Source organism: Sinomonas atrocyanea, assembly GCF_030812675.1.
GTDB lineage: Bacteria > Actinomycetota > Actinomycetes > Actinomycetales > Micrococcaceae > Sinomonas > Sinomonas atrocyanea_B.
This window is the reverse complement of record NZ_JAUSTE010000001.1, coordinates 400132-455254: the sequence shown is the minus strand read 5'-3', so window position 1 is coordinate 455254 and position 55123 is coordinate 400132. Positions and strand designations below refer to the sequence as shown.

At 71.0% G+C, this 55123-nt stretch carries 56 protein-coding genes (2 of these 56 running past the window's edge); 34 read left to right on the top strand and 22 right to left on the bottom strand.

All coding sequences use genetic code 11. From position 1 onward, the window contains the following. The 6 genes from J2W20_RS02055 to J2W20_RS02030 all read left to right on the top strand — a co-directional run. Nucleotides 1–411, top strand: partial view of an ABC transporter ATP-binding protein gene (locus tag J2W20_RS02055; RefSeq protein ID WP_307004129.1) — the 3' portion only. The gene continues 699 nt to the left of window position 1, outside the view; 411 of the gene's 1110 nt are visible here — the last part of the coding sequence; its start codon lies beyond the left edge, outside the window; the stop codon is at nt 409–411. Then, the gene (locus J2W20_RS02050) at nt 411–1079 is read left to right on the top strand and encodes an ABC transporter permease (RefSeq protein ID WP_307004127.1); all 669 of its coding nucleotides are present in this window, start codon (nt 411–413) and stop codon (nt 1077–1079) included. Before J2W20_RS02055 ends, J2W20_RS02050 begins: the two co-directional genes overlap by 1 nt. Then, on the top strand, nt 1076–1783 hold the full coding sequence (locus J2W20_RS02045) for an ABC transporter permease (RefSeq protein ID WP_307004126.1): 708 nt from the start codon (nt 1076–1078) through the stop codon (nt 1781–1783). Before J2W20_RS02050 ends, J2W20_RS02045 begins: the two co-directional genes overlap by 4 nt. Continuing rightward, entirely contained in the window at nt 1780–2733 is a 954-nt protein-coding gene (locus tag J2W20_RS02040; protein ID WP_307004125.1) for an ABC transporter substrate-binding protein, read from the top strand. The genes J2W20_RS02045 and J2W20_RS02040 overlap by 4 nt, the downstream gene beginning before the upstream one ends. 75 nt (nt 2734–2808) lie before the next feature. Beyond that, nucleotides 2809–4029: a pyridoxal phosphate-dependent aminotransferase gene (locus tag J2W20_RS02035; protein ID WP_307004124.1), complete on the top strand. Its 1221-nt coding sequence runs from the start codon at nt 2809–2811 to the stop codon at nt 4027–4029. A 35-nt stretch (nt 4030–4064) separates the two neighbouring features. Further along, complete coding sequence (locus J2W20_RS02030) at nt 4065–4928, top strand: polyphosphate kinase 2 family protein (protein WP_307004122.1); 864 nt, start codon at nt 4065–4067, stop codon at nt 4926–4928. Nucleotides 4929–4935: 7 nt separating this feature from the next. On the opposite strand, the gene J2W20_RS02025 is transcribed toward J2W20_RS02030, so the two are convergent. Then, nucleotides 4936–5175 carry an exodeoxyribonuclease VII small subunit gene (locus J2W20_RS02025; protein WP_307004120.1) on the bottom strand — a complete coding sequence of 80 codons (240 nt, stop codon included), beginning with the start codon at nt 5173–5175 and terminating at the stop codon, nt 4936–4938. Next, entirely contained in the window at nt 5172–6566 is a 1395-nt protein-coding gene (xseA, locus tag J2W20_RS02020; RefSeq protein WP_307004704.1) for an exodeoxyribonuclease VII large subunit, read from the bottom strand. Before xseA ends, J2W20_RS02025 begins: the two co-directional genes overlap by 4 nt. A gap of 202 nt (nt 6567–6768) precedes the next feature. Between xseA and J2W20_RS02015 the strand changes: the two genes are divergently transcribed. Next, on the top strand, nt 6769–7602 hold the full coding sequence (locus J2W20_RS02015) for a hypothetical protein (RefSeq protein WP_307004118.1): 834 nt from the start codon (nt 6769–6771) through the stop codon (nt 7600–7602). 10 nt (nt 7603–7612) lie between these two features. Next, entirely contained in the window at nt 7613–8698 is a 1086-nt protein-coding gene (locus J2W20_RS02010) for a 4-hydroxy-3-methylbut-2-enyl diphosphate reductase (RefSeq protein ID WP_307004116.1), read from the top strand. A gap of 310 nt (nt 8699–9008) precedes the next feature. On the opposite strand, the gene J2W20_RS02005 is transcribed toward J2W20_RS02010, so the two are convergent. Then, entirely contained in the window at nt 9009–10337 is a 1329-nt protein-coding gene (locus tag J2W20_RS02005) for a DNA recombination protein RmuC (RefSeq protein ID WP_307004113.1), read from the bottom strand. An 87-nt stretch (nt 10338–10424) separates the two neighbouring features. On the opposite strand from J2W20_RS02005, the gene ychF reads away from it, so the two are divergent. After that, entirely contained in the window at nt 10425–11510 is a 1086-nt protein-coding gene (ychF, locus tag J2W20_RS02000) for a redox-regulated ATPase YchF (RefSeq protein WP_307004112.1), read from the top strand. A gap of 168 nt (nt 11511–11678) precedes the next feature. On the opposite strand, the gene J2W20_RS01995 is transcribed toward ychF, so the two are convergent. Beyond that, entirely contained in the window at nt 11679–12443 is a 765-nt protein-coding gene (locus tag J2W20_RS01995) for a hypothetical protein (protein WP_307004110.1), read from the bottom strand. A 143-nt stretch (nt 12444–12586) separates the two neighbouring features. Between J2W20_RS01995 and J2W20_RS01990 the strand changes: the two genes are divergently transcribed. The 4 genes from J2W20_RS01990 (at nt 12587) to J2W20_RS01975 (ending at nt 19982) form a co-directional block, all read left to right on the top strand. After that, nucleotides 12587–14995 (top strand): phosphoketolase family protein, encoded by a 2409-nt coding sequence (locus tag J2W20_RS01990; protein ID WP_307004108.1) that lies wholly within the window; start codon nt 12587–12589, stop codon nt 14993–14995. A gap of 286 nt (nt 14996–15281) precedes the next feature. After that, nucleotides 15282–17054 carry an ABC transporter family substrate-binding protein gene (locus tag J2W20_RS01985; protein WP_307004106.1) on the top strand — a complete coding sequence of 591 codons (1773 nt, stop codon included), beginning with the start codon at nt 15282–15284 and terminating at the stop codon, nt 17052–17054. Nucleotides 17055–17242: 188 nt separating this feature from the next. Continuing rightward, nucleotides 17243–18772: an ABC transporter permease gene (locus J2W20_RS01980; protein WP_307004104.1), complete on the top strand. Its 1530-nt coding sequence runs from the start codon at nt 17243–17245 to the stop codon at nt 18770–18772. A 1-nt stretch (nt 18773) separates the two neighbouring features. After that, complete coding sequence (locus J2W20_RS01975; protein WP_307004102.1) at nt 18774–19982, top strand: ABC transporter permease; 1209 nt, start codon at nt 18774–18776, stop codon at nt 19980–19982. A gap of 37 nt (nt 19983–20019) precedes the next feature. On the opposite strand, the gene J2W20_RS01970 is transcribed toward J2W20_RS01975, so the two are convergent. Continuing rightward, entirely contained in the window at nt 20020–20646 is a 627-nt protein-coding gene (locus J2W20_RS01970) for a PH domain-containing protein (RefSeq protein ID WP_307004100.1), read from the bottom strand. A gap of 94 nt (nt 20647–20740) precedes the next feature. On the opposite strand from J2W20_RS01970, the gene J2W20_RS01965 reads away from it, so the two are divergent. Further along, nucleotides 20741–22606 carry an ABC transporter ATP-binding protein gene (locus J2W20_RS01965; RefSeq protein ID WP_307004098.1) on the top strand — a complete coding sequence of 622 codons (1866 nt, stop codon included), beginning with the start codon at nt 20741–20743 and terminating at the stop codon, nt 22604–22606. Between the two features lie 123 nt (nt 22607–22729). Here J2W20_RS01965 and J2W20_RS01960 read toward each other — a convergent pair whose 3' ends face one another. Beyond that, on the bottom strand, nt 22730–23617 hold the full coding sequence (locus J2W20_RS01960) for an SGNH/GDSL hydrolase family protein (RefSeq protein ID WP_307004096.1): 888 nt from the start codon (nt 23615–23617) through the stop codon (nt 22730–22732). A gap of 222 nt (nt 23618–23839) precedes the next feature. On the opposite strand from J2W20_RS01960, the gene typA reads away from it, so the two are divergent. Further along, nucleotides 23840–25765, top strand: coding sequence for a translational GTPase TypA (gene typA / locus J2W20_RS01955; protein WP_307004094.1), 1926 nt, complete (start codon nt 23840–23842; stop codon nt 25763–25765). 179 nt (nt 25766–25944) lie between these two features. Here typA and J2W20_RS01950 read toward each other — a convergent pair whose 3' ends face one another. Continuing rightward, nucleotides 25945–26436 carry an ArsR/SmtB family transcription factor gene (locus J2W20_RS01950; protein ID WP_307004092.1) on the bottom strand — a complete coding sequence of 164 codons (492 nt, stop codon included), beginning with the start codon at nt 26434–26436 and terminating at the stop codon, nt 25945–25947. Nucleotides 26437–26495: 59 nt separating this feature from the next. Here J2W20_RS01950 and J2W20_RS01945 point away from each other — a divergent pair, with 59 nt between their 5' ends. Next, the gene (locus J2W20_RS01945) at nt 26496–27770 is read left to right on the top strand and encodes an MFS transporter (RefSeq protein WP_307004090.1); all 1275 of its coding nucleotides are present in this window, start codon (nt 26496–26498) and stop codon (nt 27768–27770) included. A gap of 24 nt (nt 27771–27794) precedes the next feature. Here J2W20_RS01945 and J2W20_RS01940 read toward each other — a convergent pair whose 3' ends face one another. Beyond that, a complete protein-coding gene (locus J2W20_RS01940; RefSeq protein WP_307004088.1) occupies nt 27795–28394 on the bottom strand; it encodes a TetR/AcrR family transcriptional regulator in 600 nt (199 codons plus the stop codon). A gap of 121 nt (nt 28395–28515) precedes the next feature. Here J2W20_RS01940 and J2W20_RS01935 point away from each other — a divergent pair, with 121 nt between their 5' ends. The 3 genes from J2W20_RS01935 to J2W20_RS01925 are packed head-to-tail and all read left to right on the top strand — an operon-like array spanning nt 28516 to nt 30343. Next, nucleotides 28516–29130 (top strand): DUF6230 family protein, encoded by a 615-nt coding sequence (locus tag J2W20_RS01935; protein ID WP_307004087.1) that lies wholly within the window; start codon nt 28516–28518, stop codon nt 29128–29130. Between the two features lie 38 nt (nt 29131–29168). After that, a complete protein-coding gene (locus tag J2W20_RS01930; RefSeq protein ID WP_307004085.1) occupies nt 29169–29570 on the top strand; it encodes a DUF6114 domain-containing protein in 402 nt (133 codons plus the stop codon). Then, a complete protein-coding gene (locus tag J2W20_RS01925) occupies nt 29567–30343 on the top strand; it encodes a hypothetical protein (RefSeq protein ID WP_307004083.1) in 777 nt (258 codons plus the stop codon). The genes J2W20_RS01930 and J2W20_RS01925 overlap by 4 nt, the downstream gene beginning before the upstream one ends. Here the strand turns inward: J2W20_RS01925 and J2W20_RS01920 are convergent. Continuing rightward, entirely contained in the window at nt 30340–30588 is a 249-nt protein-coding gene (locus J2W20_RS01920; protein WP_307004082.1) for a putative acetyltransferase, read from the bottom strand. The two genes, J2W20_RS01925 and J2W20_RS01920, sit on opposite strands and share 4 nt — an antisense overlap. 116 nt (nt 30589–30704) lie before the next feature. Between J2W20_RS01920 and fdxA the strand changes: the two genes are divergently transcribed. From fdxA to J2W20_RS01905, 3 genes are all read left to right on the top strand, one after another. Continuing rightward, the gene (fdxA, locus tag J2W20_RS01915) at nt 30705–31031 is read left to right on the top strand and encodes a ferredoxin (protein WP_066499004.1); all 327 of its coding nucleotides are present in this window, start codon (nt 30705–30707) and stop codon (nt 31029–31031) included. A gap of 2 nt (nt 31032–31033) precedes the next feature. Further along, on the top strand, nt 31034–32188 hold the full coding sequence (dapC, locus tag J2W20_RS01910) for a succinyldiaminopimelate transaminase (RefSeq protein ID WP_307004080.1): 1155 nt from the start codon (nt 31034–31036) through the stop codon (nt 32186–32188). Nucleotides 32189–32313: 125 nt separating this feature from the next. Continuing rightward, nucleotides 32314–33597, top strand: coding sequence for a citrate synthase (locus J2W20_RS01905; RefSeq protein WP_307004079.1), 1284 nt, complete (start codon nt 32314–32316; stop codon nt 33595–33597). Nucleotides 33598–33706: 109 nt separating this feature from the next. Here J2W20_RS01905 and galE read toward each other — a convergent pair whose 3' ends face one another. Beyond that, entirely contained in the window at nt 33707–34723 is a 1017-nt protein-coding gene (gene galE, locus J2W20_RS01900; RefSeq protein WP_307004077.1) for a UDP-glucose 4-epimerase GalE, read from the bottom strand. A 102-nt stretch (nt 34724–34825) separates the two neighbouring features. Here galE and J2W20_RS01895 point away from each other — a divergent pair, with 102 nt between their 5' ends. Together J2W20_RS01895 and J2W20_RS01890 are read left to right on the top strand one after the other, a co-directional pair. Continuing rightward, the gene (locus J2W20_RS01895) at nt 34826–35452 is read left to right on the top strand and encodes a TetR/AcrR family transcriptional regulator (protein WP_307004075.1); all 627 of its coding nucleotides are present in this window, start codon (nt 34826–34828) and stop codon (nt 35450–35452) included. 29 nt (nt 35453–35481) lie between these two features. Continuing rightward, a complete protein-coding gene (locus J2W20_RS01890) occupies nt 35482–36093 on the top strand; it encodes a hypothetical protein (protein WP_307004073.1) in 612 nt (203 codons plus the stop codon). A 5-nt stretch (nt 36094–36098) separates the two neighbouring features. On the opposite strand, the gene J2W20_RS01885 is transcribed toward J2W20_RS01890, so the two are convergent. Both J2W20_RS01885 and dapD read right to left on the bottom strand, forming a co-directional pair. After that, a complete protein-coding gene (locus J2W20_RS01885) occupies nt 36099–36947 on the bottom strand; it encodes a hypothetical protein (protein WP_307004071.1) in 849 nt (282 codons plus the stop codon). 78 nt (nt 36948–37025) lie between these two features. Then, entirely contained in the window at nt 37026–38045 is a 1020-nt protein-coding gene (gene dapD / locus J2W20_RS01880; RefSeq protein WP_307004070.1) for a 2,3,4,5-tetrahydropyridine-2,6-dicarboxylate N-succinyltransferase, read from the bottom strand. Nucleotides 38046–38115: 70 nt separating this feature from the next. Here dapD and dapE point away from each other — a divergent pair, with 70 nt between their 5' ends. After that, complete coding sequence (dapE, locus tag J2W20_RS01875) at nt 38116–39270, top strand: succinyl-diaminopimelate desuccinylase (protein ID WP_307004068.1); 1155 nt, start codon at nt 38116–38118, stop codon at nt 39268–39270. A 92-nt stretch (nt 39271–39362) separates the two neighbouring features. On the opposite strand, the gene J2W20_RS01870 is transcribed toward dapE, so the two are convergent. From J2W20_RS01870 to J2W20_RS01855, 4 genes are all read right to left on the bottom strand, one after another. Then, nucleotides 39363–40232, bottom strand: coding sequence for an amino acid ABC transporter permease (locus tag J2W20_RS01870; RefSeq protein ID WP_307004066.1), 870 nt, complete (start codon nt 40230–40232; stop codon nt 39363–39365). Further along, nucleotides 40229–40876 carry an amino acid ABC transporter permease gene (locus J2W20_RS01865; protein ID WP_307004064.1) on the bottom strand — a complete coding sequence of 216 codons (648 nt, stop codon included), beginning with the start codon at nt 40874–40876 and terminating at the stop codon, nt 40229–40231. The genes J2W20_RS01870 and J2W20_RS01865 overlap by 4 nt, the downstream gene beginning before the upstream one ends. A 67-nt stretch (nt 40877–40943) precedes the next feature. Next, nucleotides 40944–41849, bottom strand: coding sequence for a glutamate ABC transporter substrate-binding protein (locus tag J2W20_RS01860; protein WP_307004062.1), 906 nt, complete (start codon nt 41847–41849; stop codon nt 40944–40946). A 64-nt stretch (nt 41850–41913) separates the two neighbouring features. Continuing rightward, nucleotides 41914–42669, bottom strand: a complete 756-nt coding sequence (locus tag J2W20_RS01855) for an amino acid ABC transporter ATP-binding protein (protein WP_307004060.1) — start codon at nt 42667–42669, stop codon at nt 41914–41916. Between the two features lie 91 nt (nt 42670–42760). Here J2W20_RS01855 and J2W20_RS01850 point away from each other — a divergent pair, with 91 nt between their 5' ends. The 4 genes from J2W20_RS01850 (at nt 42761) to J2W20_RS01835 (ending at nt 45515) form a co-directional block, all read left to right on the top strand. Beyond that, nucleotides 42761–43636, top strand: a complete 876-nt coding sequence (locus tag J2W20_RS01850) for an LOG family protein (protein ID WP_307004058.1) — start codon at nt 42761–42763, stop codon at nt 43634–43636. Continuing rightward, the gene (locus J2W20_RS01845) at nt 43633–43980 is read left to right on the top strand and encodes a DivIVA domain-containing protein (protein ID WP_307004057.1); all 348 of its coding nucleotides are present in this window, start codon (nt 43633–43635) and stop codon (nt 43978–43980) included. The genes J2W20_RS01850 and J2W20_RS01845 overlap by 4 nt, the downstream gene beginning before the upstream one ends. After that, nucleotides 43973–45235 (top strand): hypothetical protein, encoded by a 1263-nt coding sequence (locus tag J2W20_RS01840; protein WP_307004055.1) that lies wholly within the window; start codon nt 43973–43975, stop codon nt 45233–45235. Before J2W20_RS01845 ends, J2W20_RS01840 begins: the two co-directional genes overlap by 8 nt. 112 nt (nt 45236–45347) lie before the next feature. Further along, a complete protein-coding gene (locus J2W20_RS01835) occupies nt 45348–45515 on the top strand; it encodes a DUF3117 domain-containing protein (protein WP_084249520.1) in 168 nt (55 codons plus the stop codon). A gap of 56 nt (nt 45516–45571) precedes the next feature. On the opposite strand, the gene J2W20_RS01830 is transcribed toward J2W20_RS01835, so the two are convergent. Continuing rightward, nucleotides 45572–46207 (bottom strand): O-methyltransferase, encoded by a 636-nt coding sequence (locus J2W20_RS01830; protein ID WP_307004053.1) that lies wholly within the window; start codon nt 46205–46207, stop codon nt 45572–45574. 174 nt (nt 46208–46381) lie between these two features. On the opposite strand from J2W20_RS01830, the gene sigE reads away from it, so the two are divergent. Genes sigE through J2W20_RS01815 form a run of 3 tightly spaced genes read left to right on the top strand, consistent with a single transcriptional unit; the run spans nt 46382 to nt 48019 of the window. Then, the gene (gene sigE / locus J2W20_RS01825) at nt 46382–47047 is read left to right on the top strand and encodes an RNA polymerase sigma factor SigE (RefSeq protein WP_373457945.1); all 666 of its coding nucleotides are present in this window, start codon (nt 46382–46384) and stop codon (nt 47045–47047) included. Between the two features lie 15 nt (nt 47048–47062). Then, complete coding sequence (locus tag J2W20_RS01820; RefSeq protein ID WP_307004049.1) at nt 47063–47572, top strand: hypothetical protein; 510 nt, start codon at nt 47063–47065, stop codon at nt 47570–47572. Between the two features lie 57 nt (nt 47573–47629). Then, on the top strand, nt 47630–48019 hold the full coding sequence (locus J2W20_RS01815; RefSeq protein ID WP_307004048.1) for a twin-arginine translocase TatA/TatE family subunit: 390 nt from the start codon (nt 47630–47632) through the stop codon (nt 48017–48019). A 62-nt stretch (nt 48020–48081) separates the two neighbouring features. Here the strand turns inward: J2W20_RS01815 and J2W20_RS01810 are convergent, their stop codons facing one another. Genes J2W20_RS01810 through J2W20_RS01800 form a run of 3 tightly spaced genes read right to left on the bottom strand, consistent with a single transcriptional unit; the run spans nt 48082 to nt 51072 of the window. Next, nucleotides 48082–49200, bottom strand: coding sequence for an Mrp/NBP35 family ATP-binding protein (locus tag J2W20_RS01810; protein ID WP_307004046.1), 1119 nt, complete (start codon nt 49198–49200; stop codon nt 48082–48084). Further along, nucleotides 49197–49802 carry a DUF1003 domain-containing protein gene (locus tag J2W20_RS01805; protein ID WP_307004045.1) on the bottom strand — a complete coding sequence of 202 codons (606 nt, stop codon included), beginning with the start codon at nt 49800–49802 and terminating at the stop codon, nt 49197–49199. Before J2W20_RS01805 ends, J2W20_RS01810 begins: the two co-directional genes overlap by 4 nt. Further along, complete coding sequence (locus J2W20_RS01800; protein WP_307004044.1) at nt 49795–51072, bottom strand: magnesium transporter MgtE N-terminal domain-containing protein; 1278 nt, start codon at nt 51070–51072, stop codon at nt 49795–49797. Before J2W20_RS01800 ends, J2W20_RS01805 begins: the two co-directional genes overlap by 8 nt. 86 nt (nt 51073–51158) lie before the next feature. Between J2W20_RS01800 and J2W20_RS01795 the strand changes: the two genes are divergently transcribed. Then, a complete protein-coding gene (locus J2W20_RS01795) occupies nt 51159–52190 on the top strand; it encodes a general stress protein (protein WP_307004043.1) in 1032 nt (343 codons plus the stop codon). 89 nt (nt 52191–52279) lie between these two features. Here the strand turns inward: J2W20_RS01795 and J2W20_RS01790 are convergent, their stop codons facing one another. Beyond that, nucleotides 52280–53854 (bottom strand): aminopeptidase P family protein, encoded by a 1575-nt coding sequence (locus tag J2W20_RS01790; protein ID WP_307004041.1) that lies wholly within the window; start codon nt 53852–53854, stop codon nt 52280–52282. Nucleotides 53855–53925: 71 nt separating this feature from the next. Between J2W20_RS01790 and J2W20_RS01785 the strand changes: the two genes are divergently transcribed. Continuing rightward, complete coding sequence (locus J2W20_RS01785; protein ID WP_307004040.1) at nt 53926–54771, top strand: PHP domain-containing protein; 846 nt, start codon at nt 53926–53928, stop codon at nt 54769–54771. Here the strand turns inward: J2W20_RS01785 and J2W20_RS01780 are convergent. After that, nucleotides 54768–55123, bottom strand: partial view of a DNA-methyltransferase gene (locus J2W20_RS01780; RefSeq protein WP_307004038.1) — the end only. Its footprint extends 538 nt past the window's final position; the window shows 356 of its 894 coding nt (coding positions 539–894); its start codon lies beyond the right edge, outside the window — the gene reads right to left on this strand; it ends in the stop codon at nt 54768–54770. The two genes, J2W20_RS01785 and J2W20_RS01780, sit on opposite strands and share 4 nt — an antisense overlap.

Genomic DNA, 55123 nt, shown 5'->3' with positions numbered 1-55123 from the left:
GAGTTCGTCTCGGGCTTCGTGGGACGGGACCGCGGATTCCGCCACCTGGGCTTCTACGACGACTCCGGGCTCGCGGTCGAGCCCGCCGAGACGGTCCGTGCCGCGGACGTCGCCTCGGGCCGGGCCGACGAGTGGGCGGTGGCGATCGACGCCGACGGCCGCCCCGTGGGGTGGGCCGGGCCGGCGTTCCCCGGCACACTGGTCAGCGGCGGCTCCCTGCACCGCGCCGGCAGCACCCTGCGCTCCGCCCTCGACGCGGCGCTGTCCTCGCCCTCCGGCCGCGGCGTCGTGGTGGACGACGCCGGGCGCCTCCTCGGCACCGTCGGCGCGGCAGAGGTCATCGCCCACGCCGACCGGCGGCGGACCGAGTCCCAGCGCGCCCGCGCCGCCGTCCCGGAGGGCGGCGCCTGATGGAGTGGGCGGCGGCCAACCTGGGCCGGATCCTCTCCCTCACCGGCCAGCACCTCGTCCTGGCCCTGGTCCCGCTCCTCCTCGGACTGCTCATCAGCCTCCCGCTCGCCCAGGCGGTCCGCCACCGCCGCGCCTGGCGCACCGGGCTGCTGACCCTCAGCTCGGTCCTCTACACCGTTCCCTCGCTCGCCCTGTTCATCATCCTCCCGGTGCTCCTCGGGACGCGGATCCTCGACCCGGTGAACGTGATCGTCGCCCTCACCGTCTACGCCGTGGCGCTCCTCGTCCGGTCCTCCCTCGACGCCCTCGATTCGGTGGACGGCGAGCTGAGCCTCGCCGCCGAGGCCCTGGGCCACACCGCGGCGACCCGCTACTTCCGGGTGGACCTGCCGCTCTCGCTGCCCGTGCTCGTCGCGGGGCTGCGTGCGGTGTCGGTGAGCAACATCTCCCTCGTGAGCGTCGCCGCCCTCGTCGGCATGCCCAACCTCGGGGTCCTCTTCACCGAGGGCCTCCAGCGGGGCTTCATCACGGAGATCGTCGTGGGACTCGTGGCGATCCTCGTCCTGGCCCTCGTCATGGACCTCGCGCTCGTGCTCGCAGGGCGGCTGCTCTCGCCCTGGGCGCGGCACGTCGACGGCGCGGGGCAGCGGAAGGCGGCCCGCTCGTGAACCTCCTCGCGCAGACCTGGGCGTGGCTCACCGACCCGATGAACTGGAGCGGGTACTCCAGCATCCCGGGGCGCCTCGGCGAGCACGTCTTCTACACCGTGCTCACCCTCGCCATCGCCGCGGCCATTGCCCTGCCCATCGGCGCCTACGTGGGCCACACCGGGCGGGGACGCGTGCTCGTCGTCGCGGCCGCGGGCGCCCTGCGCGCCATCCCCACCCTCGGGCTGCTGGTGCTGTTCGTGCTGCTCGCCGGGATCGGCCTCATGCCGCCGATCTGGGCCCTCGTCATCCTCACCATTCCGCCGCTGCTGGCGGGAACCTACTCGGGCATCGCGGCGGTGGACCCCGTGGTGGTCGACGCTGCACGGGCGCAGGGGATGCGCGAGTACCAGGTGCTGCTGCAGGTCGAGCTGCCCAACGCCGTCCCCGTCATCTTCGGCGGGGCCCGCGCCGCGATCCTGCAGGTGATCGCGACGGCGACCGTCGTCGCCTACACCAACCTCGGCGGCCTCGGCCGGTACATCTTCGACGGGCTCGCCCTCTCCGACTACCCCCAGATGCTCGGCGGCTCGGTCCTCGTGGCCGCCCTCGCCGTCGTGACCGACCTCGTCCTGGGCACGCTCCTGCGTGTCCTCGTCCCACGCACGCCCTCCGCGAGGGAGGCAGCAGCCCCCGCCGCGGCCGTTACGGAAGGAATGCCATGACCCAGCACCCCCTCACCCGCCGCAAGGCGCTGGCCGCCGCGGCAGCGGGCCTCGGGCTGACCCTGGCCCTGAGCGCCTGCGGCGGCTCCTCCAACCCGCTCAGCTCCGGCAGCGCCGCGCCCGCGAGCGGCGGCGCCGGCAAGGCCCTGGTCATCGGCTCGGCGGACTTCACCGAGAGCCAGATCATCGCCGAGCTCTACGCCGGTGCCCTCAACGCCGCGGGCGTGCAGGCCACGACCAAGCCCAACATCGGGGCCCGCGAGGTCTACTACAAGGCGGTGCAGGACGGCTCCATCGATGTGGTCCCCGACTACACCGGCAACCTCCTGCTCTACGTGGACCCGAAGGCCACCCAGGTCTCGGCCGCCGACATCGCGGGGGCGCTCCCGGGCAAGCTCCCGCAGGGTCTCGGGATCCTGGACCCGGCGAAGGCCGAGGACAAGGACGCCATGGTGGTCACCAAGGCCACGGCCGCGAAGTACCAGCTCAAGAGCCTCGAGGACATGGCCAAGGTGTGCGCCGACCTCGTGATCGGCGCGCCTGCGACCTTCGAGAAGCGCGCCTACGGGCTGCCCGGGCTCAAGGACAAGTACAGCTGCGTCCCGAAGCAGTTCCAGCCGATGAGCGACGGCGGAGGGCCCGTCACGCTCAAGGCGCTCCTGTCCAACGACATCCAGGTCGCCGACATCTTCACCACCACGCCGTCCATCGCGGACAACGGACTCGTGGTGCTCGACGACCCGAAGAACAACTTCATCGCGCAGCAGGTCGTCCCGCTCGTGCGGACGGACACCGTCAACGACAAGGCGAAATCGGTGCTCAACGCCGTCTCCAAGCAGCTGACCACCGACGACCTCGTGAACCTCAACCGGGCCGTCAGCGGGAACCAGAAGCAGTCCCCGGCCGACGCCGCGAAGGCGTGGCTGAAGGAGAAGGGCCTCGCCTCCTGACCCCTCCCGGGGCACGCCACAGGGTGTGAGCAGCATCGCACAGGTGCTGCCCACGCCCTGTGGCATATTAGGGAAATGGCCCAGTTCACGCAGTCCTCCAAGCTCCACAACGTCCTGTACGACATCAGGGGCCCGATCCTGGAGGCTGCCCAGCAGATGGAGGCCGAGGGCCACCGCATCCTCAAGCTGAACATCGGCAACCCGGCCCCGTTCGGCTTCGAGGCGCCGGACGCGATCCTCGTGGACATGATCCGTCACCTGCCGCATGCCCAGGGCTACAGCGACTCGCGCGGCATCTTCTCGGCCCGCACCGCGGTCTCGCAGTACTACCAGACCCGCGGCATCCAGAACATCCACGTCGATGACATCTACCTCGGCAACGGCGTCTCAGAGCTGATCACGATGTCGCTCATGGCGCTGCTCGAGCAGGGCGACGAGATCCTCGTCCCGATGCCCGACTACCCGCTGTGGACGGCCTCCGTGTCGCTGGCCGGCGGCCGCGCCGTCCACTACCTGTGCGACGAGGACCTCGACTGGGAGCCCGACCTCGACGACCTCGAGTCGAAGATCACCTCGCGGACCAAGGGCATTGTGGTCATCAACCCGAACAACCCCACCGGGGCCGTCTACTCGGACGCCACGCTGCGGCGGATCGTCGAGCTGGCCGAGAAGCACGGCCTGATCATCTTCGCCGACGAGATCTACGAGAAGATCCTCTACGAGGACACCACACACACCAACCTCGCCGCGTTCACGGGCGAGGACGTGCTATGCCTGACCTTCTCGGGCCTGTCGAAGGCGTACCGGGTCTGCGGGTACCGGGCGGGGTGGATGGCCATCTCCGGCCCGAAGAAGGAGGCCGCGGACTACCTCGAGGGCATCAACCTCCTGGCCAACATGCGCCTGTGCGCCAACGTCCCGGCCCAGCACGCGATCCAGACCGCGCTCGGGGGCTACCAGAGCATCAAGGACCTCATCCTGCCCGGCGGCCGGCTGCTCGAGCAGCGCAACAAGGCCTACGACATGCTCAACGCCATCCCCGGCGTCTCGACGAAGCAGGCCCGGGGCGCCCTGTACCTGTTCCCGCGGCTCGACCCCGAGGTCTACCGGATCCGCGACGACGAGAAGTTCGTCCTGGACCTCCTGCGCGAGCAGAAGATCCTGCTCTCCCACGGCCGGGCCTTCAACTGGCACGCCCCGGACCACTTCCGCATGGTCACGCTCCCGGCCGTGGCGGACATCGAAGAGGCCATCACCCGTATGGCAGACTTCCTGAGCAGGTACAGGGGCAACTGACCCGGCACCGCCGGGTCTGAGCGCGAGGGGGCCGCATGGGCAAGCGCAAGGCGGGGCACGGCTTCACCGAGGCCCCCGAGGACTTCCTCGTGGTCGGGCCGGACTTCCGGCTCGACCGCGTCGACCCGGCGTCGACCCCCGGGTTCACGGGGGGCAAGTCCGACGGCGAGACGATCCTCGCGGAGCGGGACCCCCACCTCGCCGACCTGCAGGAGCGGCTGTTCGCCGAGGGCAAGGGCGGCGGCACCCGCTCGCTCCTGCTGATCCTGCAGGCCATGGACACCGCCGGGAAGGGCGGCATGATCAGCCACGTGGTCGGCGCCGTCGACGTCCAGGGCGTCCAGCTCGCCGCCTTCAGGGCGCCGACCGACGAGGAGAAGAAGCACGACTTCCTCTGGCGGGTCGAGAAGCAGCTCCCGGGCCCGGGCATGCTGGGCTGCTTCGACAGGTCCCACTACGAGGACGTCCTCATCCACCGCGTGCACAACTGGGTTGACGCCACCGAGCTCGAGCGGCGCTACTCCGCCATCCAGGACTTCGAGGCGCACCTGCACGCCTCCGGCACCGAGATCGTCAAGGTCATGCTGCACATCAGTAGGGAGGAGCAGGGCCGCCGGCTCGCAGCCCGGCTCGACGATCCCACCAAGTACTGGAAGTACAACCCCTCGGACCTGAGCGAGCGCAAGCTCTGGGGCTCCTACATGGACGCCTACCAGATCGCGATCGAGCGCACGAGCGCGCCCTATGCGCCCTGGTACGTCGTGCCCGCGGACAACAAGTGGTACGCGCGCATGGTGGTCCAGGAGCTCCTCGTCGCGGCGCTCGAGCGCATGGACCCGCAGTGGCCGGCGCCGGCGTTCGACATCGAGGAGCAGAGGGAACTGCTGGCGCAGAGCTGACCGCGCCCTAGGCTTCCGCGGCCGGCCCCGCCGCAGTGCCGTCGCCGCGCGCGGCGTCCAGACGGCGTCGTGCACCCTCGAGCCATTCCTCGCAGCGGTTCGCGAGGGCCTCGCCCCGCTCCCACAGCGCGAGCGAATCCTCCAGGCTCACGCCACCGGCCTCGAGCCGCGAGACGACCGCCACGAGCTGCTCGCGCGCCTGCTCATAGGAGAGGTCCTCGAAGGTCTCCTTGGTGTCCTCACTCATCGGTCGGTCCTTCCTGCGGGGCTGTGGTCTGCGGTGCCGCCGTGGGGCGCGGCAGCCTGGGGTGCGGTGTGGGTGATGTCCGCGAGCTGGCCCTCGCTGCGGGCGGCGATCGTCCCGCGGGCGAGCCTGACCCTGAGCGCGGTCCCCGAGGGGGCATCCTCCGGGGCACGCACCACCGCGGCGGCCGGGCCGTCGAGGATCTGCACGACCGAGTAGCCGCGATCGAGGGTCTGCTGCGGCGAGAGGGCGCGGACCTGGGCGCGAAGGTGCGCTACAGCGTCGGACGCGCGGGCGACGGCGCCGCCCACCGCCGAGCGCGAGCGCACCCTCAGGCGCTCGAGCTCCTCGTGCCGGGTGTCCACCATGGTCTCGGGCGCGGCCAGCACGGGCCGGCTCCGGATCGATGCGAGCCGATCCGATTCCCGCTCGACGAAGAGGCGCACCTGCCGGTCGATCCGGTCGCGGCACTGGCGCACGCGCAGGAGCTCCTCGGCCACGTCGGGCACGATCCGCTTCGCCGCGTCTGTGGGGGTCGAGGCGCGCAGATCGGCGACGTCGTCGAGGATGGGCCGGTCCGCCTCGTGCCCGATCGCGCTGACCACGGGCGTCATGGCATCGGCCACCGCCCTGACGAGCGCCTCGTTGCTGAAGGCGAGCAGGTCCTCGAGCGATCCGCCGCCGCGGGCGATCACGATCACGTCGACCTCGGGCCGGGCATCGAGCTCCTTGAGCGCCCCGAGGACCTCGGCGACCGCGTTCGTGCCCTGGACGGCGACCTCGCGCACCTCGAACGCGACGGCGGGCCAGCGCAGGGCGGCGTTGCGCATGACGTCCTTCTTGGCGTCGGAGTCTCGGCCGGTGATGAGGCCGATCCGGTGGGGGAGGAGCGGCAGGCGCTTCTTGCGCTCCTCGGCGAAGAGCCCCTCGGCCCCGAGTGCCTGGCGCAGGTTCTCGATGCGGGCCAGCAGGTCTCCGAGCCCCACCGGGCGCATGTCCCGCACGGCCATGCTGAGCCTTCCGGTCTTGAGCCACATCTCGGGCTTGACGAGGGCCACGACGCGGGAGCCGCGCTGGACCGGCTCGCGGAGCCTGGCCATGACGGTGCCCCAGGCGGAGGCCGGCAGGGAGATCTCGGCGTCGACGTCCCGGAGGGTCATGTACGCGGTCTGGCCGCGCCGCGTCATCTCGATGACCTGCCCCTCGATCCACACGTGGGGCGAGCGCTCGATGTGCTCCTTGAGCTTGCGGGAGAGGACATGGAGCGGCCACGGGTTCTCCGGGCTGGTGTCCGAGGCGCGCGCGGGCAGCGTGGATGCCGAGCCCTCGCCCGGTGCGTCCTGGGCCTCGTCGCCGGCTGGGCCGGCCGGGTCGGGGCGGGCGGTGCTGTTCATGGCGTCGGGGCTCATGGAATCTGGGGATGCTTCCATCTCTGCCACCATAGTTCACGACTACCACGCCCCTCCGACACTCCCGCGGCCTGCGGGTGCCTGGCCGCGGAGGCCCGGCCGCGGAGGGCCGGCCGCAGGGGTCTGGCGTCCCCCGCGGCGGTACCGGCGTCGATAGGATGGTGGCGTTGCCGACCCCGGGAAGTCCATGCGCTCCGTTTTCTCCGCCCTGTCCATCCTGCTCGCCGTCGTGCTGACCGCGGCCGCCGTCCCGTCGCTCTGGATCGAGCGCAACGTCGTGGACGAGGGCGGGTTCGTCCGCCTGCTCGAACCACTGCGGAGCGATTCCGCGTTCCAGTCCGCGCTCGCGACCTCGCTCGCGACCACCGTCGCCTCTGCCTCCGGCGTTCCCCAGGCGTTCCAGCCGGCGGCGACGCGCCTGGCGAACGAGATCACCAACGGCCTGACCACGGACCCCGGCTTCCCCGCGGCCTGGGACGAGACGCTACGCGAGAGCCATCGGCTCAACTTCACCCAGGCCGCTGCGTCGACCTCGGCGTTCACGCTCGAGCTGCGCCCCTTCGTCGATGTGCTGCTCAAGAGGCTCGGCTCGAGCCTCGGCGTGCAGGCCGGGGAGTCGCCGAGCATCCAGGTTCCGGTGGGCACGGCGCAGCAGCGCTCCTGGCTCACCGCCGCCCAGGAGGCCGCCTCGTACGCCTGGCCCCTCACGGTGGGCGCCGTGCTCGCCTTCGCGCTCGGGCTCCTCTTCGCACGACGCCGGAGGGTCGCCCTGGCATGGTCCGGCCTGGGCCTGCTCCTGGTCGCCGCGGTGCTCGCGGCGGGGGCCTTCCTGGCCTCGGGCGTCGCCTCGGCGCAGGGCGGGTCGGGGAGTGTCGCCACCGTCTTCGCGACCCGGGCGGGAAAGCTCTTCGCCGACTCGTTCCTGCCGTGGGCGGGGGTCGTGGCCCTCGTGGGCGCGGCCTGCCTCGTGCTCGCGGCCGCGCTCGGCGTCCGTGGGCGTGCGGTCCGCGGGCGCCGGTAGCATGGAAAGCATGAGTGTCACCTCGGTTCCCCTGTCCATGCCCACGGTTCCGCGGCGGCGCCGCGCGCCTGAGGACGTGGCCGCCGCGGTTCCCGTCGCCGGCGAGAAGAAGGTCCTGCTTGCCGCCCCGCGGGGGTACTGCGCCGGGGTCGACCGGGCCGTCATCGCTGTCGAGAAGGCGCTCGAGCACTATGGTGCACCGGTGTACGTGCGCAAGCAGATCGTCCACAACCGGCATGTGGTCGAGACCCTCGAGGAGCGCGGGGCGGTGTTCGTCGAGGAGACCGACGAGGTGCCCGAGGGCGCCCTGGTCGTCTTCTCCGCACACGGGGTGAGCCCCGCCGTCGTGCGCTCGGCCGAGGAGCGCGGGCTGCGGACCATCGACGCCACGTGCCCGCTCGTGACCAAGGTGCACCGCGAGGCCGTGCGGTTCGCCCGCGACGACTACGAGATCCTGCTCATCGGCCACGAGGGGCATGAGGAGGTCGAGGGAACGTACGGCGAGGCGCCGGAGAACACGCAGGTGGTGAACTCTCCCGAGGAGGCGGACGCCATCCAGGTCAAGGACCCGGACAAGCTCATCTGGCTCTCCCAGACCACGCTCTCCGTCGACGAGACGATGGAGACCGTCCGCCGGCTGCGGGAGCGCTTCCCCAACCTGCAGGACCCGCCCAGCGACGACATCTGCTACGCGACGTCCAACCGCCAGGCGGCGATCAAGAAGATCGCCCCGCAGGCTGACCTCGTGATCGTGGTCGGATCGGCCAATTCGTCGAACTCCGTCCGGCTCATGGAGGTGGCCCTCGAGTACGGCGCAAAGGCCGCGTACCGGGTCGACTTTGCCAACGAGGTGGACGAGTCCTGGTTTGAAGGAGTCGAGACGATCGGCCTGACCTCCGGAGCCTCCGTCCCGGATGTGCTCGTGCAGGACGTCCTGCGGCTCGCTGCCGAGTACGGGTACGGCACGGTCGAGGAGGTCGTCACCGCGGAAGAGGACATCCTGTTCTCGCTCCCCAAGGAACTGCGCGCGACCCTGCGCGATGCCGGCGACGCGAGCCGCGGCCTCGGCGGCCGAGGGCGACGCCCCCAGAGCTGACGCCGAGGTCACCCCGCAGGGAGCCCTGCCTGGCCCCAACCGTGACGTCGTGCCGGCCCGACCTGCCCTCTGAGGTTGCCGGGACGAGCCGATAGCGGCGGAAGTGCCGTTCCCGCCGAGAAGTCCCCGAGACGCGGACTTCCCGGCGAGAACGGCACTTTTCCAGTGCTGGACAGGGGAGCGGCGTCCGGCCGGGCCGGTTGGGGCCCGCGAACCCCCGGGCCCCAGCCCCCGACCTCGGCGTGGTGCGTACGCTCGGCCGTTGAAGCCGAGGAAGCCCGCGCCTTTGTGGCGGCTCGCGGCCCCCGGCTCAGGCCGAATGCAGCCGGGAGCCGTCCTCGCCCTCCGCGATGCTGCGCCCGGCACCGTCGCCGCCGTCGTCCCCCGCCGTGGAGCCTCCGAGCGTGCCCGGCAGGGCCGTGATCCCGTTGTCCTTCCACAGCTGCTCATCGAGGAGCTCGCTCGCACTCAGGACCCGCGGAGTGGTCTCGACGGGGGGCAGCTCCGGTAGGGTCTCCGGCGAGCCCAGGTCGAGGGCGCTGATCCGCCGGGCGGTCGGGAGGACCCTCGACTCGAGCGCGCCGATGAACGCGTTGTACCGTTCCACGGACCCCTTGAGGGAGGACCCGAGACGGGCCACGTGGCCGCCCATCGTGCTCAGCCGCCCGTAGAGCTGCTGGGAGAGGTCGAACAGCTCCCGCGCATTCTCGGTGAGGAGCTCCTGTCGCCAGCCGAAGGCGACGCCCTTGAGGAGGGCCATGAGCGTTGCCGGGGACGCGAGCGCCACGTTGCGCCCGAAGGCGTAGTCGAGGAGCCCCGCGTCGGCTCGGAGCGCCTCGGCCAGGAAAGACTCCGCGGGGAGGAAGCAGACCACCAGCTCGGGGCTGGACCCGACGGCCTCCCAGTACTTCTTGCTCCCGAGGGCATCCACATGCGCCCGCAGGGCCTTGGCGTGCTCTGCGAGGTGCCGGTCCCGCTGCGCGATGCCCGCCGGGCTCTGGTCCTGCGCGTGTTCCTGGGCCTTGAGGTACGCCCCGAGCGGGACCTTGGAGTCGACGACAATCTGCTTCCCGCCCGGCAGCTGCACCACGAGGTCGGGCCGGACCGCCCCGGCCTCGCCCGAGGTGGACACCTGCTCCGCGAAGTCCACGCGGTCGAGCATCCCCGCGGCCTCGACCACCCGGCGCAGCTGGATCTCGCCCCACGTGCCGCGGGAGGAGTTGTTCGCGAGGGCCGCCGTCAGGGCGTGCGCCGACTGCAGCAGCGCCGCATCCGAGGCGCGGGCATCCTGCAGCTGCTGGGCGAGCTGGCCGAACTGCTCCACCCGGTCCCGCTCGAGCACCGCGACGGCGCGCTGCACGGCACTGAGCTTCTCGGCCACGGGGCCGAGGGCGTGGAGGACCGTGTTCTCCTGCTCGTCGATGGAGGTCAGGGCGGCGTTCTGCCGCGCGAGGAGGTCCCGCTCCGCTCCGGCCGCCGCGAGCGCCGCTTCCGCCGACGCGAGGCGCGACTGCAGCGCGGGGAGGTCCCCGCCGTCGTGCGCGGACTGCCGCCGCTGCCGCGCGGCCCCGGCCAGCGCCCCGAGCACGAAGGCGAGCAGCGCCACGAGCACCATCACGAGAATCTGCGTTCCGTCCATGGGCCCACTGTCGCACGGGCCACCGACAATTCTCGGCCGCGGCTCCCCGCCGGGTGCGGGCACCCCGCGCCGGTATGATGGATGACCGTGGCTCTCACTATCGGAATCGTCGGTCTCCCCAACGTCGGCAAGTCGACGCTCTTCAACGCCCTCACCCGCAACCAGGTCCTCGCGGCGAACTACCCGTTCGCCACGATCGAGCCGAACGTGGGTGTGGTGAGCCTCCCGGACCCCCGTCTGGACAAGCTCGCCGAGATCTTCGGCAGCGCCCGCATCCTCCCCGCGACGGTCTCCTTCGTCGACATCGCCGGCATCGTCAAGGGGGCCTCCGAGGGCGAGGGCCTCGGCAACCAGTTCCTCGCGAACATCCGCGAGGCGCAGGCGATCGCCCAGGTCATCCGGGTCTTCGACGACCCCGACGTGGTCCACGTGGACGGCAAGGTGGACCCGCGCTCCGACATGGAGACCATCAACACCGAGCTGATCCTCGCCGACCTCCAGACCATCGAGAAGGCCCTTCCGCGCGTCGAGAAGGAAGTCAAGATCAAGAAGCGCGAGTCCGCCGAGCTCGCCGCCATCGAGGCCGCGAAGAAGGTCCTCGAGCGCGGCGACACGATCTTCTCCTCGATCGCCTCCGACAAGCTCGACATGGAGCACCTCAAGGAGCTCAACCTCCTGACCGCCAAGCCCTTCATCTACGTCTTCAACGCGGACGAGGGCATCCTGGGCAGCCCGGAGAAGCAGGCCGAGCTGCGCGCGCTCGTGGCCCCGGCCGACGCGATCTTCCTCGACGCCAAGCTCGAGGCGGACCTCGTCGAGCTCTCCGAGGAGGAGGCCCGCGAGATGCTCGAGATGAACGGGCAGGACGAGTCCGGCCTGGACCAGCTCGCCCGCGTCGGCTTCCACACCCTCGGGCTGCAGACCTACCTCACCGCCGGCCCGAAGGAGGCCCGCGCCTGGACCATCCGCCAGGGCGACACCGCCCCCCAGGCCGCCGGTGTGATCCACTCCGACTTCCAGCGCGGCTTCATCAAGGCCGAGGTGGTGCACTTCGAGGACCTCGTCAGCGCCGGCTCGATGGGCGAGGCGAAGGCCCGCGGCAAGGTCCGGATCGAGGGCAAGGACTACGTGATGGCCGACGGCGACGTGGTGGAGTTCCGCTTCAACGTCTAGCCTCGGGACGGCCTGCAGCCGGGCAAAGCGGCGGTGGCAGTGCCGGCTGCGCCCCGGTGCCTCGTGACATCGGCCCGGCCTGCCACCGCCATCTGGCCCTTACCCAGACGGCGCCCGCGTGAACGCACCGATTCCTCCCGGCGGACCTGGCCAGCGGGGGGCGCGGCGTCATGCTCCCCACGGCAGGGCAGCCGGAGCCGGCGTCCGCTGCGCGATGACCGGTGCGAGCGCCTGCGGATCCAGGGTGCGCTGTGCCCGGACGGCCTCGGCGTACAGGTGAGGCTGGTGGAGGTGCTCGCGGGCGAACCCGGTCAGGGGGTCGCCGGGCTCGCCGGCGCCGGCCAGCCGCTGCGGCGCGTCGGGGCATTCCGCGGCGAGCGAGAAGGCCATGAGGAATGCGCCGACGCGCTCTCGCAGGTCCCGATCCGCGGTCAGGTAGTCGGTTGTGATGAGGGGCGCGGTTCCGTCGTCGCCCACGCTGTCGCCGAGGTCGGCCGGCGCCTCGCCGGTCTCGAAGGCAGTGAGCGCGATCGGCAGCGTCGTCTCACGCAGCCCGAGGCCGTCCTCGGTGCCGCTGACGGCATCGAGCACCTCCCGGTAGGCAAGGGCGTTGGCAACGTCTGCCTTCAGGGCGGCGCAAACGGACGGGAGGGCCGCCCAGTCCCGTCCGCGGATGTCCCGGTACTCCTCGACCGCGGCGGCGAGCGTCTCCACCGCAGTGCCGAGGTGGTGCCGGGCGGCCCGCGCTGCCTGGGGGAAGTCGGCCACCAGCAGGTGGACCGCCTCGTCCGGGAGGAGGCCGAGCGCAGTCATCGAGGTGGGCTCGTCAGTGGGCCAGAAGGTCCCGTCGAACCGCAGCAGCGTCCCCGTTTCGGGGTCCGAGAGCGGACAGAGCAGGGACAGGGCAGCGCGGTAGTCCGGAGCATCGCTCATGGTGTCACCGTTCCCGGAAGGCGGCGCCGGCAAACCGGCGGCCCCGACCCCGGACACGGGCGGCCAAGCTCGCTAGGCTGGCAGGGACCGGCCGCGGGCGCCAGGCGTCCCGCGGAAGCCGACGCCGAAGGCGAGCCCGAGCCATGACAGCCACCGACGCAGCAACGACCCTCACCGACGAGCGCCTCGAGGACCTCCACCGCTGGTGGCGCGCCGCGAACTACCTCTCGGTGGGCCAGATCTACCTCCGGGACAACCCGCTCCTGCGGGAGCCGCTCGAATCGGCCCACGTCAAGGCGCGCCTGCTGGGCCACTGGGGGACCACCACCGGGCTGAACTTCATCTACGCCCACCTGAACCGGGCCATCATCGAGCGCGACCAGGCGATGCTGTTCGTCACCGGCCCGGGCCACGGCGGGCCGGCCAACGTCGCCAACGCCTACCTCGAGGGCACCTACTCCGAGATCTACACGCGCTTCGGCGACGACGAGGAGTCCCTCCGGGAGCTCTTCCGGCAGTTCTCCTACCCCGGCGGCATCCCGAGCCACGCGGCGCCCGAGACACCGGGCTCCATCAGCGAGGGCGGCGAGCTGGGCTACTCGCTCGCGCACGCCTTCGGTGCCGCGTTCGACAACCCCGACCTCGTGGTCGCCTGCGTGGTCGGCGACGGCGAGGCCGAGACGGGGCCGCTGGCCACGAGCTGGCAGTCGACCGCCTTCCTCGATCCGGTCCGGGACGGCGCGGTCCTGCCGATCCTGCACCTGAACGGGTTCAAGATCGCCAACCCGACCGTCCTGGCCCGGCGCCCCGAGGAGCAGGTGCGCAAGTACTTCGAGGGGCTCGGCTACGCCCCGCGCTTCGTCACGGTCGCCGACCCCTCCGCGCAGGCCCAGGCGCACCGGGACTTCGCGGCCGCGCTCGACGACTGCCTCGAGGAGATCGCCGCGGTCCAGCGCCGCGCGCGCGAGGCGGGGGAGCGCGAGGCCGACTCCACGCCGGAGCCCTGGCCCATGATCGTCTTCCGCTCCCCGAAAGGCTGGACGGGCCCGGCCGTGGTGGACGGGAAGCGGGTCGAGGGCACGTGGCGCGCCCACCAGGTGCCGCTGAGCGCCGTCCACGAGAACCCCGAGCACCTTGCCCAGCTCGAGGCGTGGATGCGCTCCTACCGCCCCGAGGAACTCTTCACGCACGACGGCGCCCGCTCGCCCGAGCTCGGCAGGCTCGCCCCGCGCGGGGACCGCCGCATGAGCGCCACGCCCTACGCCAACGGCGGGCGGCTGCTGCGGGACCTGCGCCTGCCCGAGCAGGAGGCGCACATGATCCCGGTGGAGGCGCCCGGCGTCGTCCGCGCGGGGGCGATGGGCAACCTCGGCGGGTGGCTGCGGGAGGTGATCCGCGCGAACCCCACGGACTTCCGGCTGTTCGGCCCGGACGAGACGGCCTCTAACCGTCTGCAGGACGTCTACGGCGCCACGGACAAGGTGTGGCAGGAGCGGATCGAGGACGTGGACGAGCACCTGGCGCGCGCCGGCCGAGTCATGGAGGTCCTCAGCGAGCACCTGTGCCAGGGCTGGCTCGAGGGCTACCTGCTGACCGGCCGGCACGGCGTCTTCACCTCCTACGAGGCGTTCGTCCACATCGTCGACTCGATGTTCAACCAGCACGCCAAGTGGCTCAAGGTCCATCGCGAGCTGCCCTGGCGCATGCCCGTGGCCTCACTGACGTACCTGCTCTCGAGCCACGTGTGGCAGCAGGACCACAACGGCTTCTCGCACCAGGACCCGGGCTTCATCGACCACGTGGTCAACAAGAAGGCCGAGGTGGTGCGGGTGTACCTCCCGGTGGACGCCAACACGCTCGTGTCGACGATGGACCACTGCCTGCGCAGCCGGGACTACGTCAACGTGGTCGTGGCCGGGAAGGCGCCGGCGCTGCAGTGGTTCGGGCCGGAGGAGGCCCGGCTGCACTGCGCCCGGGGGATCGGGATCCTGGACTTCGCCGGGAGCGAGGTCCCCGGCCAGGAGCCCGACGTGGTGCTCGGGTGCGCCGGAGACGTCCCGACAGCCGAGGCGGTGGCCGCGGCGCAGATGCTGCGCCGCGACCTGCCGGACCTGAAGGTCCGCGTGGTCAACGCTGTGGACCTCATGCGCCTGCAGGACGAGCGCGAGCACCCGCACGGCCTTCCCGACCGGGAGTTCGACGCCCTGTTCACCACTGACCGGGCCGTCGTCTTCGCCTACCACGGCTACCCGTGGCTCATCCACCGCCTCACCTACCGCCGCACGAACCACCGCAACCTGCACGTGCGCGGCTACGTCGAGGAGGGCACGACGACGACCCCGTTCGACATGGCGATGCTGAACCGGATCGACCGGTTCCATCTGGCGATCGACGTGCTCGACCGGGTGCCCGGCCTCGCCGAGCGCTGTGCGGGCCTGCGCCAGCGGTACCAGGACGAGCTCGCCCGTGCCCGGGCGTACACGCGCGAGTTCGGCGACGATCCCGCCCCGATCCGCGACTGGGCCCTCGGGGGCGGCGCCGCCCCCGAGTGATTGACACCGGCCCAGCACGGGCGCGCAACGCTGCCTCCGGCAGCCCACGACCGATTGGGAAACGCCAATCGCGGGCAGCATACGAGACCCGCGCCCCCAGAACCTGAAAGATATGTTGCATCTTGATAACGACGCTGATCTGAAACGGAACTTTCGTAGCCACCCCGCTCGGCGGCGGGCTAGTCTGTCGGTCATGTGAGGCGCGCCACGCCATCCGCTGGGGAAGGCGGGCCCGCCTGCGGCCGGGCTTCCGGCACACGTCTACAGAAGCACTAGAGGAGGCGGAATGCGTTTCGGGCGTATTTCCAAGGCGGTGGGTGTCACCGCGGTTGCTGCGGTCGCGCTCAGCGCCTGCGCGACCCAGGGCGGCGGTTCGAACACCAGCACCGCATCGGCCGGCGCCAAGCAGGGGGGTACCGTCACGGTCGTCGAGGTGAACGCGTTCAACACGTTCAACTCGAACACGGCTGACGGCAACACCGACATCAACTCGAAGATCAGCTACCCGACGCACTCGGGGTTCTACTACATCGACAACAAGCTGAACGTCGTCCACAACGACAAGTTCGGCAAGCTCGAGAAGGTCTCGGACTCCCCGCTCACCGTCAAGTACACGATCAACGACGGCGTGAAGTGGTCCGACGGCACGCCCGTCACCGCGTACGACGTCGCGCTCCAGTGGGCGGCGGCCTCGGGCTGGTACGACGATGCCAACCCCAAGGCCAAGACCGGAACCTCCTACTTCTCGACGGCCGGTGACACCACGGGCCTGAACAACACGGAGTTCCCGGAGGTGTCCTCCGACGGCAAGTCGATGACCCTCAAGTACACCCAGTCGTTCGCCGACTGGGAGATCGCGCTGGGCTCGGTCGTGGACATCCCCTCGAACGTCGTGGCCAAGCACGCTGGCCTCTCCGACGGCAAGGCGCTCTATGACCTCATGAAGGGCATGAAGAAGGGCGACCCGGCCAAGCCGCAGCCGGCGAACGAGACGCTCAAGAAGGCTGCCGACTTCTACAACACCGGCTTCGACACCAAGACGCTCCCGAGCGACACGAGCCTGTTCCTCTCGAACGGCCCGTTCATCGTCAAGGACATCGTCCCGGACCAGTCGATGACCCTCGTGCGCAACAAGGACTACAACTGGGGCCCGACCCCGAACGTCGACTCGATCGTCGTCCGCTACATCGGCTCCTCGCCCGCGCAGGTCCAGGCCCTCAAGAACGGCGAGGCGGACATCATCGCCCCGCAGGCCTCGGCCGACACGATCGAGCAGCTCAAGGCCATCCCGGGCGTCACGGTCGACCAGGGCAACCAGCTCTCCTACGACCACATCGACCTGAACTACTCGGGCCCGCTGGCCGACAAGGACGTGCGCACCGCGTTCATGCTGACGGTCCCGCGCCAGGACATCGTCGACAAGATCATCAAGAAGCTCGATCCGAACGCGAAGCCGCTCGACTCGCAGATCTTCGTCCCGCAGCAGGCCGCCTACGCGGACACGGTGAAGAACAACGGTTCGGCTGACTTCCAGCAGGTCAACATCGACAAGGCCAAGCAGCTCCTTGCCGGCAAGACCCCGACGATCCGCATCATGTACAACAAGGACAACCCGAACCGCGTCGACGCCTACACCCTCATCGCCGCCAGCGCGACGAAGGCCGGGTTCAAGATCGTCGACGGCGGCCTCGGCAAGTCCGACTGGGGCAAGGCCCTCGGCAAGGGCGGCTACGACGCCACGATCTTCGGCTGGATCAACCCGGGCGTGGGCGTCTCCGGCGTCCCGCAGATCTTCAAGACCGGCAACGGCTCGAACTTCAACGGTTTCTCGGACCCCGAGGCCGACAAGCTCATGGACCAGCTGATCCAGACCACGGACCAGAGCAAGCAGGTTGACCTCGAGAAGCAGATCGACCAGAAGATCTGGGCCTCCTCGTACGGCCTGCCGCTGTTCCAGTCCGTGGGGGTGGACGCGTACAGCGACAAGGTCACCGGCGTGAAGTACATGCCGAACCAGACCGGTGTCTGGTGGAACTTCTGGGAGTGGGCTACCAAGTAGCCCCTTCCGAGTTCTGATGCGCAGCGGAGCGCCGGGACCGAGCTAGAAGGTCCCGGCGCTTCGCAGCGCCCCCGGCAGATCCCGCCACCTGCCGACGGGTGCCGCGCCGAACGCGTGGCGAAGCCGTCGGCCCCCCAGCGCCGCCCCGCATCCTTTCCGGGCGGTCCACATCAGAGGTACAACGAAACATGGTGACTTACGTCGTCCGGCGCCTCATCACCGCAGCACTGATCCTTCTCGGAGCGTCCTTCCTGGTGTACATCCTCACCGCGCTCTCCGGGGATCCGCTCGAGGAGTTCCGCGCCAGCTCAGCCCCCAATGCCCCCCAGCTCATGCAGGCGCGATCCCAGCTCCTCGATCTGGACACACCTGCGCCCATCCGATACTTCAAGTGGCTCGGGGGCGCCGCCGGATGCCTCGTCGGCCAGTGCGACCTCGGGAAGAACCTCGCGGGCCAGCCGGTCACCCAGGCGCTCGGCCAGGCCCTCGTCCAGACCCTGACCCTCGTCACGGGTGCCACGATCCTCGCCATCCTCATCGGCGTCGCGCTCGGCATCATCACCGCCCTGCGGCAGTACAGCGCGCTCGACTACGGCGTGACGTTCATGGCCTTCCTCTTCTTCTCGCTGCCAATCTTCTGGGTCGCCGTCCTGCTCAAGGAGTACGGCGCCATCGGGTTCAACAACTTCCTGGCGCACCCCACCATCCCGCTCCCGGTGGCGCTCGGCATCGGGCTCGTCTTCGGCCTCGTCACCGCGATCGCTGCCGGTGGCGCTGCTCGGCGGCGGGCGACCGTCGGGGCCATCGTGTTCGCGTTCATCACCGTCGTCCTCGTGATCGCGGACCTCACCCAGTGGTTCCGCTTCCCGGGCCTGGGCCTCGGCGTGATCCTCATCGCGGGAGTCGGCATCGCGTTCGGCGTGACGGTCCTCGCGGCCGGCCTGCAGAACCGTCGCGCCCTCTACGCGGGGCTGACCACGGTGGTCGTCGGCGCGATCCTGTACTTCCCCATCCAGCCGCTGCTGGACCTCGCCACGCCGCTGATGGTCATCATCCTCGCGGTCATCACCGTGGCCGTCGGCCTCGCCGCGGGCTACTTCTGGGGCGGCTACGACCGCGGCCAGGGGATGCGCGTCGGTGCGATCACGGCGTTCATCGTGGGGGCGCTGATCATGCTCGACCGGTTCATGCAGTCGTGGCCCGCCTACTTCGACAGCAGCAAGATCCGCGGCCGCCCGGTCGCCACGATCGGTGCCTCCACGCCGAACCTCCAGGGTGACTTCTGGACTTCGGGGATCGACTCCTTCACGCACCTCATCCTCCCCACGGTGGCCCTGATCCTGGTCTCCCTCGCGAGCTACACGCGCTACACGCGCTCGTCGATGCTCGAGGTCATGAACATGGACTACATCCGCACCGCCCGCGCCAAGGGTGTGAGCGAGCGCAGCGTCGTCATGCGCCATGCCTTCCGCAACGCCCTCATCCCGATCGCCACCGTGGTCGCGCTGGACATCGGCCAGCTGATCGGCGGCGCCGTGATCACCGAGACGGTCTTCTCGGTGCGGGGGATGGGCTTCATGTTCCTGGACGGCATCTCGCACGTGGACCCGAACCCCGTCATGGGCGTGTTCCTGTGCGTGGCCATCACCGCCCTCGTCTTCAATCTCATCGCGGACCTCGTGTACTCCGCGCTCGATCCTCGCGTTAGGGTGAAGTGACATGAGCCAGCAGTCTCAGCAGCAGGAGACCGTGGCCGGCACTCCGGCCCCCATCCGGCCGAGCGAGCCGGCGGCCGGCGTCGAGCCCGTGATCGAGGCCAAGGGCCTCAGCCTCGGCCAGATTGTCCGCAAGCGCTTCTTCGGCCACACGGGCGCGCTCATCGGCCTGATCGTGTTCGCGGTCATCTTCCTCCTCGCCTTCACCTCCGAGGGCTGGGGGCCCATTCCGGGCTGGTGGAAGTTCCAGCACGACCAGGTCACTCCGCTCGTCAACGACGGCACCCCCACGTGGACGCTCGCGCCGTTCAGCTTCGGCGAGCATCCGTTCGGCCAGGACAGGATCGGGCGCGACCTGTTCGCGATGACGATGCGCGGGGCCCAGCAGTCGATCATCATCATGATCATCATCGGCGTCGTCGCCGGGATCATCGGGGTCGTGGTCGGGGCACTCGCCGGCTACTTCCGCGGCTGGGCCGAGGCGGTCCTGATGCGCCTGACCGACATCATCATCATCATCCCGGTCCTGCTCCTCGCGGCCGTCATGTCCCAGACGGCGGGCCGCCGCGACTCGGGCAGCTGGTTCGCCCAGTTCGCGGCGAGCAACGGCGTCGTGGTTCTCGGCATCTTCCTCGGGCTCGTCGTGTGGGTGGGCCTCGCCCGCCTCGTGCGCGGCGAGTTCCTGTCGCTGCGCGAGCGCGAGTTCGTCGACGCGGCGCGCATCTCGGGCGCCTCGAACGCGCGGATCATCTTCAAGCACATCCTGCCCAACGCAGTGGGCGTCGTGATCGTCAACGGCACGCTCATCATGTCCTCCGCGATCCTCCTCGAGACCGCGCTGTCCTACCTGGGTGTTGGCGTCAAGGCGCCGGACACCTCACTCGGCCTGCTCATCTCCCAGAACCAGGAGGCCTTCTCGACGAGGCCGTGGCTGTTCTGGTGGCCGGGCCTGTTCATCGTGCTCATCTGCCTGTGCATCAACTTCATCGGCGACGGCCTGCGCGACGCGTTCGACCCGCGCCAGAAGAAGTTCAACGCCAAGAAGGCCAAGGCGCGCAGCACGCACGCCAGCGCGGGCACCGAGGTCGCCCCGGCCGCGGGCCTGGACGTCGGGGAGGGCGTGAGCTCCGTCTCCGGCTACGTCCCCGACAGCGAGGCCTTCGGGGGCGCCCCCGAGCGGCGGACCGAGGACCCGAGCGGCAGGAACGGCTGACGTGCGCGCCCTGACGGCCCGGCGCCCGGCGGCGGGCTCAGGCCAGGAGCGTCACCGCGGCGGCTGCCGCGAGGACCACGCCCAGCGCGAGGATGGCCCACTCCACCCGGCGGGACACCGGGGTCTCGTCCGCGCGGCCGGCGGCCACCGCCCCGCGCTCCATGAGCTCCGCCCAGCGGCGGCGCACCAGGATGGCCGCCTGGCCGGAGACGGTGTTGCCCAGGTCGCCGGGACGGACGGTGTGCTCAGGGCCGTAGCTGCTCTCGGGCAGGCCGGTCAGGTGCTCCGGCTGGGCGCGGCGGGCGCCGAGCGCGCCCGGCGCCGGCGCGGCCCACGCGGCGAAGCGGCCCCGGGCCGTGCCGAGCGTGAGGGCGTACTTCGTGTCGACGTAGGCCAGGGCCTCCCATGGCACCCCGATGCGGCGGGTCGGGTTGACGAGCTCGACGCCGGCGTCGCTCACCACGACGGCGGGGCGCCAGAACAGCGCCCAGCCCGCGTACGCCATGAGGGCGAGCGGGGCGATGAAGCGCAGGCCGGGCCATCCGGCCTGGGCGAGCGTGACCACGAGCCCCAGCGCGGCGAGCGCCCACAGCAGCAGGGCCAGCAGCCGGTTGCTGCGGGCCCGGTAGACGTCGGTCTGGCCGGCATGGTGCATCGTGCTCATGCCCCCCATGATGCAGGACGTCGGATCGAATGCAGGATTCCGCTCCCCGAGCCGAGGCGCTCGGGCGGGGCGGCGGACGGAAGGAACCACAACCATGGCTGAGAACCTCGGCACCGCGGGCGGGCCCCGCAGGTCAAGGACCAGGGGAGAGAAGGTCGCGGCGGACCTCGTGAAGGGCCAGAAGGTCCTCGAGGTCAACGACCTGAGCGTCGACTTCGGGGTGGAGAAGGAGTGGGTCCCCGCCGCGATCGGCCTCAACTACGAGGTCAAGGCCGGCGAGGTCCTCGCCATCGTCGGCGAATCGGGCTCGGGCAAGTCGGCCAGCTCGATGGCGCTCCTCGGCCTGCTCCCCTCCAACAGCAGGGTCTCGGGCAGTGTCAAGCTCATGGGCAAGGAACTCATGGGCAAGGACCGCGTGTCGGCGACGCGCAGCGTGCGCGGCAACGACGTCGCGGTGATCTTCCAGGAGCCGATGACCGCGCTCAATCCCGTGTACACGATCGGCAACCAGATCGTGGAGACCATCCGGCTCCACAGCGCGGTGTCCCCGGACGAGGCCAAGGCCAAGGCCATCAAGATGCTCGAGCTCGTCGAGCTGCCCGATCCGGTGAAGGCCTTCAAGTCCTACCCGCACCAGCTCTCCGGCGGACAGCGCCAGCGCGCCATGATCGCGCAGTCGCTCTCCTGCGACCCGAAGCTGCTCATCGCCGACGAGCCGACCACGGCCCTCGATGTGACGGTGCAGGCCGAGATCCTCGACCTCATGCGCCACCTCAAGGACAAGCTCAACAGCGCCGTGATCCTGATCACGCACGACATGGGCGTGGTCGCCGACCTGGCCGACCGGATCGCCGTGATGCGTCGCGGCCTGATCGTCGAGACGGGCTCGGCCGAGGAGATCTTCCACCGCCCGCAGCACCCCTACACCCAGGCGCTGCTCGCCGCGGTCCCGCACCTCGGGCAGGGCGGGGAGGGCACCGCGGACGACGTCGACATCACGGCGGCGCTCGCCGCGGCCACCGGCGCCGAGCTCGAGGCGGTCGACGCGGCCGAGCTCGCTGCCCGGGAGCGGGAGAACGAGCGCGCGCTGGCAGCCCACGCCGCCGCCACGGTGGAGCGCGGGGCACCGGTCCTGTCCCTCGAGAACGTCGCGATCGAGTACCCCAAGCAGGGGCGGGTCGCAGCCTTCCGCGCCGTCGAGGGCGCGAACCTGACCGTCTACCCCGGCCAGGTCGTGGGACTCGTGGGGGAGTCGGGCTCGGGCAAGACGACGATCGGCCGGGCCGCCGTCGGGCTGCTCCCCGTCGCGGAGGGCTCGCTCAAGGTCACGGGGCGCGAGATCTCGAACCTGAAGAAGAACTCGAAGGAGCTCCACGAGATCCGGCGCTCAGTGGGCATGGTGTTCCAGGACCCCTCGTCCTCGCTCAACCCCCGCCTGCCGATCGGCGAGTCCATCGGCGAGCCGATGTTCCTTGCCGGCGTGGCGAAGGGCGCCGAGCTCCAGAAGAGGGTCGAGGTCCTCCTGGACCAGGTCGAGCTCCCGCGGGGGTACCGCAACCGGTACCCGCACGAGCTCTCGGGCGGCCAGAAGCAGCGCGTGGGCATCGCCCGTGCGCTCTCCCTCAAGCCCAAGCTCATGGTGGCCGACGAGCCTACCTCCGCGCTCGACGTGTCGGTCCAGGCGAAGGTGCTCGAACTGTTCCAGGGGCTCCAGAAGGAGCTCGGATTCGCGTGCCTCTTCGTCACCCATGACCTCGCCGTGATCGACGTGCTCGCCGACTACATCTGCGTCATGCAGCGCGGCCGGATCGTCGAGCAGGGCCTGCGCGATGCGATCCTGCGCAACCCGCAGGAGGCGTACACGCAGCGCCTGCTCGCCGCCGTTCCGCTGCCGGATCCGGAGAAGCAGCGCGAGCGGCGCGAACTGCGCGAGCTGCTCGCCACGAGCGGCATCGACTGACGCGGCCGTCCCGCCCGGGACGCCACGACGACGGAGGGGAGCCTGCCAGCAGCGGCAGGCTCCCCTCCGTCGTCGTCCGCCCGATGCCGCTCGCCCGTGGCGAGGGAGTGCGCAGCCGGCCCGCTACGTGATGCCCACGCCCAGCTTGCGCAGCGCCGCCGTGAGCACCGGAGCGAGCCGGGCGCGGCCGGCCGGCTTGAGGTGGACGCCGTCCGCGAGCTGGTTCTTGAGGTGGTAGCGGGAGATCCAGTCGCCGCAGCTGATGAACGGGACGCCGAGCCCGTCGGCCGTGCGCCGCAGCAGGGTGTCGACGCGGGTGCGGCGCCCGCCGCCGTCGGCGGCAGCCTTCGCGAGCGTGCCCACCATGACGATCCGCGACCCGGGGTAGGTGCGGCGCAGCTCGGCGACGAGGCTCTTGGCGCCGGCGGCGATGGCCGCGTTGCCCGACCCGCGGGAGGCGTCGTTCCCGCCGCCCTCGACGACCACGAGGCGGGGAGTCCCCGCCGGCAGCCGCCAGTCCCCGCGGCGCAGCGCCTCCACGTAGGCATGCGTCCGCCGGTTGCCCACCGAGTAGCCCGTGCCGCCGGCGCCCGCGAAGTACACCGAGTAGCCGGCGCCCCGGAGGCCGCCGCGCACCCAGCTGTCCCGAGGGGCGGACTGCGAGTCGCCGATGAGCACGGCCGTGCGGGAGAGGTCCCCGAGGACCGGCTCGATGCGCTGGGTGAGCGGGTCCACCCAGAGCGAGCCGAGCGGGAGGTACCGTGCGGGCGTGAGCCGCCGCGCCGTCGTCGTGCGCGGGTAGAGGACGAGCGGCGCCGTGCCGAAGAGGACCGGCCCCGGATTCCCCACGTACCGCGCCGGAGACGGGGGCTGCGGGGCGGCGGAGGGCAGCTGCGGGGCGTCGGACGGCGCCGGGAGGACCTGCGAGGCCTCGCAGCCGGTGAGGAGCACGGCCAGCGCCACCAGCAGGGCAGCGGCCGAGCGGCTCGCGCGACGTGGGGCTCGGTCCATGCCTGTCCTTTGTGAGAGTCGATCGTCACTATCATGGGCCGCTCGGGGCCCGTCGCGCCAATGCCCAAGGACCCTGCGAACGGGCAGGAGCCGAGGAGAGAGTAAAATTGTCAGTGCTGGCCCTCTACGGGGTCTGTTCCGCTGTGCCTCCGGCCCGACCTGACGGGTCCCGCGTCGGGCGCCGGACAAAGTCGCGAACCACCCGAATCGAGCCTCACGCGTATGACTGAAACTGTGTCCACCGCTTCCCGCACCGACCTCCGCAACGTTGCCATCGTCGCGCACGTCGACCACGGCAAGACCACCCTGGTCGACGCCATGCTGCGACAGACGAACTCCTTCGCCTCCCACGGCGAGGTCGAAGAGCGCGTGATGGACTCCGGCGACCTCGAGCGCGAGAAGGGCATCACCATCCTCGCGAAGAACACGGCCGTGCGCTACGCCGGCCCGTCCGCGGCCAAGGCCGGGGAGCCCGAGGGCATCACCATCAACGTCATCGACACCCCGGGCCACGCCGACTTCGGCGGCGAGGTCGAGCGCGGCCTGTCGATGGTGGACGGCGTGGTGCTCCTCGTCGACGCCTCCGAGGGCCCGCTACCGCAGACCCGCTTCGTGCTCCGCAAGGCCCTCGCGGCCCACAAGCCCGTGATCCTCGTGGTCAACAAGACCGACCGCCCGGATGCGCGCATCGACGAGGTCGTCCACGAGAGCATGGACCTCCTGCTCGGCCTCGCCTCCGACCTCGCGGACGAGGTCCCCGACCTCGACCTGGACAAGGTGCTCGACGTGCCGGTCGTGTACGCCGCCGCCAAGGTCGGCGCCGCCTCCCTCGAGCAGCCCGCCAACGGGCAGGCCCCCGGCAACACCGACCTCGAGCCGCTCTTCGCCACGATCCTCGAGCACATCCCGGCCCCGACGTACGATCCCGAGGGCGTGCTCCAGGCCCACGTGACCAACCTCGACGCGTCGCCGTTCCTCGGCCGCCTCGCCCTCCTGCGCATCTACAACGGCACGCTCCGCAAGGGCCAGCAGGTCGCGTGGGCCCGCCACGACGGCACGCTCAAGACCGTCAAGGTCACCGAGCTGCTCGCCACGAAGGCGCTCGAGCGCGTCCCGGCCGAGTCCGCCGGCCCCGGCGACATCGTCGCGGTCGCGGGCATCGAGGACATCACGATCGGCGAGACGCTCACCGACGTCGACGACCCGCGGCCGCTGCCGCTCATCACCGTCGACGACCCCGCGATCTCGATGACCGTCGGCATCAACACCTCCCCGCTGGCCGGCCGCGTCAAGGGCGCCAAGGTCACCGCGCGCCAGGTCAAGGACCGCCTCGACAAGGAGCTGATCGGCAACGTCTCGATCCGCGTCCTGCCGACGCAGCGTCCGGACGCCTGGGAGGTCCAGGGCCGCGGTGAGCTGGCTCTGGCCATCCTGGTCGAGCAGATGCGCCGCGAGGGCTTCGAGCTCACGGTGGGCAAGCCGCAGGTCGTGACGAAGAAGGTCGACGGCCAGGTGCTCGAGCCGATGGAGCACATGACGATCGACGTGCCCGAGGAGTACCTCGGCGCCGTCACGCAGCTGCTCGCCGCGCGCAAGGGCCGCATGACCAACATGGCCAACCACGGCACCGGCTGGGTCCGCATGGAGTTCATGGTCCCCTCCCGCGGCCTGATCGGCTTCCGCACCAAGTTCCTCACGGACACCCGCGGCGCCGGCATCGCCTCCTCCATCTCGGAGGGCTACGAGCCGTGGCAGGGCGAGATCGAGTACCGCACCAACGGCTCGCTCATCGCGGACCGCGCCGGCGTGGCGACTCCGTTCGCCATGATCAACCTCCAGGAGCGCGGCACGTTCTTCATCCAGCCCACCGCCGAGGTGTACGAGGGCATGATCGTCGGCGAGAACTCGCGCGCCGACGACATGGATGTGAACATCACCAAGGAGAAGAAGCTCACCAACATGCGCTCCTCCACCGCGGACAACTTCGAGGGCCTGACCCCGCCGAGGACCCTCACGCTCGAGGAGTCCCTCGAGTTCGCCCGCGAGGACGAGTGCGTGGAGATCACGCCGGAGGCGATCCGGATCCGCAAGGTCATCCTCGACGCGAACGAGCGCCTCAAGGCCGCCCGCAGCCGCGCCCGCGCCTGACCCCACCACCCGTTTCGGGTACGCATCCCGTCGCCCTTTCGGCGTCTCGGGTACGACGCCGGCCGGTGCCTTCCGCGCGGAAGGTGCCGGCCGGCGTCGTTCGCGTACCCGGAATGGCGGAAACGCGACGAGATGCGTACCCGAAACGCAAGGGGGGAGGCCGGGGGGTGGCGACGGAGTCAGTCGGCGGTGGGGTCCCGATGGTGGGCGATCATGAGGGACGTGGCCTCGCCGTCCGGGTCGCTCGGCATGGCCACGTACTCGTCGACGACCTCCCGCAGCCGGGCCATGAGCTCGGACCGGTGCTGCTCGTTGAGCCTGAGCCCGAGCCGCCAGACCTCGATGTCCTCGGGGGAGAGGGCCGCCGTCTCCTGCACGAACGTCTCGATGAGCACGGGCGAGACATCGTCCACCTTCTGGCTCCAGGAGGCCCGCGTCGCGAGGTAGGGGACCTCCTTGGCCCCCCGGTTGCCGCGGCGCTCCGGGAGCGCCTCGAGGAACCCGGTGGCCACGAGGGTGCGCACGTGGTGGAGGCAGGAGGCGGGATTGATGCCGAGGAGATCGGCGATCTCCTTGTTGGTGCGCGGATGGTGGAGGCACATGCGCAGGATGCGCAGCCGCAGCGGGGAGCTGAGCGCGCGGCCCTTGGCCGCCTCATCCGACGGGGTCATGGGACCACTCTAGCCGCGAGTGATTGACATTTCCCAATCACTGGGCCCACACTGGCGCCATGGCCCCCCGCACCCCCGGCGACGTGGCTCCCGCCGCCCTCCTCCGCAGCCGCTCGTTCCTTGCCTTCTGGACGGGGCAGGGCATCAGCCAACTCGGCGTCCAGCTGGGCCAGCTCGCGCTCCCGGTGCTCGCCGTGAGCCTGCTCGGCGCCGGCGAGATGGACCTCGGCGTGCTCAACGCCGCCGCGATGGCGGCCTTCCTCGTGGTGGGGCTTCCCGCCGGCGCCTGGGTGGACCGCTGGCTCAAGCGGCGCACCATGATCCGGGCCGATCTCGTCCGCATGGCGGCGATGGCGGCCGTTCCCGCCCTGTGGTGGGCGGGCGCGCTGCAGATGTGGCACCTCTACGTCGTCGCGGCCGTCGTGGGGGTGGCCACCGTGTTCTTCGACGTGGCCTACCAGAGCTACATCCCCCTCCTCGTGCAGCGGGCGCAGGTCGCCGAGGCCAACGGCAAGCTCGAGGCCACGGCGCAGGTCGCGCGCATGGGCGGCCCAGCCCTCGGCGGATTCCTCCTGACCCTCGTGAGCGCGCCGGTCCTGTTCGCCGCGGAGGCCGGCGGCTACCTCGCCTCGGCGCTGTGCCTGACGAGGGTCCGCGACGCCGAGGAGGCCCCCGCCGCCCGCGAGGGCAGCAGCCTGGCTGCCGAGATCGGCGAAGGCGCCGCGTTCGTGGCCAGCCACCGCCTGATCCGGCGCATCGTCGCCAGCACGGCGACCAGCAACCTCTTCTCCTCGATGGCCTATGTGCTGATGCCGCTCGTGATCCTCCGGGAGCTCGGCCTCGGCCCGGCGGGGCTCGGCGTCATGCTCTCGATCGGGTCCGTGGGCGGCCTGCTCGGCGCCCTCGCGACACCGTGGCTCGCCGCCCGCGCCGGCGAGGGCCCGCTTCTGCCGCTCGGGCTCATGGTGGGCGGCGCCGCGGTGGTCCTGTTCCCGCTCGCCCTCGCTGCCGGCCCCGGGCCGCTCGCGCTGGCCCTCCTCAGCGTGGGGGAGTTCGGGATGAGCTTCGGGGTGATCGTCTACAACGTCATGCAGGTGAGCATGCGCCAGCGCGTGTGCCCGCCGCGGCTCCTCGGGCGCATGAACGCCTCCATCCGCTGCGTGGTCTGGGGGGTCATGCCGATCGGCTCGCTGCTCGGCGGCTGGCTCGGGGAGCGGTGGGGGCTCGTCCCGACGCTGTGGATCGGGATTGTGGGCCAGATCCTGGCGGTGCTTCCCGTCGCGGTCGGCCCCTTCTTCCGGCTCCGGACGCTGCCGGACGCCGTTGAGGAGTAGGCAGCCGGCAGCGCGTCCGCGCCGTCAGAGCCTCTGGTCGCGGATGGAGTTGACCATGCCGTGCAGGGACGCCTCCAGGAAGCGCACCACGTCGTCGGCGCCCGTCTCGCGCTCGATCGCCAGGCTGATCAGGGTCTCCTCGGCGAACGCGACCCAAGACCGCAGGGCAATGCGCAGCAGCGCGGTGTCCGCAAGGCCCAGCTCGATGAACGAATCGGACAGGCGCTCGGCATTGAGCTCGCGCGACTCGTCCACGATCCTCCGCACCGCGGGATCGCCGCTGGCAGTGCCCCTCACCAACGAGTAGAAGGTACCGCGGTGCTCCTGCACGAACACGGTGATCCTCAGCAGCGTGTCCCGGATCCGTTCGCGCGGCGCGAGGTCCTGGCGCGGAACGCTGGCGACGAGCAGGCTGTCCCGCGCTGTGGTGACCACGGCGAGGTGCATGCCCTGCCGGGTCTCGAAGTAGTGGAACACCAGCGGACGCGAGACGCCGGCCCGGCGGGCGAGCTCGTCCATGGTCAGCTCGTCCAGCGTGTGGTCGGTCAGGAAGTTCACGCCGACCGCGATGAGCTGCGCCCGGCGATCCTGGGGGCTGAGGCGGGCGCGCTGCGGTTCGGACACAGCTGAAAGTCTACTGATCGGTGGAACGCCACACCGGACCACTATTGACTAGCGGTCAACAGGCTCGGTATCTTCGACCGAGTTCCCGCCGCTCGGGGCGGGCCCTGTTCCAGGAGGATCAATGAAGTTCCCCGTCTCGCAGCGCGTCCGCCGGATGCGCGCGTCCCACGCAGGCCGCATCATGCTCGTCGCCGTGCCCGCGGCCCTCGCCGCCTCAGTCCTGATGGGCGGCGTCGCCGAGGGTGCCGTCCCGGTCTCCTTCGCGGTCTCCGGCAGCCAGTTCCAGATCGGCGCCTCCAAGCTCAACGGAACCGGGTTCTCCCAGTACGCCGGCGTCGCCAAGGACACCGAAGGCAAGGAGCACCCCGTCGCGATCGCGAACATCAAGAGCGCCACCCTCTCCGACCTGTGCCAGGCCGTGGTCACGGAGACTCCGCTGGGCAAGGTGGGCGTGCTCATCAAGGCCGGCGGCGGCGGCAACCCCGCCTCGGCCTCCGACCTCCAGATCGGCATGACGGGCCTGAAGGGCGATGCGGCCTTCGGCAACATCCGGATCGGCGTGGACGCCTCGACGGTCAACACCGCCGCGAAGGGCTCGGCCGGCGACTTCGCGCAGGACTCCGGGAGCATCTCGATCACCAACCTGCAGCAGACCGCCTGGAGCACGCAGGCCTCGGTCTTCACCCTGACCGGGATGAGCATGCAGCTGACTGATGGGTCCAAGGGATGCTTCTGAGGAGCCGCGCATCGACGACCACTGAGGACGGCGCGCCCGTGCGGTCCCGGAGCGCCACGGCGCCCGGCCGCGCGGCCGGCTTCCGCGACTGGCGCCGCGGGCGGCCGTTCGTCGGCGGCCTGCTGGCCGCGCTCGGCGGGGTGGAGATGTTCTTCTCCGGGCAGCTCGACCTCGGCCACCTGCACATCCAGCTCGGAATCGAAGGCCTCCAGGCCACCGTCATCCCGATCGCACTCGTGCTGCTGGGAGTCCTGTCGGTCACCATGCCGGCGCACCACGTGTTCTACGGGATCCTCACGCTCGTGGTCGCGATCTACTCCCTCGTCGGCGTGAACATGGGCGGCTTCATCATCGGCATGCTCCTCTCCGGCGCCGGCGGAGTCCTGGTCGTCGCGTGGATGGGCCCGCCGGGGGCCGCGCGGGGAAAGAGGACGGAGTGAACGTACGCCGCACCCGCGCGGTCGCCGCCGTCCTGACGGGCTCGGTCCTCGCGCTGCCCTTCACCCTCGGGGCCGCGCGGGCCCCCGACAGCGTCCCCACGGCGCTGTGCGTGCCGCTCCTGGTCGCCTGCCCCAGCCCGACGCCGAGCCCCTCGGCGCCGGGGGCGGGCACCCCCACGCAGGATCCGGCCGCCCCCGGGCCGCTCCCCACCGTCCCCGGCACCCTGCTGCCGGGCGTCGGGTCCAGCCCCAGCGTCCCGGCAGCCCCGGGCGCGGGATCGACCGCGAGCCCGGCTCCCAGTGCGAGTCCGGATCCCACGTCCAGCGCCCCCGTGCAGGCCTCCCGCGACAACGGGACCACGGTCTTCACCAAGACCCCGGCCTCGATGGGCTCCAAGAGCCTGTCCTTCACGGGCCTCAGCTCGGTCAGCATCGTGACGGTGCCGACCGCCGACGGCAGCGGCCAGCGCGCCCTGAAGATCACCGCCGACTCGATCACCATCACCGGGTTCACCCTCACCGTGCGGCGGCCCAACGGCCCCGGCCTCGTCACGTCCGCGGACAAGATGGTGCTCAGCGGGCACGTCACCGTCTACCTGGGATCGGTCACCGGCACCACCTCCAACGGCCGGAGCCTGGCTCTCGGCACCGACACACCTCCGCCGCTCGACGACGTCGCGCCCGGCCTCCTCAGGGTCACCATGGGCCTGGTCGGCGCCACGGCGGATTCGATCAGCTACACGAACACCGACCAGCGGATGGTGCAGCCCTAGCCTTCCTGCCGTCGCCGGCCGCGGCGCTCCGGCGGGGGAGGCACCGGCTTCGCCGCGGCCACGTCCCCGAGGCGCGCGACGGCGGTTCCCCGCCTCGTGCGGACGGTGACCGTCTCGTCGTCGCACGCCACCAGGTCCCCGAGCGCATCGGTGAACCCTCCCGGCACCCTGGACCGCACCACCACGCGCGTGCCGAGCGGGAGGGAACGCAGCAGGTCCGCCGGGGCAGCCGGGGTAGAGGGCATGCTCCATCGTAGGCGCGGGGGGCGGCGGCCCCGTGTGACGTTGGAGTGGCGGCGGCCGGGCGTTAGATAATAGGCTCGATCGGCCCGGTAGTAGTGGCGGAAGAGAGGGTGGCACCGTGACATACGTGATCGCACAGCCGTGCGTGGATGTGAAGGACAAGGCCTGCGTCGAGGAGTGTCCCGTCGACTGCATCTACGAGGGCGAGCGGTCCCTGTACATCCACCCGGACGAGTGCGTCGACTGCGGCGCGTGCGAGCCGGTCTGCCCCGTCGAGGCCATCTACTACGAGGACGATGTCCCGGACGAGTGGAGCGACTACTACAAGGCCAACGTCGAGTTCTTCGACGACCTCGGCTCGCCCGGCGGCGCCGCGAAGCTCGGCAACACCCACAAGGATCATCCCCTCGTGGCGGCGCTCCCGCCGCAGAGCGCCGACAGCTGAGCGTGCGGAACGGAACCAGCCCCACGCGGCGGTTCGGGCTCGACCTGCCTGACTACCCGTGGGAGGCCATGGCGCCCTACCGGGCCACGGCAGCCGAGCACCCGGGCGGCGTGGTCAACCTCTCGATCGGCACGCCGGTCGATCCCACCCCTGAGGTGGTCCAGGAGGCCCTCCGCGCCGCCGCCGACGCCCCCGGCTACCCGACCGTGCACGGCACGACCGCGCTGCGCGAGGCCGTCGTGGAGTGGTTCGGGCGCCGCCGCGGCGTGACCGGGCTGGACGAGCAGGCCGTCATGCCCACCGTCGGCTCGAAGGAGCTCGTCGCGTGGCTGCCGTTCCTGCTGGGGCTCGGCCAGGGCGACGTCGTCGTCAGGCCCACCGTGGCCTACCCGACCTACGACATCGGTGCGCGCCTCGCCGGGGCGACGGCCGTCGCCGCGGACAGCCTCGAGGAGCTCGACGACGCCACGCGGGCCAGGGTCCGCCTCGTCTGGGTCAACTCGCCCGGCAACCCCACCGGCGCGGTGCGCGACGCCGCCCAGCTGCGCGACGTCGTCGACGGTGCGCGCGAGCTCGGTGCCGTGGTGGCCTCGGACGAGTGCTACGCCGAGCTCGGGTGGGGCACGTGGGACGCCCAGCGCGGCGGAGAACCCGTCCCGTCCGTGCTGGACCCCCGGGTGAGCGACGGCGACCTGACCGGCCTGCTCAGCGTGTACTCGCTGAGCAAGCAGTCCAACCTCGCGGGATACCGCGCCGCGTTCGTCGCCGGCGCCCCGGAGCTCATGCCCAACCTGGTCAACAGCCGCAAGCACGCCGGCATGATCACGCCGTACCCCGTGCAGGAGGCCATGCGCGTGGCCCTCGGCGACGAGGCGCACGTCCTCGCCCAGAAGGACCTGTACCGGTCCCGGCGCGAGCGGCTCCTGCCCGCCCTCGAGGCCTTCGGCCTCACGCTCTCGCACTCGGAGGCGGGCCTGTACCTGTGGTGCACTGCGGGCGAGGACACGTGGGCGACTGTGGGCCGGCTCGCGGGGCTCGGCATCGTCGTCGGCCCCGGGGTGTTCTACGGCGAGGCAGGCCAGGGGTTTGTCCGGGTGGCGCTCACGGGCAGCGACGAGCGCATCGACGCCGCCGTGGAGAGGCTCACGGAACGCTAGCGGCGGCCCGGCGAGGCGCGGTCCCCGGCGCCGGCCGGGCACCGCAGGACCGCCGGTATCAATTAGTCCCGAGAACAATCTGGGAGTAGCTTTAGAGGGTTGCGAGCTACCCATGAAGGGGAACCATGACTGAGATGAATGGCGCCATCCTGCGCCACGAAGGGGGAGAGCTACCGCTTCCCCGCATCGCCGCCGTCGAGGGAAATGACGGCTATGACGTCTCGAAGCTGCTGAAGGAGACGGGCGCCGTCACCTTCGACCCGGGCTTCATGAACACCGCAGCCACGACTTCCGCGATCACGTTCATCGACGGCGATGAGGGCATCCTCCGCTACCGTGGCTACCCGATCGAGCAGCTGGCCCAGCACTCGAGCTTCCTGGAGGTCTCCTACCTCCTCATCTACGGGAACCTCCCGACCCCGACCGAGCTCGACGCGTTCGACCAGCGCATCCGCCGGCATACCCTGCTGCACGAGGAGCTCAAGAGCTTCTTCGCCGGATTCCCGCGGGACGCGCACCCGATGCCCGTGCTCTCCTCCGCCGTGTCGGCGCTGTCCACGTTCTACCAGGACTCGCTGGACCCGTTCAACGAGGAGCAGGTGGAGCTCTCCACCATCCGCCTGATGGCGAAGCTGCCGGTCATCGCGGCCTACGCGCACAAGAAGTCCGTCGGCCAGCCGCTGCTGTACCCGGACAACTCCATGAACCTCGTGGAGAACTTCCTGCGCCTCTCCTTCGGGCTGCCCGCAGAGCCGTACGAGCTCGACCCGCTCGTGGTCAAGGCCCTCGACCTCCTGCTCGTGCTGCACGCGGACCACGAGCAGAACTGCTCGACCTCGACCGTGCGCCTCGTCGGCTCCGCGAACGCGAACATGTTCGCGTCCGTCTCGGCCGGCATCAACGCGCTCTTCGGCCCGCTCCACGGCGGTGCCAACGAGGCCGTGCTGAACATGCTGCGCCGCATCCAGGCCGACGGCATCAAGCCCGAGGACTTCATGGAGAAGGTCAAGAACAAGGAGGACGGCGTCCGGCTCATGGGCTTCGGGCACCGCGTCTACAAGAACTACGACCCGCGCGCCAAGATCATCAAGGCCACCGCGCACGAGATCCTCGGCAAGCTCGGCGGGAACGACCAGCTCCTGGACATCGCCATGCGCCTCGAGGAGAAGGCCCTCGCGGACGACTACTTCATCCAGCGCAAGCTCTACCCGAACGTGGACTTCTACACGGGCCTGATCTACAAGGCGATGGGCTTCCCGGAGAAGATGTTCACGGTGCTCTTCGCGATCGGCCGCCTGCCCGGCTGGATCGCCCAGTGGCGCGAGATGATCAAGGACCCGCAGACCAAGATCGGGCGCCCGCGCCAGCTCTACGTCGGCGAGGCGCAGCGGGACTACCCCGCCCGCTGACCTGGGTTCAGGGCTTCCGGGTACGACGACGGCCGGTGCCTTCCGCTGGGAAGGCACCGGCCGTCGTCGTCCCCGGAACGGGTGCGGGCGAGCGGGCCCAGATGCCGGGTCAGGGGGCCTGGTAGCCCATCGGGTTGTTCTTCTGCCAGCGCCAGTGGTCCTCGCACATCTGCTCGATGGTGCGGGTGGTGGCCCAGCCGAGGTCCCGGTGGGCGGCCGAGGCGTCGGCCCAGAAGGCCGGGAGGTCGCCGGCGCGGCGGGGCGCGATCTCGTACGGGATCGGCTCGCCGACGGCCTTCTCGAAGGCGTGGTGCATCTCGAGGACGCTCGTGCCCGTGCCGGAGCCGAGGTTCCAGCGGTGCACGCCGTCGTGGTCGCCGAGGTAGTCCAGCGCGGCGGCATGGCCCTCGGCGAGGTCGACGACGTGGATGAAGTCGCGCTGGCACGTCCCGTCCGGGGTGCCGTAGTCGCCGCCGAAGACCATGAGCTTCTCCCGGCGCCCCACCGCGACCTGCGCGATGAACGGGACCAGGTTGTTCGGGATGCCCTGCGGGTCCTCGCCGATGCGGCCGGAGGAGTGCGCCCCCACCGGATTGAAGTAGCGCAGCAGTGCTATGCGCCACGACGGGTCGGAGGCGCCGAGGTCGCTGAGGATGTCCTCGATCTGCTCCTTGGTGCGTCCGTACGGGTTCATGGCGCCGATCTCCATGGACTCCACGTACGGGATGGGGTTGCGGTCGCCGTAGACCGTGGCGGAGGAGGAGAAGACGATGGTGCGCACGCCGCTGCGCTCCATGGCCCGCAGGAGCGCGATGGTGCCGGCGACGTTGTTGAAGTAGTACTCGAGGGGGATCTGGGCCGACTCGCCCACGGCCTTGAGGCCCGCGAAGTGGATCACCGCCTCGGGGGCGTGCTCGGCGAAGACAGCGTCGAGGGCGGCCTCGTCGGTGATGTCCGCCCGGACGAACGCAGCCTCGCGCCCGGCCAGCTCCGCGACGCGCCGGAGGGCCTCCGGGCTCGAGTTGGACAGGTTGTCGACCGCCACCACATCGTGACCGGCCTCGAGGAGGGTCAGGACCGTGTGGGAGCCGATGTAGCCGGTGCCGCCGGTGACGAGGATGCGCATGGTCTCCATCCTATCGAGATCGCCCGCCGGGCCGCGGGCGCACCGTGCCGGCGCCCGCCGCGGCCTGCCGCCCCAGGGGCACAAGTGTGCTAGGAACAGTGGGTGCCCAGAAACGTGGATGCCGGCCTGCGCCGGCAGGAGATTGTGGAGGCGGTCAAGAGGATCGTCGTCGCCGACGGCCTCGGGCGTGTGTCGCTGCGGGAGGTCGCGACCGAGGCAGGCCTTGTCGTCGGCTCCGTGCGGCACTACTTCGGCTCGTCGGCGGAGCTCGCGGCCCACGCCTTCGAGGCGGTCAGCTGCGCCGTGCTCTCGCGGTTCGAGCGAGCCGTCGCCCACCCGGGCGTCGTTGGCGCGGAGGGACTCGTGGCACAGCTGTGCCAGCTCCTCCCACTCGATGAGGCGCGGGCCGTCGACCTGTGCGTGTGGACGGAGTTCAAGCTTGCGGCCCGCACGCGGCCCGAGCTGGAGGCGGCGGCGGAACGGAGCCACCGTGCCCTTGCGGCGGCGCTCGGCCGCGCACTCGTGGACCTGCGTCCCGGGCTCTCCCGGGACGAGCTCGTGCGGGAGGCCGAGCGGCTCCTGGCCACCGTGGAGGGCCTCGGCCTGCACGCGATGCTGCACGGCAGGTGGCTCGACGCGGACCTGTGCACGGACGTCCTCCGGGCGCAGGTCGCCAGCATCGGACTGGCCAGCGCAGGCGCCGCGGGTGCCGCTGCGGGAATACACTGAGAGAAGACCGGCAAGGAAGCGAATAACCCATGCACCACACCGGAGGACCCGGCTGGCGGATCACGATGGACACGTCCGGCCCCATGCTCCTCGCGCTCTACCTCAAGGACCATGCAGGGCTCACCGGTGCCGGGATGCCTCCCGTCGCCCCGGCGCAGCCCCGGGTCCGCGAGGCGGACCACCATCAGCTCATGCAGCACGTGGGCGGCGTCCCGGCCCTCCGGCGTGAGTGGGAGGCCTGGTGGCAGCACCTCATCGAGAACCACCCCGAGATGAGCCCGGCGGTGGAGCCGCCCGGATTCCCCGCCTTCGGCACTGCCCCGGCTTTGCAGCGCTCCCTCCAGGCCCACTTCGGCGCGGCGCTCACCTGGGCGCGCGAGCGGAGGGCCGAGTACGAGCGGCTCGAGAAGGAGCGCGAGGCCAGCGATGCGACCTCGGTGCTGCGCGAGATCGTCGAGGAGCGCCAGCTCGAGGTCGGCCCGTCGGCCAGGGACTTCACCCTCACCATCATCGAGCTTCCGCTCTCCGAGGACCGGGCGTGGCTCGTCAACGCGGACAAGGTCATCATGAGCCAGAGCCTCCTCGCAGACCGCGAGGCGTTCAGGAGCTACCTCACGCCGGTCGTCGAGATCCTCGTCTGAGCCGGTCAGGGGGCGGCGGCGACCGTCACGGTCACGGTGCCCTCGGGCGAGGCGGAGTCGGTCCAGCCCTTGTTCCCGTCGCGGATCCAGCTGTGCCCTGAGTAGTCGACCTGGGTAATCGCCAGCTGCTTGGCGTTGGCCACTGCCCACTGGGCCACCGACCAGCCCTCGGTGCCCTGGGCGCGCACCGTGACGCTCCGGCCGCCGGCCGTGGCGGGCAGCGCGCCGAAGGCCCGCGTGAGCTGCGACTTGACCGCGGAGGGGTCGCCCGCGGCGTCGGGCTTCCGCAGGGTGCAGGTCAGCGCGGCCTGCGACTGGCCCGTCAGGGCCGAGGCGAAGGCGCGGCCCGTGTCCTCGTGCTGGGCGTAGGCCTCGGGGAAGCCGGAACGCTGCACTTTCTGCGCGGCCTCCGTGATGGACAGGTCCTGGTAGCCGCTGATCTTGACCAACCCGTCGTAGAACGCGTTCGTGGCGTACTCGGGGTCCATGATCTGCGCCTCGGTTCCCCAGCCCTGCGAGGGCCGCTGCTGGAAGAGCCCGCGGGAGTCGGGGCCGGCGCTGTCGCCGTAGCTGAGGTTGCGCAGCTTGGACTCCTGCAGCGCCGTCGCGATCGCGATCGTGGCCGCCCGCGGGGGCAGGCCGCGCCGGATCGAGATCGCCGCGATGAGCGAGGCGTTCGCCGTCTGGTCGGTGGCGAGCTGCTGCTGGGCGTCGCCGAGCGGCGCCGTGCAGCCCTCGACGATGGGCTTGTCATTCCGGTTCAGCACGAGCGAGGTGATGTAGATTCCCACGCCGGCCAGGGCGAGGGCCACGAGGACGGTGAGAGCACGCCGCACTCTGCGGGCGTTGGCCATCCTGGGACTCCTTGCTTCGGGCGAGGGGCAGAGGGCGGCCCGGCACCAGGCGCGGGCCGCCCCGGGACGCGGAGAGCGTCAGTTGGCGTGCAGGGCCTCGTTGAGCTCGACCGTCTGGCCGTTGCGGGGGAGCGCCTCGACCTGGCCGGTCGTCGAGTTGCGGCGGAAGAGGAGGTTCGACTGGCCCGAGAGCTCGACGGCCTTCACGACCTTCTCCGCGTTCTCGCCGAAGGCGTCCTTGAACCCGCCGATGCGCACGCGCGTGCCGGCGGTGACGTAGAGGCCGGCCTCGACCACGGAGTCGTCGCCGATCGAGATGCCCACGCCCGAGTTCGCGCCGAGGAGCACCCGCTCGCCGAGCGCAATCCGCTCCCGGCCGCCGCCCGAGAGCGTGCCCATGATGGAGGCGCCGCCGCCCACGTCCGTGCCGTCGCCCACCACGACGCCGGCGGAGATGCGGCCCTCGACCATGGAGGTGCCGAGGGTGCCGGCGTTGAAGTTGACGAAGCCCTCGTGCATGACCGTGGTCCCCTCGGCGAGGTGCGCGCCGAGGCGCACGCGGTCGGCGTCGGCGATCCGGACCCCGGAGGGCACGACGTAGTCGACCATGCGCGGGAACTTGTCCACGCCGAAGACGGTGACCGCGCCGCGGCGCCGCAGCCGCGCGCGGGTGGCCTCGAAGCCCGTCGGGTGGCAGGGGCCGAAGTTGGTCCACACGACGTTGGGCAGCTTGCCGAACAGGCCGTCGAGGTTGACGGTGTTCGGGCGCACGAGCCGGTGGGAGAGGAGGTGCAGGCGGAGGTAGGCGTCCGCGGTGTCGGCCGGGGCCCGGTCGAGGTCGATCTGGACGAAGACCACCTTGGTCTGCGTGCCCCGGTCGGCGTCGGACCCGTTCTCCGCCGCGTCCACGAGCTCGGCCGGCGCGGCGTCGACGACGGCGTCGTCCGCGAGGTGCTCGGCGGCCTCGCCGAGGGCGGGGGCAGGGAACCACACGTCGAGGACGGTGGCCTCGTCGGCTCCGGTCGCAGAGGGTGCCACGTGGATGGTGGCGAGGCCGAAGCCGTGGGCGGCGCGGGGGGCGGCAGGGGTCTCAGTCATGGTTCCCAGTCTATCGGCGGGCGCGCCGCCGATCCGCACGAGCGCAGGGCGCCAGAACTATGCTGGGCGGGTGACTTCACCAGCCCCCGCGGACCTTGACCTGACGCAGGACGTCGCCCTCCTCACCGCTGCGCTTCTCGATGTCAGGAGCGTCTCCGGCGAGGAGACGGCCCTCGCGGACGAGATCGAGCGTGCCCTGCGCGCGCAGACGTCGCTGTCCGTCACGCGCGACGGCGATGCCATCGTCGCCCGTTCGGCGCTCGGTCGGAGCGAGCGGGTCATACTCGCCGGCCACATCGACACTGTCCCGCTCCCCACCGTGGACGGCGCGCGGGGGACTGTTCCGTCGTCGTGGGACGGCGAGCCGGGGGAGGGGACGCTGTGGGGCCGCGGCGCGACGGACATGAAGGGCGGCGTCGCCGTCCAGCTCGCCCTCGCCGCCCGTCTGTTCCCCGCGGCCCCCGCGTACGACGCCGGCACCTCGCCTGCCGCCCCGACGTCGCCGGCTCGGGACGTCACCTTCGTGTTCTACGACCACGAGGAGGTCGAGGCGGCCAAGAGCGGCCTGGGACGGCTCGCGGCACACCACCCGGACCTGCTGGCCGGCGACTTCGCGATCCTGCTCGAGCCCACCAACGGGACGGTGGAGGGTGGCTGCAACGGCACGCTGCGGGTCGAGGCGACCACCGTCGGGGAGGCCGCCCACTCGGCGCGGGCCTGGATGGGCCACAATGCCATCCACGCCGCGGCGCCCATCCTGGCCCGCCTGGCCGACTACTCCCCGGAGACCGTGACGGTCGACGGCCTCGAGTACCGGGAGGGCCTCAACGCGGTGGGCATCTCCGGGGGGACGGCCGGGAACGTCATCCCCGACCGGTGCACCGTCACCATCAACTACCGCTTCGCGCCGGACAAGGGGCTCGAGGAGGCGGAGGCTGTGGTGCGCCGTCTCCTGGAGGGCTTCGAGGTGGTCCGCACGGACGGTGCCCCCGGTGCCAGGCCCGGGCTGAACCACCCGGCCGCCGCGGCGTTCGTCGCCGTCGTGGGCCGGGATCCGCTGCCCAAGTACGGGTGGACGGACGTGGCGAGGTTCTCCGAGCTCGGCGTGCCGGCGGTCAACTTCGGCCCCGGTGACGCGCTCCTGGCCCACAAGGACGACGAACGGGTCGAGGCGGCGGCCGTCCGGGAGTGCCTCGCGTCGCTGGAGGCCTGGCTCCGCGCTTAAAGCCGTCTGGGAGTCACCTCCTGGGAGTCATCTCCAGCGGGTGGACCCGCAGGATGTGACTCCCAGAAGGTGACTCCCAGAAGGGGAGCTGGTCAGATGGCCGCGGCGTCCTGGGCTGCGGCCATGGCGGCACCCTTGCGGCCGCCCGACACGCGCTGGCTCCTCCGCAGGCGGCTCTCCGCCAGCTTCGCGAGGCCGGAGAGGATCAGGCACATTCCCACGTACAGCACCCCTGCCACGATCGCCGCGGGGACGATCGGCGAGCCGTACTGTGCCTGCGAGCCGAAGTACTTGGCCTGGAACAGGATCTCGTTGTAGGTGACGATGAACCCCAGGGCAGTGTCCTTCAGCGTCACGACGAGCTGGGAGATGATCACCGGCAGCATCGAGCGCACGGCCTGCGGCAGCAGGATCGACTGCATCACCTGGGACTTGCGCATGCCGATCGCGAAACCGGCCTCGCGCTGCCCCTTGGGGAGGGCCTCGATCCCGGCGCGGAACACCTCCGCGAGGACGGAGCCGTTGTAGAGGATCAGGGCCACGACCACGGCCACGAACGGCGGCCAGTTCACGCCGAAGAGCGGCGGGAGCCCGTAGTAGATCATCATCATGAGGATCAGCACCGGGATGGCGCGGAACAGTTCGGTGAACCAGTGGAACGGGCGGGACACCCACGGACGGTCCGAGAGCCGGCCGATCGCCAGGACCATGCCGAGCACGAGGCTCCCGACTGCGGCCACCGCGAACGCGGAAAGGGTCGCGCCGACGGCGTTGAGGAGGGTCTGCTGGACGAGCGGGAAGCTGAAGATCTTCCACTTCGCCGCGCTGAACTGGCCGGTCTCCGCGAACCGCAGCACGATGAAGCCGAGGATTGCGAGGATCACGAGCGTGCCCACGACACCGAGCACGAGGTGGCGGGTGCGGGCCTTGCGGCCGGGGGCGTCGTAGAGGACGGAGCTCATCGGGCCACCTTCCACTTCTTCTCGAAGTAGCGCTGGAGCTGGGCGAGGATCAGGACGAGGATCACGAAGAACAGGGCGACCCAGAGGAGGCCCTCCATGGCGGGGTAGCCGCGCTCGGAGAGGTTCGCGCGGATCGCGCCGGCCTCGGCGACCGAGAAGCCGGCAGCGACGGTCGTGTTCTTCAGGAGCGCGATGAGCACGCTGAAGAGCGGCGGCAGCACCGAGCGGAACGCCTGGGGCAGGATCACGAGCGTGAGGGTCTGCGTGAACGGCAGGCCGATGGCGCGCGCGGCCTCGGCCTGGCCCACGGGGACGGTGTTGATGCCCGAGCGGAGCACCTCGGCCACGTAGGTCGCGGTGTACAGGCTCAAGCCGATCGTCGCGGCGGTCATGAAGTCGATCTCGGGGAGGCCGAGCTTCGGGTACCCGAGCGCGAAGAAGAAGAGCACGAGGGTCAGCGGCGTATTGCGGACCACGTTGACGTAGAGGGTCCCGAAGGCCCGCAGGGCCGGCACGGGGGAGACGCGCATGGCGCCCACGATCGTCCCCAGGATCAGGGCGAACAGGCCGGAGACCAGGAACAGGATGATCGTGTTCTTGAACCCGGTCGTGAAGAGGTCGAGATTGTCGAAGAGGGTGCTCACGGCAGCCTTCGCTTTCTAGCCGAAACGGCGGTGGGCGGGGCGTTGAACGCCCCGCCCACCGTGCCTGTCAGTAGTTGTCGACGGCGGGCTGCTCGACCTTCGTGCCCGACTTGCCGAGCGTCGAGTCGTAGATCTTCTGCCACGTGTCCTTGCCGTTGGTCAGCGTGTTGTTGAAGAACTTCCGCAGGGCCGTGTCGCCCTTCGGCAGGCCGATGCCGTACTTCTCGGTCGTGAACGGCTGACCGACCACCTTGAGGGTGTCCGGCTCCTGGGCGGCGTAGCCGAGGAGGATGGCCTGGTCGGTCGTGACGGCGTCCGTCTGGCCGTTCTTGAGGGCCTCGACGCACTGCGAGTACGTGTCGAACTCGGTGGTCTTGGTCTGCGGGAAGTTCGCCTTGATGTTCTGGATCGGCGTCGAGCCGGTCGCGGAGCAGACGTTCTTGCCGGCGAGGTCCTTCTCGCTGTTGATCGTCGTGTTGTCCTTCTTCACGAGGAGGCCCTGGCCGGTGATGAAGTACGGCCCGGCGAAGTCGACCTGCTGCTTGCGCTTGTCCGTGATGGAGTACGTGCCGACGTAGAAGTTGATGTCGCCGTTCTGGATGGCGGACTCGCGGTTGGCGGACGGGATCGGCTTGAACTCGATCTTGTCGGTGCCGTAGCCGAGCGAGGCGGCCATCCACTTGGCGATCTCGATGTCGAAGCCGCTGTACTCGCCGGTGGCCGCGTCCTTGAACCCGAGCCCGGGCTGGTCCTGCTTCACGCCGATCGTCACCTTGCCGGCCGACTTGATCTTGTCGAACGTCGGGCTGCCGGTGAGGGAGACGTTGGAGGCGACGGTGTACGGGGCGGCCGACTCCGAAGAGCCCCCGCCGGATCCGCCGGATCCACCGGATCCGCCACAGGCGGACAGGGTGAGTGCGAGGGCCGCCGTTGCAGCGGTCAGCACGGCCTTCTTGGTGCGGAAGAGTGCCATGGTAGAGCGTTCCTTTCTTCACGGGCCGTCGTGGCCCGGGTGCAAAGCGGAAGGTGATGGAAGGTCAGTGGGTGAGCAGCTTGGAGAGGAAGTCCTTCGCGCGGCTGCTCTGCGGGTTCGTGAAGAACTCCTCGGGCTTGGCCTGCTCGACGATCTGGCCGTCCGCCATGAAGACGACGCGGTCCGCTGCCTTGCGCGCGAACCCCATCTCGTGGGTCACGACGATCATCGTCATGCCCTCCTTGGCGAGCTGCACCATGACGTCGAGGACCTCGTTGATCATCTCGGGGTCCAGCGCCGAGGTGGGCTCGTCGAACAGCATGACCTTGGGCTTCATCGCCAGGGCCCGCGCGATCGCCACGCGCTGCTGCTGCCCGCCGGAGAGCTGGGCCGGCAGCTTCGGGGCCTGGTGCCCCACGCCGACCCGCTCGAGGAGGGCCATGGCTTCCCGCTCGGCGGTCGCCTTGTCCACGCCCTTGACCTTGATCGGGCCGAGGGTGACGTTCTCGAGGATCGTCTTGTGGGCGAAGAGGTTGAAGGACTGGAACACCATGCCGACGTCGGCCCGCAGCCGCGCGAGTTCCTTGCCTTCCTCGGGGAGCTTCTTGCCGTCGATCGAGATTTCGCCGGCCTCGATCGTCTCGAGGCGGTTGATCGCCCGGCACAGCGTCGACTTGCCCGAGCCGGAGGGGCCGATCACCACGACGACCTCGCCCTTGCTGACGTCCAGGTTGATGTCCTGGAGCACATGGAGCTGGCCGTAATGCTTGTTCACGCCCTTGACAGAGACGAGCGGGGTCGCCGATGTGTCGGTAGTCATAGGGAAAATCTAGCGGAGATTGCCGGGTGCGGCGCGACGGCCCGTGGGGGCATGCCTGAATCGTGATTGAAGCGAGACTAGCCTTGGGTGCATGAGCACCGAATCCCAGCCGGGCAGCGAGCCGGACGCCCCGCAGACCCCGGCACGCAACGGAGCCCACGTCCCGTGGCGGCGGAAGGGCCCGATCGAGCTGCGCAGGCGCCAGACGCAGCAGGGCACCGCGGACCAGCACCTCCTCGACACGAAGGGCGCGGGACGGTTCGTCCACACCGACCCGTGGCGCGTCATGAGGATCCAGAGCGAGTTCGTGGAGGGATTCGGCGCCCTCGCGGAGCTCGGGCCCGCGGTGAGCGTGTTCGGCTCCGCCCGGACCAAGCCCGGCACGGCCTACTACGAGACCGGCGTGGCCATCGGGCGCCTGCTCGCCGAGTCGGGCGTCGCCGTCATCACGGGCGGCGGCCCCGGGTCGATGGAAGCGGCGAACCGCGGGGCGGTGGAGGGCTCGGGAACGTCCGTGGGGCTCGGCATCGAGCTGCCCTTCGAGACCGGGCTCAACTCGTGGGTCGACCTCGGGGTCAACTTCCGCTACTTCTTCGCCCGCAAGACGATGTTCGTCAAGTACGCCCACGGGTTCATCGTCCTCCCTGGCGGCCTCGGCACCCTCGACGAGCTCTTCGAGGCCATGGTGCTCGTCCAGACGGGCAAGGTCACGCAGTTCCCGATCGTCCTGGTGGGCTCCGACTTCTGGAACCCGCTCGTGGACTGGATCCGTGCCACCCTCGTGGGCGAGGGGATGATCTCCGAGTCCGATCTCGACCTCATTGCTGTCGTGGACGACCCCGAGACCGCGGTGGACCACGTCCTCCGGGGCCTGGGCGCTGTCGAGCGGCGCGGCGGCATGTTCGGCAACGCGGATCCCGACCTCGACGAGGATCCGGACATCGAGGGCACGGCGGAGGGCGCGTGAGCTTCTTCCTCGTCTTCGTCGCGATCGTGCTGGCCGGCGGCCTCGCGTGGTTCGCGGTCGACGTCGGCCGCGCCGCCTCGGGGCGGCGCGGCGGCACCGCGGCACCGGCACCCCGCGGCCTCGAGGAGCCCCCCACCGGGCTGGCGCCGGTCTACCTGCCCGAGTATCCCAACCCGGAGGACGTGGACGCCGTCCGCTTCGCGCTCGCCTTCCGGGGGTACCGCATGGACCAGGTCGACGAGGTGCTCGCCCGGCTGCGTGACCGCATCGGGGTGCAGGCCGCGCTCATCCATGCGCTCAGCGAGCAGCTCAAGTCCGCGAAGGAGTCCCGCGGTGATGACTGACGCGGTCGCGGGCGTCGAGGAGAGCCGGGACACGGGCGGGACGAGCGCCGTGCACCGGGCCCTGGCCGCGTTCGCACGGTCCGGCGCCTCCCGCTTCCTGGCGCTGCCGTGGTGGGTCCAGGTCGTGTCGGTCTACGCGGTCAGCCGCGTGGTCAGCTTCTGCATCATCTCGGCCGCCGCGCTCCAGCAGGGCCACAACCCCTGGTTCCCGGCGCAGCCGGACTACTGGCACTTCGTGCAGATCTGGGACTCGGAGTGGTACGGCCGGATCGTCAAGAACGGCTACCCGTCCACGCTCCCGCACACGCCCACCGGCGCCGTGAAGGAGAACGCGTGGGCGTTCTACCCGGTGTACCCGCTGGTCGTCCGCGCGCTCAGCGCCGTCTCGGGCATGCCGTGGCAGGCCTGGGCGCAGATCGTTGCCCTCGTCGCCGGGTTCGCCGCCGCCCTGGTCCTCTACCGGCTGTTCCGGCTCCGCGCCGGCCACGACACTGCGCTGTGGGGCGTGGCCTTCGTGGCGTTCTTCCCGGTGTCGGCCATCCTGCAGATCCCTTATGCGGAGTCGCTCGGGCTGCTGTTCCTCGCCTGGGCGCTGCTCTGGGTCGTCGAGCGCCGCTATCTGGCCGCCATGCCCGTCGTCGCGGCCATGGCGCTCACCAGACCGGTTGGCGTGCCGTTCGCGCTCATGCTCGCCGGAGTCTTCGTAGTGCGTCTCGCGCGCCGCCGGGTGGACCGGACGACGCCGGGCGAGCTGGCACGGCTGGCGGCCCTCACCGTGGTCGGAGGTGCTGCGGCCGCGGCGTGGCCGGCGATCGCGTGGGCCGTGACCGGGGTGCCCGACGCGTACACGACCACGGAGGCGGTCTGGCGGGGCCAGGACCTCGTGCCGTTCCTGCCGTGGTTCGGCACGGGCCAGTACCTGTTCGGGCCGGTGATGGGCCTCGTCGCCCCGTTCGTGCTCGTGGCGGTGATGGCCCTCTACCTCACGAGCGCCCACGTGCGCCGGGTCGGCCTCGAGATGCAGCTGTGGTGCGGGGCCTACATCGCCTACCTGCTGGCGTTCCTCTATCCCCAGACGAGCACGTTCCGGATGATGCTGCCGCTCGTCCCGCTGGCGCTGGCAGCAGCGGGGCTCTCCCGGTCCCGTGCCTACCGCTGGACCGCGCTCGTGATGTTCGTGCTGCTGCAGATCGTCTGGGTGGTGTGGCTGTGGGTGTGGTTCCCGCTCCCGAGCGGCGGCGACTGGGCGCCGTAGGGCGCCACGCGATCGGCACGCCCGTTCCGGTCGCTCCGGGGCGGGAGGCACGCCGGCTGGTAATGTTGTCAGCAGCACATCGTGCGGATGACCGACTGGAGGGGAAGAGCACATGGCAGCCATGAAACCGCGTACCGGGGACGGGCCGATGGAGGTCACCAAGGAGGGCCGGAGCCTGATCATGCGGGTGCCCCTCGAGGGCGGCGGTCGGCTGGTCGTCGAGCTCAATGCCGACGAGGCCGCGGAGCTGCGGGAGTGCCTCGTCGGCGTCACCCAGTAGCGTCGGCGCACGGCCGAGGAGCGTTCGAGGGCCGGTCCCAGGGGACCGGCCCTTTGTCATGCCCGGCGCGCGGCGACGATGAGGCCGTCACCGGTGGGCAGGATCGCTGCGGTGAGCCGATCGTCCGAGCGGAGGGCGCGGTGCAGCTCGCGCAGGCGCACCGTGGTGGGCTCGCGGTGGGCGGGATTGGAGACGCGGTCGCGGTCGAGGGCGTCGTTGACGATCAGCAGGCCCCCGGGCCGCAGGAGCCGGATGCCCTGCTCTGCGTACGGGAGCGCGTTCGGCTTGTCGGCGTCGATGAAGACGAGGTCGTAGGCCCCGTCGGTGAGGCGGGGGAGGACCGCGGAGGCGCGGCCCGGAATGGTGCGCACCCGACTCGTGAGCAGGCCCGCCTCCGCGAAGGCCTCCCGGGCGGCCTTCAGGTGCTCCACATCCCTGTCGATGGTCGTGAACACCGCGTGCGGCGCCAGGCCGCGGAGGATGCACAGCCCCGAGACGCCGGCGCCCGAGCCGACCTCCACCGCCGCATGCGCCTTCGACGACGCCGCGAGCACCGTCAGCACCGCGCCGACCCCGGCGCTCACCGCCGTCACGCCCAGTTCGTAGGAGCGCTCCCGGGCCCGGTCCATCACGATGTCCTCGGACGCGAACGCCTCGGTGTAGGACCAGCTGGTGGACTTGTCGGAGGTCATGCCTGCTTTCGCCTCAGTTTCGCTTCACGCGGGATACCGCGGTGATGGGGGAGCTGGTCAAGCCTATCGCCCCCCGGACCTGTACGCTGGCGGCGGAACCCCGAGCGAACTCCCAGCCTGCACTGGAAGAATGTTGTTTCCGACCACCAACGGAGCGAAGGCAGGTGTGTGGACGTGTCAGCTGGATCGGCTGCGGCCACCCGGACCCCCCAGGCGCCTGATGGCCAGCCCCCGGAAGGCCAGGCCCCCGAAGGCCAGAACCCAGACGTCCAGCCCTGGGTCCCCCCGACGTGGGAAGAGGTGGTCGCCCAGCACTCCGCGAAGGTGTACCGGCTCGCCTACCGGCTCACCGGCAACCAGCACGACGCCGAGGACCTCACCCAGGAGGTCTTCGTGCGGGTGTTCCGGTCTCTGGAGAACTTCAAGCCCGGCACGCTCGACGGCTGGCTGCACCGCATCACCACGAACCTCTTCCTCGACCAGGCCCGCCGCAAGGGCCGCATCCGCTTCGATGCCCTCGCCGAGGACGCCGAGTCGCGCCTGCCCGGACGGGAGCCCGGCCCCGAGCGCAGCTACGAGATGAACAACCTGGACCTCGACGTCCAGGCCGCCCTCGAGGAGCTGCCGCCGGACTTCCGTGCCGCCGTGGTGCTCTGCGACCTCGAGGGCCTCTCCTACGACGAGGTGGCGGACGCCCTCGGCGTGAAGCTCGGCACCGTCCGCAGCCGGATCCACCGCGGCAGGACGCTCCTGCGGGAGAAGCTGGCGCACCGCGACCCCCGCCGGGGAGCGGCGAAGAAGCGCCTCGCCCTCCCGCGCGTGGCCCGCGGCACGCGCTGAGGCGGCTGGATGGGCATGCCACGCTGGAGCAGCCTGCTCCCTGATGACCACCCCGCCTCCGGCGACCACGTCCGCGGCTGCCCGGACTGCCGGGGACGCCTCGAGACCGAGCGCCGCTACCTGACCTCCCTGCGCGAGGTGCAGGTGCCGAGTGCGAGCGAGGCGCTCCAGGAGCGGCTGCTCGAGCGCACCCGGTACCTCGCTGCGCAGGCCGAGCTCGCGGAGAGTACCGCTGCGCGCTCCCGCGCCCGGTGCGCGGTGCGCTTCGCCCTCACGGCCCTGGCCGGCGCCGCCGCATGCGCCGCCGCGCTCGCAGTGACCGCCTACGCCGTCGCGGGAGACCCGGTACCACGCGCGACCGCCGGCAACGGCGCCGCGACGTTCGTCCGGACAGCGCCCGGGGCAGGCCCCGCGGTCCGCCCCGCACCGGGCACATCGGCCCAGACCGCGGCCCATGCGGACGACCCCCTCGACCGCCTGGGGCGGGGGCTCCTCGTGGTCGTCGGCGCCTCTGGAAGCCCCTGACAGGGCGCTCCCCGTCGGAATCGCTGGCCCGCTCGGGCAGAAGGTAGTGTTGCACGCGTGTTCGGAATCAACGGTCCGGAATTCCTCATCCTGCTGGTCATCGGCGTCCTCGTGATCGGGCCCAAGCGGCTCCCCGAATACACCCAGAAGCTCGCGAACATCGTCAAGGAACTGCGGCGCATGGCAGCAGGGGCGAAGGAGCAGCTGAAGGAGGAGACCGGCGTCGACCTCAGCGAGGTGGACTGGCGCAAGTACGATCCCCGCCAGTACGACCCCCGCAAGATCATCCGGGACGCGCTCATGGACGACGACGGGGCCGGCGCCCCGCCGGCGGGGGCGCCCGCCGTGGCCGCGGCTGCCACCGCCGCGGCGGCCAGCGTACCCGCACCCCTGATCGAGCGTCTCCAGGCGGGGGAGAAGGCGCCCTTCGACTCCGAGGCCACCTGACGGGAAGCTGACAGGAAGCCCCAGGCGGGAGCCTGCCGGCCGACGCCACCAGGCCGACGCGCTCAGACGGTCGGCGTCACGCCCAGGCGGCGTCCCGCCAGGTGCCGGGGCTGGGCGGCCAGGCGGTCCGCGATGGCGCGCAGGGCTACCGCCGCCGGGGAGCCCGGGTCGCTGAGCACAATCGGGGTCCCGGCATCGCCGCCCGCGCGAAGCGCCACATCGAGGGGCACCTGGCCCAGCAGGCCGACCGGGGTGCCGAGCGCAGCCGTCAGCCGCTCGGCGACGCGCTGGCCCCCGCCCGAGCCGAACAGGTCCATCACCGTCCCGTCCGGGAGCGTCAGGCCCGACATGTTCTCGATCACGCCTGCGACCCGCTGGGCCGTCTGGGCCGACACCGTCCCGGCCCGCTCCGCGACCTCCGCCGCGGCGGCCTGCGGCGTGGTCACGACCAGCAGCTCGGCGTTCGGCAGCAGCTGGGACACGGAGATGGCCACGTCCCCGGTGCCCGGGGGAAGGTCGAGGAAGAGGACGTCGAGGTCCCCGAAGTAGACATCCCCGAGGAACTGCTCGAGGGCCCGGTGCAGCATCGGACCGCGCCACACCACGGGCTGGTTGCCCTGGACGAACATGCCGATCGAGATGACCTTCACCCCGTGCGCGATCGGCGGCAGGATCATGTCGTCCACCTGGGTCGGCGTCCCGGTGGCCCCCAGCAGGCCGGGCACCGAGAAGCCGTGCACGTCCGCGTCCACGATGCCGACCCGCAGCCCGCGGGCGGCCAGCTCGCAGGCGAGGTTCACGGTGACGGACGACTTGCCGACGCCGCCCTTGCCGCTGGCGACCGCGAAGACCTTGGTCAGCGAGTCCGGCCGGCTGAAGGGGATGCCGCGTCCGGGGCGGAGCCGGTCCTTGAGCTCCTTGCGCTGCTCGGGCGTCATGACGTCGAGGTCCACCACGGCCTCCTCGACCCCGGGAACGGTGCGGAGCGCGGCGGCCACGTCCTGCTCGATGGTGCTCCGGAGCGGGCAGCCCGCGATGGTGAGGAGCACGCCCACGGTGACCCTGCCGCCGTCGACCGTCACGGAGCGCAGCATGCCGAGCTCGTCGATGGGGCGGCGCAGTTCCGGGTCGAGGACGCCGTGCAGGGCTGTGCGGACGGCGTCCTCGGATACGGCACTCACTCGGCGACCCCGCTCTCGCGCACGCGGGGGATCTGCTGGGTGCGGAGGCTGCGCTGGCGGCGGTCTCTGCGCGGCTTGGACGCCTCGGCCCGTTCCTCCGGATCGGGGTCCTCCTGTTCGGTGGACAGGTCCTCGAGGAGGGACCGGAGCTCGCTGCGCACGAAGTCGCGGGTCGCGACCTCGCGCAGGGCAAGGCGGAGGGACGCGAGTTCCCGGGTGAGGTACTCAGTGTCCGCAAGGCTGCGCTCGTTGCGGGAGCGGTCCTGCTCGATCTGGACCCGGTCGCGGTCGTCCTGCCGGTTCTGGGCGAGGAGGATCAGCGGCGCCGCGTAGGAGGCCTGCAGCGAGAGCAGCAGTGTCAGGAGCGTGTAGTTCAGGGACCTCGGGTCGAACTGCCACTGCTCGGGCCCGAAGGTGTTCCAGCCCAACCAGACGACGCAGAACAGCGTCATGTAGAGCAGGAAGCGCGGCGTGCCCATGTACCGCGCGAAGTTCTCCGCGAACCGGCCGAACGCGTCCGGGTCGGGGCTGAGGCGGGGGAAGAGCCTGCTTCGCTGCTCGAGGGGAGTGTCCAGACCTGGCAGCTTGCGGGGCTCAGCCAAAGCGTCCTCCGTACTTCTTCACGGGCTCGCCGTCCTCGTGCACGCGCCAGTCGTCGGGCAGGAGGTGATCGAGGAGGTCATCGACGGTCACCGCCCCCACGAGACGGCCGCCCCCGTTGACGACGGCAATCGAATTGAGGTTGTACTGGGCCATCGAGCGCGCGACCTCGCTGATGGACGCGAGGTCGTGGATGGGCTCGAGATTCTTGTCCACGATGGAGCCGAGCTGCTCGGGCGGAGCGCTGCGCAGGAGCTGCTGGATGTGGACCGTCCCGAGGTAGCGGCCGGTCGGCGTTTCGAGCGGGGGCCGGCAGATGAAGATGGCCGAGGCGAGGGCGGGGCTCAGCTCCTCGCGCCGCACGTGGGCCAGGGCCTCGGCCACGGTGGCCTCGGGGGGCAGGATCACCGGCACGGGCGTCATGACGGACCCGGCGGTGCCCTCGTCGTACTGCAGCAGGCGGCGCACGTCCTCGGCCTCTTCGGGCTCCATGAGCTGGAGCAGCTCCTCGGCCTTCTCGGCGGGCAGGTCGGCGAGGAGGTCGGCGGCGTCGTCCGGGTCCATCTCCTCGAGCACGTCGGCGGCGCGCTCGACGTCGAGGGCCGAGAGGATCTCCACCTGGTCGTCCTCGGGGAGCTCCTGGAGCACGTCGGCGAGGCGCTCGTCCTGGAGCTCGGAGACGACCTCGAACCTGCGCTGGTCGCTCATCTCCTGCATCGCGTCCGCGAAGTCCGCCGGCTTGAGGTCCTCGTGCGTGGCCAGGAACTGCGTGGCGCCGCGGGTCTGCCCGGCAGCGTGCCGCGTGTCCTCCCAGTCGACGAGGACCGTCTCGCCGCGCCGGAGGCTCCGCAGGCCGCGGCCGGAGAGGAGACGGCGCACGAAGAGCTTGCTCACGAGCCAGTCGCCGTTGCGCTGCTGGTCCATCGCGAGGTCCTCGATGGCCGCCTGGCTGCCGTCCTCGACGAGGACCACGTGCCGGTCGAACATGTCGCCCAGGACGAGCTGCTCCGCCCCGCGCTGCTCGAACCGGCGGAGGTTGATCAGGCCTGTCGTGATGATCTGGGACTGGTCCATGCTCGTCACCCGCGTCATCGGGACGAACACCCGTCGCTTGCCCGGCACCTCGACCACGATGCCCACCGCCTGCGGGGGGCGGCCGCCGCGGGGGATCACGACGACGTCGCGCAGCCGTCCGACCCTGTCACCTGCAGGGTCGAAGACGTCGAGGCCGAGCAGCCTGGCGACGAAGACACGCGTGGGGGTCGAACTCACCTGTCTAATCTACTCCAGAGCAATCTCACCGCTCACTCTGAGCGGAAAGCGGCACGCCGCCGAGGAAGACGGGTAAGAATAGGGACATGTCCAACATGTTCGGTTCCGCCAAGCCCACTGACGAGGCCCGCACGCTCCCGCAGGGCGAAACCGTCGGTTCCTATACCTCCTATCTGGATGCGCAGAAGGCGGTGGACTACCTCGCCGACCAGCAGTTCCCCGTCGAGCTGGTCGCCATCGTCGGCAACGACCTCAAGCTCGTCGAGCGGGTGACGGGGCGGCTGAGCTACCCCCGGGTCGCCCTCAACGGCGCGCTCAGCGGCATGTGGTTCGGCCTCTTCGTGGGCGTGCTGCTCTCCTTCTTCACCCCGAACGGCAGCTACTTCTCGATCATCACCTCGGTGCTCATGGGCGCCGCCTTCTTCATGCTCTTCGGGATCGTGACCTACGCGATGCAGCGGGGCAAGCGGGACTTCACGTCCACGAGCCAGGTCATCGCGAGCAACTACGACGTGGTGGTGGGCCACGAGGTGGCCCATGAGGCGCGCCGGCTCCTCGCGCAGCTGCCCATGGGGCAGGGGATGGCCCACGGCGGGTGGGGCCACAGCGGCGGGTACAGCCAGGGGGGCGGCTACCACCAGGGCGGCGGGTACGACCAGGGCTACGGCCACGGCGGTTCCGGCCAGGACTGGGGCCAGGGCGGCCACGGCCAGCAGGGCTACGGCGACCAGGGGTACGGCCAGCAGTGGCAGCCGCCGCAGGAGGGGGAACCGAAGCGCCCCACCGGCTGGACCGACCCGTATGGGGTGAACGCCGGGCAGGCCGCGGGCCAGCAGACCCAGCCCCCGGCGCAGCAGACCCCCCAGCCCGCGCCCGAGTCGCGTCCGGGCATCCACGACCTGCCCGACGGCCGGCCGCAGTACGGCATCCGTGTGGAGCCCGAGCACACTCAGCAGCACCAGGGCACTGCACCCGGCTACGGCGCGGGCGAGCAGGAGGCCCACGGAGCGCATGCGGCCCAGGGCGAGCCCCGCGGCGACGAGGCCGCGGGCGAGCGGGAGGCCGCCGCCGGCGAGGAGGAGCCGAGGCACGACGGCGACACCCACCGGGGCGCGTAGCCCCCCGCAGTACACCGCGCATCGACAGCAGGGGCGCCGTCCGGGTCATGATCCGGACGGCGCCCCTGCTGCATGGGGGACGGCCGACGTCAGCGCAGCGAGGCCATCCAGGCTTCGACGTCGCCGGGTGTGCGGGGGAGTGCCGCGCTGAGGTTGACCGGGCCGTCGGCGGTCATGAGGACGTCGTCCTCGATGCGCACGCCGATCCCGCGGTACTCGGCCGGGATGGCGAGGTCTTCGGCCTTGAAGTAGAGGCCGGGCTCGATCGTGAACACCATGCCGGGGGCGAGCTCGCCGTCGAGGTAGAGCTCGCGGCGGGCCTGGGCGCAGTCGTGCACGTCGAGGCCGAGGTGGTGGCTCGTCCCGTGCGGCATCCACCGGCGGTGCTGCTGCCCGGCGTCCGAGAGCGCCTCCTGGGCCGAGACGGGCAGGATGCCCCACTCCTCGAGGCGCGCTGCCAGGACCTCCATCGCCGCGGCGTGGACCTGTCGGAACTTCACCCCTGGCTGCGCGGCGGCGAATGCGGCGTCGGCGGCGTCGAGGACTGCCTGGTACACGCGGCGCTGGACCTCCGAGAAGGTCCCGCTCACCGGCAGCGTGCGGGTCACGTCCGCGGTGTAGAGCGACTCGGCCTCGACGCCGGCGTCGACCAGGAGCAGCTCGCCCTCGCGTACTGGGCCGTTGTTGCGGATCCAGTGCAGCACCGTGGCGTTGTTCCCGGAGGCGGCGATCGTCTCGTAGCCGAGGTCGTTGCCCTCTTCGCGCGCCCTGGCGAAGAACGCGCCCTCGACCACGCGCTCGCCCCGGCGGTGGGCGACGGCGCGGGGGAGGGCCCTGATGATCTCCTCGAAGCCGGCAGCCGTCGCGGCGACGGCCTCGCGCATCTGGTCGACCTCCCACTCGTCCTTGACGAGGCGGAGCTCGGACAGGGCCTCGGCGAGCTGGTCGTCGAGGGCATCGAACACGGACAGGTCCAGCGACTCGGGGTCCTGGGCCGTGTTGTAGCGGGCGGTGTCCACGAGGGCGTCGAGGTCCTCGTGGACCTTGCGGACCAGGCGCACCGAGATGCCGCCGATCGCGGGCGCACCCACGCCCTTGGTCAGCGCCGCCTCCAGGCCGTCGAGGTGCGCGGTGGCGATGCCCAGGCGGGCCTCGAGCTCGGCGAGGGTGGGGCGCGCCCCGATCCAGAACTCGCCGGAGCGGGCATCGGCGTAGAACTGCTCGGTGTCCCGCCCCGCGAGCGGGCGGAAGTACAGGGTGGCACTGTGGTGGCCGCCGTCGTCGCCCGTTCCCTCGTCGACCGGTTCGAGGATGAGCACGGCGTCGGGCTCGTGGTCTACCCCCAGGCCGGTCAGGTGCGCGAAGGCGGAGTGGGGGCGGAAGCGGTAGTCGGTGTCGTTCGAGCGGACCTTCAGCGGGCCTGCGGGGATCACGAGCCGCTCGCCGGGGAAGCGGTCGGAGATGGCGCGGCGGCGGCGGGCGGCGTGCTCGGCGACGGCGTCCCGACCGGGAAGGGAGCCCTCGGCCGGCGCCCAGCCGGAGGCCATGGACGCCTTGAATGCCTCGGATGTGGGCCGCTGGGACCGGTTGTTCACCCGGTCGTCGATCGGCTGCGCCTGCTGCTGGCCGGTGGGATCTGGAACTGCGGGATCTGAAACATTCACTTCTTCATTCTTCCACTGGGGTGCGCGTTGTCCAGAGGCCCGCAGGCCCGTCCGCGGGCTATCGTGGGGGCGTGAGGATCGATCTGCACGCCCACTCGACGGTGTCCGACGGCACGGAGGCCCCGGCGGAGCTCGTGGCGGCGGCTGCGGAGGCCGGCATCGACGTCCTCGCGATCACGGACCACGACTCGACCTCGGGCTGGCAGGAGGCGGCCGCTGCGGCGCGGCGCCTCGGGGTGGCCCTCGTGCCGGGCATGGAGGTCTCGTGCCGCACCCCCGAGGGCATCAGCGTCCACGTCCTGAGCTACCTGCACGATCCCGCTGACCCGGGCCTCCTCGACGAGGTCACCAAGGCCCGGGACGCGCGGCTCTCCCGCGCCGAGCACATGGTCTCGCTGCTGGCCGAGGACTACCCGCTCTCGTGGGACGACGTCACGCGGCACGTGGCGCCGGGAGCGACGGTGGGCCGGCCGCACATCGCAGACGCCCTGGTTGCGGCGGGCCTGGTCGGCGACCGGACCGAGGCGTTCGCCACGATCCTCTCCTCGCGCTCGCGGTACTTCGTGCAGCACTACGCGCCCGAGCCGGCGCTGGCGGTCTCCCTGATCCGTGCCGCCGGGGGAGTGCCGGTGTTCGCGCATCCGGTGGCGTCGGCGCGGGGACGCACGGTCGGCGAGCCGGTCTACCGCGCCATGATCGACGCCGGGCTGGCCGGGCTGGAGGTCTACCACCGGGACAACCCGGAGGACCGCCGCCCGTTCCTGCTCGGGCTGGCGGCCGAGCACGGCCTGTTCGTCACGGGCTCGTCCGACTACCACGGCACGGGCAAGCCCAACCGGCTCGGCGAGTTCACGACGACGCCCGAGGCGCTCGGCGAGATAGAGCGCCAGGGGCGCGGCACCGCCGTCGTGCGCTAGACGGTGCCCTCGGGAACGGCGACGACCCGCGCGGACGGGAGGCGTCCCGCCATGACCTCGACGGCCTGCGGGTTCGCGTCGATGCACACGAACCGGCGGCCGAGGCGCTGGGCGACCGCACCGAGGGTGCCGGAGCCGGCGAAGAAGTCGAGGACCCAGTCGCCCGGGCGGCTCGACGCCGCCACCATGCGCCGCACGAGCCCCTCGGGCTTCTGCGTCGGGTAGCCCGTCTTCTCCCTCCCGGTGGGCGAGACGATGGTGTGCCACCACACGTCGGTGGGCAGCTTGCCGAGCTCGCGCTTCTCCGGCGTGACGAGGCCCGGAGCCATGTACGGCTCGCGGTCCACCTCGG

Coding starts and splice junctions, on each gene's coding strand:
- J2W20_RS02050 (WP_307004127.1), top strand. CDS start 411: ATGGAGTGGGCGGCGGCCAACCTGGGCCGGATCCTCTCCCTCACCGGC.
- J2W20_RS02040 (WP_307004125.1), top strand. CDS start 1,780: ATGACCCAGCACCCCCTCACCCGCCGCAAGGCGCTGGCCGCCGCGGCA.
- J2W20_RS02035 (WP_307004124.1), top strand. CDS start 2,809: ATGGCCCAGTTCACGCAGTCCTCCAAGCTCCACAACGTCCTGTACGAC.
- J2W20_RS02030 (WP_307004122.1), top strand. CDS start 4,065: ATGGGCAAGCGCAAGGCGGGGCACGGCTTCACCGAGGCCCCCGAGGAC.
- J2W20_RS02025 (WP_307004120.1), bottom strand. CDS start 5,175: ATGAGTGAGGACACCAAGGAGACCTTCGAGGACCTCTCCTATGAGCAG.
- xseA (WP_307004704.1), bottom strand. CDS start 6,566: ATGAACAGCACCGCCCGCCCCGACCCGGCCGGCCCAGCCGGCGACGAG.
- J2W20_RS02015 (WP_307004118.1), top strand. CDS start 6,769: ATGCGCTCCGTTTTCTCCGCCCTGTCCATCCTGCTCGCCGTCGTGCTG.
- J2W20_RS02010 (WP_307004116.1), top strand. CDS start 7,613: ATGAGTGTCACCTCGGTTCCCCTGTCCATGCCCACGGTTCCGCGGCGG.
- J2W20_RS02005 (WP_307004113.1), bottom strand. CDS start 10,337: ATGGACGGAACGCAGATTCTCGTGATGGTGCTCGTGGCGCTGCTCGCC.
- J2W20_RS01995 (WP_307004110.1), bottom strand. CDS start 12,443: ATGAGCGATGCTCCGGACTACCGCGCTGCCCTGTCCCTGCTCTGTCCG.
- J2W20_RS01990 (WP_307004108.1), top strand. CDS start 12,587: ATGACAGCCACCGACGCAGCAACGACCCTCACCGACGAGCGCCTCGAG.
- J2W20_RS01985 (WP_307004106.1), top strand. CDS start 15,282: ATGCGTTTCGGGCGTATTTCCAAGGCGGTGGGTGTCACCGCGGTTGCT.
- J2W20_RS01980 (WP_307004104.1), top strand. CDS start 17,243: ATGGTGACTTACGTCGTCCGGCGCCTCATCACCGCAGCACTGATCCTT.
- J2W20_RS01975 (WP_307004102.1), top strand. CDS start 18,774: ATGAGCCAGCAGTCTCAGCAGCAGGAGACCGTGGCCGGCACTCCGGCC.
- J2W20_RS01970 (WP_307004100.1), bottom strand. CDS start 20,646: ATGAGCACGATGCACCATGCCGGCCAGACCGACGTCTACCGGGCCCGC.
- J2W20_RS01965 (WP_307004098.1), top strand. CDS start 20,741: ATGGCTGAGAACCTCGGCACCGCGGGCGGGCCCCGCAGGTCAAGGACC.
- J2W20_RS01960 (WP_307004096.1), bottom strand. CDS start 23,617: ATGGACCGAGCCCCACGTCGCGCGAGCCGCTCGGCCGCTGCCCTGCTG.
- typA (WP_307004094.1), top strand. CDS start 23,840: ATGACTGAAACTGTGTCCACCGCTTCCCGCACCGACCTCCGCAACGTT.
- J2W20_RS01950 (WP_307004092.1), bottom strand. CDS start 26,436: ATGACCCCGTCGGATGAGGCGGCCAAGGGCCGCGCGCTCAGCTCCCCG.
- J2W20_RS01945 (WP_307004090.1), top strand. CDS start 26,496: ATGGCCCCCCGCACCCCCGGCGACGTGGCTCCCGCCGCCCTCCTCCGC.
- J2W20_RS01935 (WP_307004087.1), top strand. CDS start 28,516: ATGAAGTTCCCCGTCTCGCAGCGCGTCCGCCGGATGCGCGCGTCCCAC.
- J2W20_RS01920 (WP_307004082.1), bottom strand. CDS start 30,588: ATGCCCTCTACCCCGGCTGCCCCGGCGGACCTGCTGCGTTCCCTCCCG.
- J2W20_RS01905 (WP_307004079.1), top strand. CDS start 32,314: ATGACTGAGATGAATGGCGCCATCCTGCGCCACGAAGGGGGAGAGCTA.
- galE (WP_307004077.1), bottom strand. CDS start 34,723: ATGCGCATCCTCGTCACCGGCGGCACCGGCTACATCGGCTCCCACACG.
- J2W20_RS01890 (WP_307004073.1), top strand. CDS start 35,482: ATGCACCACACCGGAGGACCCGGCTGGCGGATCACGATGGACACGTCC.
- J2W20_RS01885 (WP_307004071.1), bottom strand. CDS start 36,947: ATGGCCAACGCCCGCAGAGTGCGGCGTGCTCTCACCGTCCTCGTGGCC.
- dapD (WP_307004070.1), bottom strand. CDS start 38,045: ATGACTGAGACCCCTGCCGCCCCCCGCGCCGCCCACGGCTTCGGCCTC.
- J2W20_RS01870 (WP_307004066.1), bottom strand. CDS start 40,232: ATGAGCTCCGTCCTCTACGACGCCCCCGGCCGCAAGGCCCGCACCCGC.
- J2W20_RS01860 (WP_307004062.1), bottom strand. CDS start 41,849: ATGGCACTCTTCCGCACCAAGAAGGCCGTGCTGACCGCTGCAACGGCG.
- J2W20_RS01855 (WP_307004060.1), bottom strand. CDS start 42,669: ATGACTACCGACACATCGGCGACCCCGCTCGTCTCTGTCAAGGGCGTG.
- J2W20_RS01850 (WP_307004058.1), top strand. CDS start 42,761: ATGAGCACCGAATCCCAGCCGGGCAGCGAGCCGGACGCCCCGCAGACC.
- J2W20_RS01840 (WP_307004055.1), top strand. CDS start 43,973: ATGACTGACGCGGTCGCGGGCGTCGAGGAGAGCCGGGACACGGGCGGG.
- J2W20_RS01835 (WP_084249520.1), top strand. CDS start 45,348: ATGGCAGCCATGAAACCGCGTACCGGGGACGGGCCGATGGAGGTCACC.
- J2W20_RS01830 (WP_307004053.1), bottom strand. CDS start 46,207: ATGACCTCCGACAAGTCCACCAGCTGGTCCTACACCGAGGCGTTCGCG.
- J2W20_RS01820 (WP_307004049.1), top strand. CDS start 47,063: ATGCCACGCTGGAGCAGCCTGCTCCCTGATGACCACCCCGCCTCCGGC.
- J2W20_RS01795 (WP_307004043.1), top strand. CDS start 51,159: ATGTCCAACATGTTCGGTTCCGCCAAGCCCACTGACGAGGCCCGCACG.